Source organism: Streptomyces sp. NPDC048462, from assembly GCF_043200175.1.
Taxonomy (GTDB): domain Bacteria; phylum Actinomycetota; class Actinomycetes; order Streptomycetales; family Streptomycetaceae; genus Streptomyces.
The window spans coordinates 114,440-165,145 of record NZ_JBICXG010000001.1; the positions used below are offsets into that span (position 1 = coordinate 114,440).

Genomic DNA, 50,706 nt, shown 5'->3' on the forward strand with positions numbered 1-50,706 from the left:
GGCCCGGCCCGGCGACGTCATGCATCTCGCGGGGCCGCCCGGCGGGCTGATCGTCCCGGACACCTACGACCGGTACCTGCTCGCCGGCGACATCACGGCCCTGCCCGCGATCGCCCGCCGGCTGGAGGAGTTTCCCAGGGGCGCGAAGGGGTGGGCGTTCATCGAAGTCGCCGATGCCACCCAGGAGATCGAGCTGTCGGCGCCCGAGGGCTTCGAGGTGCGCTGGCTGCACCGCGGCGAACTGCCGCCCGGAACCGGCGACGCGCTGGTACGGGCCGTGACCGCGGTGACCGTACCCGAGGGCGAGCGGGCGTACGTGTGGGTCGCCGGCGAGGCGGGGCAGATCAAGCCGCTGCGCCGCTGGGCCCGCGACGAACTGCGGCTGGCCAGGGCCGACCACGACATCACCGGCTACTGGAAGCGCGGCGTGGCCGACTTCGACGAGGACGACCACTGACCGACCGGCCGCGCGGGGGCGGGCGTTGCGCCGGCCGCCGTGGTTGTCCTGCCCGGAGATCATCAACTAAGGTAAGCCTTACCTAAGTATCAAGGAGTAATCGCATGTCCATACGCAGATCGTCCGGCCTCGTCGGCGCAGTGTCGCTGGCCCTCCTCCTGACCGCGTGCGGGTCGTCGTCGGACGGCGGGTCGGACGCCTCGGGGGAGACGAAGACCCGGGTGTTCGCCGCGGACAACGGCAAGATCACCATCCCGGCGCACCCGAAGCGGGTCGTCGCCACCGGCTACGCCGTGCCCGCCATGATCGAGGCCGACGCACCGCTGGTCGGGATCTCGTCCTGGCAGCGCGGCGAGCCGATGATGACCAAGGGCGACCTCGCCACGTACAAGAAGCTCCCCAAGGTGGCGGGTGAGCAGGCGGCCGAGACCAACTACGAGGCGGTGGCCGAGGCCGAGCCCGACCTCATCATCATCGGGGTCCCCGCACCCGTCCTCGGCGACATCGACATCAAGCGGCTGGAGTCCATCGCCCCCGTCGTGGCGATCGGCCCGACCGTGCCGTCCGCCTGGCGCGAGCTGTCCCGCAAGCAGGCCGACGCCGCCGGTGCGCTGGGGCAGTTCGACGTGGCGAAGCACACCTACGAGGAGAAGGCCGCCGCGCTGGCCAAGAAGTACAAGGACGTGCTGCCCCAGCTCGAGCTGGGCCACGTCGGCGCGTACGGTGACGCCGCCAAGGGCACCTTCCAGCGCGAGTTCGACGGTTCGTGGGGAACCAACATCGCGGACGACATCGGGGCGAAGTACTACGGCAAGGTCAAGAAGTCGGGGCCGGGCTCCCAGTCGGTCAGTGAGTACCCGTCCATCGAGGAGCTCCCGGCCGCGTTCCGCGAGGCCGACGTCATGACGTACTCGGTCAACGCCGACGGCAGCGTCCCCAAGCCCGTCAGGTACGTCCTGGACTCCAAGCTCTGGAAGAACCTCCCCGCCGTCAAGGCCAAGAAGGCCTTCCCGTTCCGCTACACCGAGGCCGCGACCTACGGGGAAGCCCTGAAGACCCTGGACGCGATCGACGAGTCGCTCGCTCCGCTGCTGAACCGGTGACCGTCGCGGGCCGCGCGCTCCGGGCGGCGGCATCCGGGCGGGCCGCGCCACAGATCGGACTGCTCGCCGGCGGACTGGTGCTGCTGGCGGCGGTCGCCGTACTCAGCATGGGCGTCGGGGCCCGCCACGTTCCGCCCGCCGAAGTCGTGCGGGCACTGCTGGACTTCCGGGGCGACGGTGACGACCACGTCATCGTCCGGGACATCCGGGCGCCGCGCGCGCTGCTGGCCGTCGCCGTGGGCGCCGCGCTCGCGGTGGCCGGTGCGCTGATCCAGACGCTGGCCCGCAACCCGCTGGCCGAGCCCGGCATCCTCGGGGTCACCGCGGGCGCCGGGTTCGCCGTCACCGTCGGCTCGGCGCTCGGACTGGCCACCGGCCAGGCGGGCGAACTCGGCTTCGCGATCACCGGCTCCGTACTCGCGGCGTTGCTGGTCGCGGCCGTCGGGCAGAGCTCACCGCTGCGTCTCGTGCTCACCGGCGTCGCCCTGACCGCAGTGCTGGGCGGCATCGCCCTGGGCATGCGGCTGATGCTCCCGGACACCTTCGACAGCTACCGGTTCTGGTCGGTCGGATCGCTGGCCGGCCGCGAACAGACCCCGCTGGCAGTGCCGTTGACCGCCATCGGGGTGTCCCTGCTCGGCGCGCTACTGCTGAGCCGGGCGCTCAACGCCCTGACGCTCGGGGAGAGCGTGGCGCACACCCTGGGCGCCGGTGTGGGCCGGGTCCGGGCCGCGGCCCTCGTACTGATCACCGTGCTCAGCGGGGCGGCGACCGCGGTGGCCGGGCCCATCCTCTTCGTCGGGCTGATCGTGCCGCACCTGGTCCGCAGGCCGGCGGGCGGCTCGGTGCCCTGGCTGATCGTCTACACGATGGTGCTGGGCCCGATCCTCCTGCTGGTCGCCGACATCTGCTCACGGATCCTGCTGCCGACCGGCGAGGTGCCGGTGGCCATCGTGACCGCCTTCCTCGGCGGACCCATGCTGATCTGGGCCGTTCGCCGCTACGGGGCGGGGGCACTGTGAAACCGATCGGACCCGGGGTCGAACGCCGCACGGTGGTACTCGTCGCCGTGATGGTGACCCTGATGCTCGCCCTGGGCCTGCTCGGGCTCTGCTACGGGGCGTCGTGGTCCTCCCCGGGCAAGGTGTTCGCCGCACTCAGCGGGGCGGACCACTCCGTGGTCATCCGGGACTGGCGGCTGCCCCGGGTGCTGGCCGGGCTGGTGTTCGGCGCCGCGCTCGGAGTGGCGGGGGCGATCTTCCAGAACCTCACCCGCAACCCGATGGGCAGCCCGGACGTGATCGGCCTCGACGCGGGCGCCTACACCGGCGCCCTGGTCGCCATGACCGTGCTGTCGGGCACATCCGCGCAACTGGCCACCGGCTCGGTGCTCGGCGGACTGCTCGTCGCGGCCGCCATCTACCTGCTCTCGCTGCGCAGCGGATTCTCCGGGCTGCGGCTGGTGGTCATCGGCATCGCGTTCAACGCCATGGTGACCGCGGTCAACTCGTGGATCGTGTTGCGCGCCGAACTGGAGGTGGCGATCGCCGCCGTCGGCTGGAGCGCCGGCTCGCTCAACGGTGTGGGCTGGTCCGACCTGGGGATTCCGTTCACGGTGATCGCCGTGCTGCTGGCCCTGATGGCGGCCTGGTCGCACTCCATGCACCAGGCCTCGCTCGGAGACGCGATCGCAGTGACCACCGGCGTCGGCCTCGGCCGGCTGCGACTGCTGATGGTGCTGGTGGGCGTCGGCTGCACCGCCACGGTGACCGCCGTGGCCGGACCGATCGCCTTCATCGCCCTGGCGGCCCCGCAGATCGGCCGCCGGCTCGCGGGCGCCGCCGGCATACCACTGCTGCCGGCCGCCCTGACCGGGGCGGTGCTGCTCCAGGGCGCCGACCTGATCGCCCAGATGCTGCTGGCGCCCGTCGCGCTGCCCGTCGGCGTGGTGAGCACCGCGATCGGCGGCTGCTATCTGATCTGGCTGCTGACCAAGGAGGTGAGGCGCGCGTGACCGCACGCCTGAAAGCGCGGGAGATCACCCTGCGCTACGGAGAACGCGTCGTGTCCACACGGCTGAGCCTCGACATCCCCGACGGCGCATTCACCGCCATCGTGGGACCCAACGCCTGTGGAAAATCAACCCTGTTGAGTGCGCTGGTGCGGCTGCTGCGCCCCGGCTCGGGGCAGGTGGAACTCGACGGCCGCGACGTCGGCGGCTACGCGACCAAGGCGCTGGCCAGACAGCTCGGCTTCCTGCCGCAGGACCCCCTGGCACCCGACGACATCAAGGTCCGCCGGCTGGTGGGCCGAGGCAGGTTCCCGCACCAGTCGATGCTGGCCCTGTGGTCCGCCGAGGACGAGGACGCCGTCACCGGGGCCATGGCCGCCGCCGGCGTCGAGGACCTGCACGACCGGCCGGTGCAGGAGCTGTCCGGCGGACAGCGCCAACGGGTCTGGATGGCCATGGTGCTCGCCCAGCAGACGTCCTACCTGCTGCTCGACGAGCCGACGTCGTTCCTCGACATCACCCACCAGTACCAGTTGCTCGGACTGCTCGCCAGGCTGCGCGACGAGGGCCGCACGGTGGTCGCCGTCCTGCACGACATCAACCAGGCCTGCCGGTTCGCCGACCACCTGGTCGCCATGAAGGACGGCCGGGTGGTCGCCGAGGGCGTCCCCGGGGAGATCGTGGACGCCGCGCTGATCAAGGACGTGTTCGACCTGCCGAGCGTCATCGTCCCCGACCCCGTGACCGGCACGCCGATGGTCGTACCCACACTTCAAGGAGAGTAAGTTGAGCACCGCAAGCGCGCCCTCGGACGGCCTTCTCGCCCTGACCAGTGCCCAGTCGGGAATCTGGAACGCGCAGCGCCTGGAGCCCGAATCGCCGTACTACGTGGTCGGCGACGTGGTGGAGATATCCGGCACCGAGCCGGTCGACGCGCACGCGCTGGCCGAGGCGGTCCGCGCCACCACCGAGGAGGCCGAGACCCTGCGGCTGCGGGTGTACGACACCCCGGACGGGCCGCGCCAGGCGGTGAGCGCGGAACCAGTGGCGCTGCCCGAGGTGGTCGACGTCAGCGGCGCGGCCGATCCCGCCGCCGCGGCCCAGGCGCTCGTCGAGGCCGAGCGGGCGCGGGCGGGCGAGGCATGCCGGGGGATGGTGGACCGGGTGCTCTACGCACGTACCGTCATCAGGCTGTCCGAGCACGAGGTCTGGTACACCCAGCTCGGCCACCACCTCGTCTTCGACGGCTACACCGCCGCGATGCTCGCCCGGCGCACCGCCGCCCGCTACACCGCCCTGGTGCGCGGGACGGAACCGGCCAGGTCGACGTTCGGCGGGTTCGCGGACCTCGTGGCCGCCGACCGGGCCTACCGGGAGAGCGACCGGTTCACCGAGGACCGCGCGTACTGGGTCGAGCGGTTCACCCCGCTGCCCGAACTCGACGACGCCCACGGAGCCTCGGCCCCGGCGACCGACGGTGCCGGGCCCGTCCGGACGCTGACAGCCCGCGCCGTCGTCACCCCCGAGGAGACCGCCCGGCTGCGCGCCTTCGCCGGCCGGGAGGGCGTCGCCTGGGGCGAGGCGCTGATCGCCTGCTACGCAGCCTTCCTGCACCGCATGCTCGGCCGCACCGACCTGGTGTTCGCACTGCCGCTGATGTGCCGCGCCGGCTCGGCCGAACTGCGCACCCCCGCCATGGCCGTCAACGTACTGCCGCTGCGGGTCACCGTGCGCGGCGGGGACGGACTGGGGGAGCTGAGCCGGCGGGTCGCCGCCGCCATGCGCGAGATGCGTGAGCACCAGCGCTACCGGGGCGAGGACCTGCCCAGGGACCTCGGAGCGCCCGGCGCGGGCGCGCTGCTGCACGGACGCGGCATCAACCTCAAGGCGTTCGACCTGGCGATCGACTTCGCGGGGGCCGGCGGCGTGATGCGCAACGTCGCGGGCGGACCGCCGGAGGACATGGGCCTGAGCGTCCTGCCGACCCGGGACGGCGGGCTGCTGCTCGGCTTCGAGGTCGACGCCCGCTCCAAGGACCAGGCCGCCGTCGACGCGCTGCTGTCCGGGCTCCTCGCCCTGCTCTCCGGGCTGACCGACGGACTGCCCGTCGGCCGGATCGCCCTGACCGGCGACGCGGACCGGCTGCCCGAGCAGTGGTGCCCGCCCGCCCTGCCCGGCACACCGCCGGACCTGCCGGCCGCGTTTGCCGCGATGACCGCCGCCGGCCCCGGGCGCACCGCCCTGGTCTGCGGCGACGAACGGCTGACCGCCGCGGACCTGGCCGACCGGGTGCACCGGGTGGCCCGTGCGCTGCGGGCCCGCGGGATCGGCCCCGACGACGTGGTGGCGCTCGCGCTGCCCCGCTCGGCCGACTCGGTCGTCGCGCTGCTGGCCGTACTGGACGCCGGCGCCGCGTTCCTGCCGCTGGACGCCGCACACCCGCCCGAGCGGCTGCGTGAACTGATCGAGGACACCCGCCCCGCACTGGTGCTGACCGCCGGCGCGACCGAAGGGCTGCCGTGGGAAACCCTGCTCGACGAGGCGGCCCGGCTCTCCGGCACGCCCCTGACGGCCGGTGAACTGGCCGGACCCCGCCACCCCGAGCACCTGGCCTACGTCATCCACACCTCCGGATCGACCGGACGTCCCAAGGGCGTACTCGGCCGGGCCGGCGGGCTGGCCTCGCTGCTGCACCACCAGCGGTCCACCGTGGTGGCCGAGGCAGAGCGTGCCGCCGGCAGGCAACTGCGCGTCGCGCACACCTACTCCTTCGCCTTCGACTCCGCCTTCGACCACCTGGTGTGGCTGCTGTGCGGGCACCAACTGCACGTCTACGACACCGAGACCGCCCGCGACGCCGAGGCACTGCTCGCCGTCTACGCCCACGACGGCATCGACGTCGTGGACACCACCCCGTCGATGGCCGCACCGCTGATCGAGGGCGGGCTGCTGGACCTGAGCCCCACGCTCCTGGTCCTCGGCGGCGAGGCCACCGCGCCCGCCCTGTGGCGGCGGGTCACCGAATCCGGCGTCACCGCACGCAACATCTACGGGCCGACCGAGGCCACCGTGGACAGCACCACCGCACGGATCGAGGGCGACGAGCCGACGATCGGCCACCCGCTCGCCGGCACCCGGACCTACGTCCTGGACAGCGCGCTGCAGCCGGTCCCGCACGGCACGGCGGGCGAGCTCTACCTGGCCGGACCGCACCTCGCACGCGGCTACCTCGGCATGCCCGGGGCGACCGCCGAACGCTTCGTGGCCGACCCGTTCGGCGCGCCCGGCGCACGCATGTACCGCACCGGCGACCTCGCCCGGTGGGTGCCGGGCCGGGGCCTGGAGTACCGGGGCCGGGGCGACGGACAGGTCAAGATCCGCGGCCACCGGGTGGAGACCGGAGAGGTGGAGGCGGCCCTCGCCGCACTGCCCGGGGTCACCGCGGCGGCCGCCGGAGTGCGCTCGTCCCGGCTGACCGGCTACATCGTCTCCGACTCGCTCACCCCGGACGCGGCCCGTGCCCACCTGGCCGAACGGCTCCCCGAGCACATGGTGCCCTCAGCGGTCGTGGTGCTGGACCGGCTGCCGCTCACCCCCAACGGCAAGCTCGACCGCGCCGCCCTGCCCGCGCCCGTGCTGCCCGGCGGCGGGGGCCGCGAGCCCCGCACCGAACCCGAGCGGCTGCTGTGCGCGGTCCTCGCCGAGGTGCTGGACGTCGAACGCGTCCGCGTGGACGACGACTTCTTCGCCCTCGGCGGCGACAGCATCACCGCGATCACGGTCAGCAGCCGGCTGCGGGCGGCGGGCCTCTCGCTGCGCCCCCGGGACCTGCTGGCCCGCCGCACCTTCGCCGCGCTGGCGGCCGGGGCCGAACCGCTGACCCGGGCGCCCGAGGAGGCGGACGACCCGGTCGGGCCGGTACCCGCGCCGCCGATCGTGCGCGGCCTGCTCGACCCGCACCCCGACACCGGCACCGTCGCCGGATACGCCCAGTGGACCGCGCTGCACGTCGACGAACTCGCCCGCCACGACCTGGTCACCGGCGTACAGACCGTGCTCGACCACCACGACGCACTGCGCCTGCGGGTGGCCGAAGGACTGGAGATCCTCCCGCGCGGCTCGGTCCGGCCCGTCGTCGACGAGGTCCGCGGCCAGGACGTGACCGCGCTGGCGGAGCGACTGGCTGCCGAACTCGACCCGGGCTCCGGCGATCTGCTGCGGGCGGCCCTGCTCCGTACCGGCGAGGACACCGCGGACCGGCTGGTCGTCGTCGTGCACCACCTCGCCATGGACGGCGTCTCCTGGCGCATCCTGCTCCCCGACCTGCACACGGCCTGCACCGGCGGCACCCTCGAACCGGTCGGGTCGTCCTGGCGGCGGCACGCCGCACTCCTCGCCGAGCAGGGCGCATCCGGCGCGCGACGCGGCGAACTCGACTACTGGCACACCGCGCTCGCCGCCGCGTCCCGGCTCGGCGCCCGGCCGCTGGACCGGACCCGGGACACCGTCTCCACCGCCCACCGCTCGGTCACCGTCGCCTCCGCCGAGGCCACCGAGGCGCTCCTGACCACGCTGCCCGCCGCCTACCGCGCCGGTGTCGACGAGGTGCTGCTCACCGCACTCGTGCTCGCCCTGCGCGGCTGGGGCCTGCGGGACGACGCGCTGACCGTCTCGATGGAGGGCCACGGCCGCGAACACCTCGACCTGGCCCGCACGGTCGGCTGGTTCACCAGCGAGTACCCGGTGCGCGTCCCCGCGTCCGACGACGTCGGGCAGGCCCTGCGCGCCGCCAAGGAGGCCCGCCGCGGCGTCCCCGACAGCGGCGTCGGCTACGGCGTCCTGCGCCACCTCGACCCGGAGGCCGGACCCGCGCTGGCAGCCACCCCGCCGCCGGACGTCCTGCTGAACTACCTCGGCCGCTTCGCCCCGCCGGCCGCCAGCGGCTGGCGCCTGCCGGAGCGCGACGCCTTCTCGGTGACCGAGCCAGGAGCCAAGGCCCTGGAGCAGATCCTGGCCCTCAACTGCTTCGTCCACGAGGAGGGCGCGCCCCGGCTCGCCGTCGAATGGACCGCCGCGACCGGAGTGCTCGGCGCCGCCGCCGTGACGGCCCTCCAGCAGTCCTGGGCCGCCGCCCTGGACGCGCTGGCCGCGCACGCGCTGCACACCGAGGGCGGGCTCACCCCGTCCGACCTCCCGCTCGTCGGCCTCGACCAGCCCGCGATCGACGCCCTCGAACGCACCGGCCCCATCGCCGACATCCTGCCCGCCACCCCGCTCCAGGTCGGGCTCTCCTTCCACACCCTGGTCCGCGACGAGCAGGACACCGACGTCTACGTCGTCCAGGCCGTCACCACCCTGGCCGGCGAGCTGGATCCCGGCCGGATGGCCGAGGCCGCCCGCGAACTGCTGCGCCGCCACCCCGCACTACGGGTGTACCTGGGCACCGCCGGGGACGACGTGGTCCAGGTCATCCCCGCCGAAGTCGCCCTGGAATGGCGGCAGGACGACCGGTTCCCCGAAGCGGCCCGCGCCGATCTGGAGCAACCCTTCGCCCCGGCCAGGCCGCCGCTGATCCGCTTCCTGCTGTCCCGCGTCGGGCCCGCCGAGCACAAGCTGGTGATCACCAACCACCACGCCCTGCTGGACGGCTGGTCGATGCCGCTGGTCGGCCGCACCCTGCTCGCCCTCTACGCCGAACTGAGCGGCGGCCCCGCCGCACCGGCCGCCCCACCCCTGTCCGAGTACTTCCGCTGGCTGGCCGGCCGTGACCGGGAGGCGTCACTCACCGCCTGGCGGGACGCGCTGGCCGGCGTGGACGACGCGACGAGGCTGGCCCCCGCGCGCGTCGAGTCCGGCGTCGAGCGGCCCGGCCGCGAAACTGTCGCACTGGGCGCCGAATTCAGCGGCCGGCTGCGCGCGTTCGCCCGCGACCGGGGCGTCACCCTGACGACCGTGCTCCAGACCGCGTGGGGCCTGCTGCTGGGCCGGCTCACCGGCCGCCGCGACGTCGTGTTCGGCTGCCCGGTCTCCGGGCGCCCCGCCGAGGTCGACGACGTCGAGTCGATGATCGGCCAGCTCGGCACCACGATCCCGGTACGCGTCCGGCACACCCAGGACCAGACTGCGGCCGCCCTGATGGCCCAGGTGCACGCCGAGAGCGTCGCACTGGCCGAGCACCACCACGTCGGACTGCCCGGGATCCAGCGGGCGCTGGGCGTAGGAGAACTGTTCGACACGATGCTCGTCATGGAGAACTTCCCGCTCTCCAGCCGCAAGCGGACCCCGCTCACCCCCGGCCTCGACCTCGCCGGGGTGGACATCACCGACGCCACCCACTACGCGCTGACCGTCATCGTGATCCCGGACGAGGAGATCACCATCGGCCTCGGCTACCAGCCGCGCGCCTTCACCGCGCGGACCGTGCGCGACTACGGCCGCTGGCTGCGCAACCTCCTGACCGAGATCGTCGACGACCCGGCACGGCCCGCGCTCCGTCTCCCCGCGCTCGACGCCGACGAGCGGGCACAGATGCTGCGCACCGGCACCGACGCCGTACCCGCCAAGCAACGAGGCCACTGGCTGGAGGAGTTCGCCGGCTGGGTGCGGCGCAGGCCCGCCGCCGAGGCGCTGGTCTGCCGCGACCGCAGCCTGAGCTACGAGGAACTGGACCGGCAGGCCAACCGCCTTGCCCGGGCACTGATCGCACACGGGGTACGGCCCCAGGACCCGGTCGCCGTACTGACCGGACGCGACATCGAGATGACCGTCGCACTCTTCGGCGTGACCAAGGCCGGTGCCGTGTACGTACCGATGGACGAGAGCTACCCGCGCGAGCGGCTGGCCTACATGTTCGACGACATCGCCCCGGCCGCCGTCGTGACCACCGGCGCCGGACTGCCCGTCGACCGCGACATCCCGGTCCTGCGCCTGGACGACCCGGCCACCCTCGCGTCCTTCCCCGGCACCGACCCGGCCGAGGCCCGCGCCCGGCTCACCGAGGATGCGCTCGCCTACGTCATCTACACCTCCGGAACCACCGGACGGCCCAAGGGCGTCGGCGTCACCCACCGCGGCGTGCCCGACCTGATCGCCCTCCAGGAGGACGTCGTCGGCGTCACCGAGCACGACCGCTACCTGCACTTCGCCTCGACCGGCTTCGACGTCGCGTTCTGGCAGACCATGGTGCCGCTGCTCTCCGGCGGCACGTCCGTGATCGCACCCGAAGAGGTTCGGGTCCCCGGCGACGAACTGCTCGACTACATCACCGAACACCGGGTCACCGGAGTGAACCTGCTGCCGTCGTTCCTGGCCGCGATGCCCGACGACCGCACCGTCGGCCCCGACGTCTTCTTCGTCGTCGGCGCCGAACGCCTCGATCCCGAGCTGGCGCGACGCTGGGGCGAGGGCCGCCGGGCGCTGTTCAACGCCTACGGCCCGACCGAGGTCACCATCAACTCCGTCACCTGGCAGTACGACCCGGACGACACCGGACCGCTGCCGATCGGCCGCCCCGACCCCAACGTCCGCGCCTACGTCCTGGACGGCGGACTCCAGCCGGCCGGCACCGGCGTGACGGGCGAGCTCTACCTCGCCGGGCCGAGCCTGGCCCGCGGCTACCTCGGCCGCCCCGGCCTGACCGCCGCCGCGTTCGTCGCCGACCCGTTCGGCCCGCCCGGCGAACGCATGTACCGCACCGGCGACCTGGTGCGGTGGCGGCCGGACGGACAGCTGGTGTTCCTGGGCCGCGCCGACCACCAGATCAAGATCCGAGGCTTCCGCGTCGAACTCGGCGAGATCGAGTCCACCCTGACCGGCCACCCCGACGTGCGCGCCTGCGCCGTCATCGTCCGCGAGGGCAGGCTCGTCGGCTACGTCATCCCCACCGACGCCGCCGACCTCGACACCGCGCAGGTCCGCGCGTACCTGGCCCGGGAACTGCCCGACCACATGGTGCCGACAGCCCTCGTACCGATCGACCGCCTGCCGCTGAGCCCCAGCGGCAAGCTCGACTCCGCGGCACTGCCGGCCCCCGAGACCGGGGCGGCCGCCCGGCGCGAACCCGCGACCCGGGCCGAAGCCGTCCTGCTCGGCGTGTTCCGCGACGTCCTCGGCACCGATGACATCGGCCCCGACGACGACTTCTTCGCCATCGGAGGGGACAGCATCGTCTCGCTGCAAGTGGTGTCGCGGGCCCGCCGCCAGGGACTCGGCCTGACCGCCAAGGACGTGTTCGAGGGAGAGACGGTCGCCGGGATCGCGAAGCGCGCCGCCGCCCTCGACGCCGGACAGGCCCCCACGACCGGCAACGCCCCGCTGACCCCGGTCATGCGCGACCTGCTGCGCCGGGCGGGAACAGCGGCCGACGGATTCTGCCAGTGGGTCGAGGTCTGCGTCCCGCCGGGCGGCGACGAGACGGCCTGGCGTTCCGTCATCGACGCGCTGCTGACCCGCCACGACGTACTGCGGGCCCACCTGTCCGGCGACACGCTGCACATCCCGCCGGCCGGCGCGGTGACCGCCGCCGACGTACTCACCCGCCTACCGGCCTCCGGCGACCTGCGCGCCCCGGCCGACAACGCGATCGCCGCGGCCCGCGAAGCGATGGACCCGCGCACCGGTCCGCTGCTGCGCGCGGTGTGGCTGGACGCCGGACCCGGCCGGCCGGGCCGTCTCGTCCTGATCGCCCACCACCTGATCGTCGACGGGGTGTCCTGGCGCGTCCTGCTGGACGACCTGGAGCACGCCCACTCCGGCGGGACGCTGACCCGGCACGGCCAGTCCTTCCTCGGCTGGGCGCGATCGCTGCGCGACGCCGACCGGAGCGCCGAACTCCCGCACTGGCGGCGGATGACCGCGACCCCGGCGCTCACCCGCCCCCTCGACCCCGCCCGCGATACCGTGGCCACCGCGAGGCACCACGAGATCCGGCTCGACGCCGCACCGACCCGCGCCCTGATCACGACCCTGCCGGCCGCCCACCGCACCACGCCGGACGCCGTCCTGCTGACGGCGCTCGCCCAAGCGGTACGGGACTGGCGCGGAACACCCGAGGTACTGGTCGCCCTGGAGAGCCACGGCCGGCCCCGGCAGGTCGACCTCTCCCAGACCGTCGGCTGGTTCACCGCCATCCACCCCGTCAGGCTCGAAGCGGGCGACGACGTGAAGGCCGTCAGGGAGCGGCTGCGCGCCCAGGGCGACGGCCTCGGCCACTCCATCCTCACCTCGGCGGGCCTGCTGGACCCCGTGGAACCGGAGATCGCCTGGAACTACCTCGGCCGCTACCCCGGCGCCCCGGACCGGGAGACGCCCTGGCAGGCACCCCCGGACGCCGGCCCGCTCGGCTCCAACGGCTCGGACACGATGCCCCTGCCGTACAGCCTGATGGTCAACGCCCTGGTACGCGACGACGCGCTGGGGATCCGGATCACCTGGCCGTCCGCGCTGTTCACCGACGCCGAGGCCGAGGAACTGGCCGGACACCTCAGGGCCGCGCTCCTGCGTATCGCGGCCGCCTCCGAGATCAGCGCCCTCGACAACAGCAGCCCGGCCGCCGACGTGCAGCCACTGACCCCGTTGCAGGAGGTGATGCTGCGGCACTCGCGAACCGAGCGGCCCGACCCGTACACCGTCCAGTCGTCGTTCTCCCTCGCCGGCCCGCTCGACCTCGACGCCCTGCGCGCCGCGGGCACCGACCTGCTGGAACGCCATCCGAACCTCGCCGCCGTGTTCCCCGCCGACCTGGCGGTGATCCCGCAGTCGCCCCGTCCGGACTTCCGGGTGGCCGACGGCCCCGCCGACGAGGTGCTGGCGGCCGACCTCGCCGAACCGTTCGACCTCGCCCGCGGCCCGCTCCTGCGGCTCACCGTGATCCGGCGCGGCCCCGAACGCGCCGACCTGGTCCTGACCAGCCATCACGTACTCTCCGACGGCTGGTCGGCCCCGCGCATCCTCACCGAGCTGTTCGCCCTGTACACGGCGAGGGTGCGCGGCGCTGCCCCGGAGCTGCCGGCCCCCGTCCCGTTCGCCGGCTACCTGCGCTGGTGCGCCGAGCGCGAGCCCGGCCTCGACGCCTGGGCGGCCGAACTCGACGGCCTGCCCGAGGGCGACTACCTGGGCGGCGGGCAGCCGGGCCCGGCCTGGCAGGAACCCGAGGTCATCGAGTTCGACGCGGAGCTGGTGGCCGGCCTCACCCGTCTCGCCGCCCGGCGCGGACTCACCCCGAACACGCTGGTCCAGGGCGCCTGGGCGGTGCTGCTCGCCCGCCGCTCCGGCCACGCGGACGTCTGCTTCGGCGCGATGGTGTCCTGCCGCCCGCCGGAACTGGAGGGCGTCGAGGAGATCATCGGGCTGCTGGCCAACACCGTGCCGGTACGGGCCCGGCTCGACGGCACCCTCGCGCAGACGCTCGCCCGGCTGCAGTCCCGGCAGCGGGCGCTGATCGAGCACCACCACGTACCCCTGTCCGAACTGGAACGGCTGACCGGCCGGCGCAGGCTGTTCGACACCATGGTGGTGTTCGAGAACTACCCCGTCGACCCGGACCGGCTCCGCGCACCCGCCCCCGGACTCACCGTCGTCGCAACCCGCTTCCGCGAGGCCACCCACCACCCGGTGACCCTGACCGTCATGCCGGACGGCGACGGCTGGACCGGCGTCCTCGCCCACCGGATCACCGTCCCCGGACTCGCGGCGGAACTGCTCGGCCTGCTCCGCGGCATGGAGGAGCACCTCGACGACGACGTGCTCGGCCTCCTGGAGGGCCGATGAGCGCGAACGCCGCACCGCCGCAGGAGCGGGTCGACCGGGAACTGCTGCGGATCGCCTTCATCCTGGTACTCGGCACCTTCATGGCGACCCTGGACGCCACGATCGTCAGCGTCGGAATCGACCGTCTCACCGACGAGTTCGACGTGTCCGTCGCCGAGATCCAGTGGGTCACCACCGCCTACCTGCTGGCCGTGGTCGCAGCCGTGCCCGCGTCCGGCTGGCTGGCCGACCGGTTCGGCGGCCGGCGGACGTGGCTCGCCGCCGTGGGCGTCTTCCTGCTCGGCTCGGTGCTCTGCGCGTCGGCCTGGTCGGTGACCAGCCTGATCGTGTTCCGGGTGATCCAGGGCCTCGGCGGCGGCCTGCTGCCCGCGACCGGGCAGGCGTTGCTGGCCCGCGTCGCGGGCCCCGGCCGCACCGGGCGGGTGATCAGCGTCGTCGCGGTCGTCCCGCTGCTGTCACCGGTGTTCGGTCCGCTGGCCGGCGGCTCCATCCTTTCCGTGGCGCCCTGGCCGTGGCTGTTCCTGGTCAACCTGCCGATCGGCCTGACCGCCGCCCTGCTGGCCCGCCGCTACGTGCCGGCGGTGCCCGCGGCCGAGCGGCGGACGCCGTTCGACCTGCGCGGGGCCCTGCTGCTCTCACCCGGCCTGGCCGTGCTGGTGTTCGGCCTGACCGAGGTCGCCCACGGCCGCACCGTACCGGCCACCGCCGGTGTGTGCGCGGGGCTGGCGATGCTCGCCGCCTTCACCGTGCACGGCCTGCGGACCCGCCGCACACCCCTGGTCGACCCCCGCCTCTTCACCAGACCCCCCTTCGGCGCCGCCGCCGTCGCCCTGCTCGTCCTGGGCGCGTCGGTGTTCGGCACGATGTTCCTGCTCCCGCTCTACTTCCAGACCGGCCGGGGCATGTCCGCCTGGGCGGCCGGACTGCTCCTCGCACCACAGGGACTCGGCGCGGCGGCCGGATCGGTCCTGGTCACCCGCACCATCACCAAGGTCGCCCCCAGGACCCTGGTGGTCACCGGAATCGTGCTGATCCTCGCCGGCACCGCCCCCTTCACTCAGCTCCACCACGGCCTCCCGGACGCGGCGGTCGCCGCATCGCTCGCGGTCCGCGGCTTCGGCATGGCCATGGTGGGCGCACCCGTGATGAACATCGTCTACAGCCGCATCGAACCCGAACACCTCCCACGGGCCTCCGGCGCACTCAACCTGCTCAACACGGTCGGCGGCTCGATCGGCACCGCCGCCCTCGCGGTGGTCCTGCAGAACCGCCTGTCCGCCCGGGGCCCCGACATCCCCGCCGCGTTCGCCGACACCTTCTGGTGGGTCCTCGGCTTCTGCCTGTTCGCCGCGGCGGGGGCGACGAGACTGCCCAGGACGGGGGTCAGGAAGGGGGCTCCGGAAAAGGCCTGAGGCCGTTGTCCGGCCTTGCGGCGGCCGGATCACGGATGTGGAAGGTGAGTCCGGTGATGTGGCCCGACTGAATCACCGGTCCTTCGTGCACACCGCCGGTGATGCTGTTGTGCACGGTGACCGGGCCCGGCCCGGCGGCGTCCGTGATCCGCTGAAGCGAGGCCAGCAGTTCGCGCAGGTCTTCCCCGGTGACGGCGCCTGTCCGCAGCAGGTCGTGCAGGCGGACGTGCCACTGGGCGGTGATCTCCCGGGTGGCCCGCGCGCGGTCGCGGGCGTCGGCTGCGAGCAGTCCGGCCCGTGCGGCGTCCAGCTCCGCGACCGAGGCACCGTCCGACGAGCCGCGTGTGACGAGCCGGCCGACGAGCTGACGCGCCTGCGCCCAGGCGTCGGTGACCATCAGCGAGACCAGGGTGGATGCTCCCGCAGCGGCGAGAGCGGCCGGTTCAGCGTCCATCGTCCTCCTCCCGAGGCCGGGGCGGGAACGCCCTACCGGTCACGCCGCCGGGGGAGTCCGGGGCCGGGTCCGCGACGTCCGGTGTGAACGTCGCCTGCGGGCCGAACCGGCTCAGCACCTCGTCAGCCGTCTCGTGCTGATCCTGCGTCCGGATGACTTCGGCCATCTGTTTCGCCAGGATCGCCCGCCGCGGATCCCCGTCGGGGAAGTCCAGCGCTTTCAGCCCGTCCGCGAGAAGGTCCGCGGCCGTCGGCGGCGCTTCGAAGGAGGCGCTCCGATCTTCCAGCAACGCCCGGAACTCCTCGTCCCCGCGCTGCCCGGGAATCAGATCGCGCAGCCGGTCAGGGACATCGGTGTCGTTGGCCGCGGACGCGAGTCGGGCAAGAAGGCCCAGGTCGGCCACGGTCTTCTCCACATGATCATCGTTCTTGGCGAGCCACCAGACCACCGCACTGCCGGTGTCCTTGAGCACGTCCTCACCCAAGTACTTGCGCTTGCTCTGTTCGTACTTGCGCTGGTGCTCCCAGACCGCCTTGTCCTTGCGGACTCCGGCGAGTCTGTCCAGGCGCTCCTGGTCGTGTTCGTGCAGGGTGAGCGTCACGTTCTCCGCCATCGCCTGGAGGTGCCCGGTGCTGTCCGGACGCATCCGGCTGAGCGCACCGCTCAGCTCGTGCTGCACGAGTGACACCCGGCCGGGCTCGCGCCATTCGGTGATCGCACGGGCCCGGTCCAGCACCGCTTCGACGGCGAGGCCCGCCGGGTTGAGCACGGGATCGTCGTCGGACGTGTCGAAGGGGTACCAGCGAACGGTCGCCGAGATCAGGAAGTCGTAATCGGCCCAGTGACTGGGCAGTGCGATACGGCTGACATGGTGTTCCCTGCGCTCGACAGGAGCCGCGGTGAGCTGTTCCTCGAACGTGATCCGCGTGGGTCCGCGACGGCGCGCGGCGATCCTGAAGGCCACGGCCGGCGCGGCGCCGAGGACCACTGCCAGGACCGGCCACGCCCACAGCGGCCATCGCTCCGTGAGACCCAGAATGGTCAGCAGCAGCCCGCACAGAACAGTGAGGAAGACAGTCGTCGTCCTGCATCCGGTCGTCATGATTCGGTCTCCCTCGCAGATTCCGCCTGCGGCGGTGTGGTCGGCCGGCCGAGGCCCTGCGCCGCACAGATCTTCTGGAACAGCAGGTCAGTGGTCTCCGCGGCGTACGCGGATCCGAACGGGGCGGTGGGTTCGGCATCGCGGGCGCTCGCGTACAACGCGGCGAAAGCCGCGCCCCGGCGGCTGCCGCACCGGTCGGCCGCTTCGACGAGGACGTCGAGCAGGATGCCACCGAGGCGGTCGCCGAAGGCCGCCGTGTACAGCCAGCGTCGGGCCTGCGGCTGCCAGCCGCTCTGTGGCAGATCTCCCAGTACGTCCCGCCAGCAGGCCATCAAGGCGCCTCGCACGGCACTCTCCTCGACCAGCGCGCGCCCGTTGTCGTACGGGTCGGTGAGCGGCTCCGGGGCGCAGACCGACAGGAAGATGCCGAGTTCCGCCGGTGCGAGTGCTGGTCCCGCGAGCCGGTTCAGCAGCCGCCGGCGCAGTCGGTGGCTCGTGTCCACCAGTTCGCACAGCGCTCTGAGCGCATGCGTGGTGTCGGGTTCGCGGCAGGCCAGGTAGTAGAGGCGGAGCAGGGCCTGGTCGGGATGGCTCGACGCGATGACATCGGCGCACACCTGGACGAGCACCTGGGCGAACTCTCCCTGGAGCCGCCTGTTGGCGCACCACTGATAGACCCTTTCGCGGAAGTGCCTGCCGTGCGCGGGATCGTTCAGGCCGCAGGTGAGGGCCTGTACGGCCGCCTCCAGCCCGGCGCGGCTCGCGCCGGTGGATCCCCACTCCTCAGCGAGGGATGCCAGCCCCTCTCCGTGCCCCGTCCGCAGATACTGTCCGGCCAGCTGGGTCACCATCCCGTCGCGGAGTCCCCGGGTGACGTGTGTTCCGTCCAGGTCCATGCTGCGCGCGGTCCAGACGCCCAGATGCTGCCGCAGGTCCGGCATGTGGTCCCAGAAGTGGGTGCGGACCGCGGAGTCGTAGTCCAGTTCCGTGAACCGGACGTGCCCGTCCGGTCCGGTCTCCGCGGAGATCTCCGTCAGACGCTCGGCGAGGTCCCTGCGCTGGAGCAGCGGGAATCCCTCGGGCGGGGACCCGGTAACGCCCAGCAGAAGCTGGGTCGCACCGTGGATGACGTCGGCGTGTGCGCCGTGCAGCATGGCCACGGCAATCAGGAGGGCCCGCTGAGGGCTCTCCCGCAGACGTGCGACGAGAGCGGCGACATCGTTTCGCCGGTCCGCCCGTGACCTGAGCGCCGTCGCGCACCACTGCGGGAATCCGTCGCCCGTCCGCGCTGCCCCGCGGGCCCGTCGTACCAGGTCGGCGAAGTCCGCGATCTCCCGCATCGGCCTGCGCTCGCGGAGGAATTCGTCCACGGTGGGGTCGGGCCGCAGATACCGCTCGCACGGCACACCGTGCATCCGCAGGTGGCGCCGGAAGACGTTGAGGCCGGGTGGGTCATCGATCACGACCCGGTTGCGCTGGAGGTCGGATTCAAGGACGCCGCCGTGCGGCATGACGACCACGAGACGCGCGTGCTGATCGTGCACGGCTTTACGCAGAGCGGGGAGTCCGGACCGGGCCGCAGCCCATCGAGCGGCGTCGGCCGCCGACAGATCCAGCAGTAATCGGTCGCCGGACCCGACCAGACCCGGGTCCGTGAGGGACAGCTCGCCCTCCTCGCCCGGCAGGAGCTCGCGGAAGACGCCGGAGTCCCGATGGGACTCGCGCAGGAGCACCCGGGCCGCGGAGGTTCGGCCGCTTCCGGGCAAGCCGTCCAGGATCACCGTGCCGGTATCGGCCAGTTCGGCACGGGCCGCGCCCATGCCGCTCGGAGCGACCAGCACCCGACGCAGCCATGTGAGCTGGTCGTCGGCGATCCGGCGGAAGGACGGCCGGCCCGGATCCCCCAGATCAGGGCCGACGGTGACGTACATGTTGCCGCTGCCGGTGTGCATGGGGCCCTGTGCGCCCTCGACCCGTGTGCTGCTGCGCTCGCTCACCGAACGTCGTCCTCGCGCCGGTCCGGTTCGCCGAAGCGGTGCTGGATGCCGCCATGCTGGTCGCCCTCGAAGTACGTCATCCCGTTGCCGGAGAAGTGCCGTCCGCCCGAGTCGTGGCGCGAGTTCTGGTAGATGTCGCCGTGACCCGTGTGGACCGGTCCACCCGCGCCTTTGACGACGGTGCCGCCGACGTCTCCGGTGAAGTCGCGGCTCTGGACGGCTGTTCCGCTCACGTCCCCGACCGTGTTCACCACGGAGTCGGGAACGAGCGAGGCGGCGTCGTCCAGGTCCAGGTCGTGCAGTCCGGGGACCATGTCGGCCACCACATCGCCGAGACGTTTCAGTCCGGCCCCGGTGTCCTGTGTACTGAACGCGATGGACTGGAGGTCGGCGAGCCGGGCCAGTTCGCCGGGCAGGTCCTTCTTGCTGAGCCGGTCCGTCTTGCGGCCCTCCAGTACGGGGACGACCGGAAGCTCACGGGCGAACGCCTCGACGAGCTCCCGGCGCACCCAGTCCTGCGGATCGCGCAGCCGCTCGCGGAAGTTCGTCCAGTCGGGACCGATGACCGCCAGGAGTACGCTGCTGCGCCGCAGGCCGTTCAGCAGGTCGTCGGGGTAGGGCCGACCGGGTGCGACGGACTTCGAGGCCCGGAAGATCCGTCCGCTCCCGAAGCGGCGCGAGAGCTCCTGGTCGATCAGGGCGGCGGTCTTCTCGCCGTCCCCCGTGCGGTAGTTGATGAAGACGTCGGTCATGACGATGCCTCTCTTCAGGAAGTGGGAAGGCGTGACAACGTGCCGAGCCGGGGCCCCAGCCGGCGCACCGACGCGTGATCGGCGTGGCGGGCCAGGACGCGGGCGAGGCGGTGTAGGTCGATCGTGATGGTCGCGGAACGGATGGTCGCGACCCCGTCCAGCAGGGGCACCGTCAACGCACAGGCGTGGTCGATCTCGCCGTCCGACGCGTAGGCGAGCGCCCTGCGGACGCCGTACCGCGCCTGAGTACGCAGTGCGTCGCCGGAGACCAGGGAGAGCTGCCGGTCGAGCTCCTCGGCAGCCTCCCCGGGCCGGCCGAGGTCGACCAGGCACCAGCCAGTGACCATTCCGACTGAATCGGGCAGATGCATGCTGCCGATCACCGTCGCGTCGGGGCTGCCCTCGTCAGCGGCGAGCAGCGCACGGGCGCGGTCCAGCGCACGCAGACAGGCCCGGTGGTCACCCGCGAGCGCGTGCCCCTGCGCTTCACGCTGCGCAGCCAGTCCGCGGATCCGCGGTGGCAGCTTGCCGCTCTGAGCCCGCCGGGCCAGGGCCACCGTCTGCTCGGCGTCGTCCTGGTACAGCGTGATCAACGCCCTGCGGACCAGCGCGTAGCCGGCCAGCGCCGGGTCACCGCCGGCGGCCGCGAGGTCCACCGCGCGCTGCGTCCACCACAGCGCCGCCTGTTCATCCCCCGACTCCTGGACGAGCCAGCCGATGTACTCGGCGTATCGCGAGGCGAGTTCAAGCAGCTCACGGCGGGTGGTGCCGTCGGAGTGCGCGGACAGTTCCCGCAACGTGTGGGTCTGTGCGATCAGAGCGGGCAGCAGGAATCCGGGCTGGACGCTCTGGCCCAGTCGCCGGTAGTGCGTGAACAGCGAGCGGGACGCCTCCAGCATTCCGATGCCCGCGGCCGGGGTGGCCGGGCCCTGGCCACCAAGACCCAGCCGCATCAACGAGGCGGCCCCCGCGCCCACGACCTGTCGCCGCCCCAGGGGCCGGAACCGGCCCCTGCCGTCCGGTGACAGCTGCATCATCCAATCCTCCTCATCGACTTCTCGCGGCACGGCGTCGACCGCTGTGCCGGCAACGGCTGGGGTGCCGAGGGCGTTCAGTGCGCCGTCGGCGTTCAGAGCGGCGTCGCACAGCCGGACGAGATCGCGGCTGGGCGGCTTGATGCCTCGTTCGACCTTGCTCAGCTGAGCCTTGCTGTAGTGAACGGCGGCAGACATTGCTGTGAGGCTGAGTCCGGCGTCCAGGCGACGCCTCCTCAGCTCCTCACCGAACTCGGTGGACGGCTGGGGCACGGGAACCTCCATAACCATCCGTCCAGGCGAAGGGCCCGCACGAAAGAGTGCGGCAATCCCCGCCCGGCGGACAAGGCGATCGGTGCTGTTTCCCGTTTCATCTCCCCATGGAGATGCGATGTCTCACCGCGAGCGGCCGGTTCGGCCAATGACCGCTGGAACGTTCGCTTTATGTCCTGATTCCGCTGTGCTCCGGGTGAGCTCCGCTCCGGCCCCCCCCGGCAGCCACCAGTAGCATCCGCACATGCGAAACATAGAGATGCTGGTGCCGTCCGCTAGCAAGGCCGACACCGTCGGCCTGCTTGCGCTCGACGCCGGCGAACTCGCCCGGTACGTGGCCGATCCCGCACACCCGTGGTGGCGGCGCAGATCCTGCGTCCTCGCGCTCGCCGGGCGGGTTCCGGAGCGGTACGCGGCCGAGCTGATCGCACGCGTGCGCGACCCCGACGATGTGGCCGAGGTGCGCATCGCGCTTCTCGATCTGCTCGCGGACCGGGCGGCGGAGCTGCTTCCCTGGCTGAAGCACGAGGACCGCCGCAATGAGCGTTCGTACGCCATGCCCGAGGCGATCCTCAAAGCGCGTGGCCTGTTCGGCGACCGGTCGGCCGCGCCCGAGCTGGTGACGCTGGCGGCCTCTCCGTGGCCTCACCGGCGGACAGCGGGCGAGGCCGCGCTGGACGCGCTGGTCACGCGGTACGGGGTTGAGGAGATCCTCGCCGATATCGGTGTCGGGCGGCCCGAGGACCGTGCCTTTCGCGTCCGGATGCGGCATCGCGCGGGAGCGGATGTGACCGACGCGCTGGCGGACCGCGATCGTGGCGTCGCGTACCTGGCCCAGTCGCTCCTGACCGATCCTGTACGGCTGCGCGGATACCTCGGCGATGCGCCGACGACGGATGCCGCGCTCTGGGCCGGGTACGCGCTGCACCGCCTCACCGGTGACGCGGCCGAGACCCGGGCCGTGTACGAGAGCCTGGGGTGCCCCCGGGTCGAGGTGGACGGCCTGGACGAGGAACTCCGCGGCGCGATCGTGCACGAGTATGCGCCTCGTTGCGAACGGCAGAGCGATCCTCGCTGGCGCGTCGAGGCGCTGTGTACCGAGCCGCCGCAGCCCGTCGTCCAGGACGGACAACTCCGTCGGGCGACAGCGGCGTTGGAGACGGCGGGGCTCGCGCCGGAACCTCCTGTGCCGTGCGGCGAACACCACCACCAGGGCGGTGGGACCTACCACGTGATCGAGTGCCGGGAGGGTCAGTTGAGTGTCAGCACCCTCGGGCGGTTCGCCACCGGCGACGGCACGGACGACGGCGCCGCTCTCGCCGCACGCGCTGCCCTCGAATCGGCCGGCTTCCGCTGGATCGACGGGACCACCGGCGCGATCCGGGTCACCGGCCTCTGCGTCTACTACTTCGGCGAGCGTGAACCCGCCAGCGTCGACACCCTGTTGTTCTACTGGCAGGACTAGGGCCTTTAGGGCCTGTCGGAGCCGTGCGAGCGGCTGCGGCCCCCGTCCGTCGGTGAGGAGTCGTTCGCGACATTGGGTAAGTCTTTGCCCATGGCCGGAATATGTTGCTCCGCCCCGCCCCGACCCCTGTTCCGGCGCCTGCGGGGCGGCACGTCCCGTGACGCCGCGGTGCCGCGCGGTGCGGCGAGCGGCCGAAAGCGTGCGGTGGCAGGCCTCGGCGGCGTTACGGCCACGTTGACCGTATGCAATGGCGCGACGCACTCTCGTTACGTAACTGCGCAGTACATCTAGTTCGGCCGGGAGTGGCGCAGGCCTCGAATCCGCTGCTCAGCTGTGGTTCCCGGGCCCCGGTCGACGACAGCACGCAGGAGGTAGCGCATGTGTGGCATCACCGGCTGGGTCTCCTTCGAACGCGATTTGCGCAGTGAGACCTCGACCCTGGACGCGATGACGGAGACGATGTCCTGCCGAGGCCCCGACGACTGCGGTACGTGGATCAACGGTCCGGCCGCCCTCGGGCACCGTCGGCTGGCCATCATCGACCTGCCCGGCGGGCGCCAGCCGATGACGGCCGACACCCCGCAGGGCACGGTCGCCCTCGTCTACTCCGGGGAGACGTACAACTTCACCGAGCTGCGACGTGAACTGACCGGGCGCGGGCACCGGTTCACCACGGACTCCGACACGGAGGTCGTGCTGCGCGGGTACCTGGAGTGGGGCGAGGCGGTGGCCGAGCGCCTCAACGGCATGTACGCGTTCGCCGTGTGGGACGGGCGCCACGACAGGCTCGTCATGGTCCGTGACCGGATGGGTATCAAGCCCTTCTACTACTACGAGACCCCGGACGGCGTCCTGTTCGGCTCCGAGCCCAAGGCGATCCTGGCCAACCCGCTGGCCCGCGCCCGCGTCGGCCTCGACGGGCTGCGCGAGCTCTTCGCGTTCGTCAAGACACCCGGCCACGCCGTGTGGGAGGGGATGAACGAGGTCGAGCCCGGCACCGTCGTCACCGTCGACCGGGGCGGGTTGCGCCGGCACGTCTACTGGCAGCTGGAGACCCGGCCGCACACCGACGGCAAGGACGCCTCCATCGCCCATGTGCGCGCGCTCCTGGACGACATAGTGCGCCGCCAGATGGTCTCCGATGTGCCGCGCTGCACCCTGCTCTCCGGCGGCCTCGACTCCTCCGCCATGACGGCGATCGCCGCCCGTCAACTGGCCGAGAACGGCGAGACGGTGCGCAGCTTCGCGGTCGACTTCGTCGGCCAGGCGGACAACTTCGTCGCCGACGAGCTGCGCACCACCCCGGACACCCCGTACGTGCACGACGTCGCGCGGTCGTCGGGCACCGACCACCGCGACATCGTGCTGGACTCGCACGCCCTGGCCGACCCCGAGGTGCGGGCCAAGGTGATCCGGGCCCGGGACATCCCGATGGGCTTCGGTGACATGGACGCCTCGCTGTACCTCCTGTTCCGGTCCATCCGTGAACACTCGACCGTCGCGCTCTCGGGGGAGTCGGCCGACGAGGTCTTCGGCGGCTATCTGCAGTTCTTCGACGAAGGAGCGAGGCGCGCCGACACCTTCCCCTGGCTCGTGCGCTTCGCCCAGCACTTCGGGGACGACTCCGATGTGCTGAGGGGTGACCTGACGGCGGCCCTCGACCTCCCGTCGTACATCCAGGACAGCTACGACACCGCGGTCGCCGGCATACAACGCCTGGACGGAGAGAGCGATTTCGAGTTCAGGATGCGCAAGATCTGCCATCTGCACCTGACCCGCTTCGTGCGCGTCCTGCTCGACCGGAAGGACCGGGCGAGCATGGCGGTCGGACTCGAAGTGCGCGTGCCCTTCTGCGACCACCGCCTCGTCGAGTACGTCTACAACACGCCCTGGTCGCTGAAGTCCTTCGACGGCAGGGAGAAGTCCCTGCTGCGCGAGGCGACGGCGGACGTGCTGCCGAAGTCGGTCTACGACCGGGTCAAGAGCCCCTATCCCTCGACCCAGGACCCCAAGTACGCGATCGCGTTGCAGGGACACGCCAAGGATCTCCTGGCGCGGCCGTCACACCCGGTCTTCGACCTCGTGGACCGAGACCGGGTCGCCCGCGCGGCGCAGCACGACGCACCGCAGATCACCCAGGCCTCCCGGCGCGGGCTGGAACGCACTCTCGACCTGGCGCTGTGGCTCGACCTCTACAAGCCGGACATCTCGCTCTCCTGACCAACTGTGTACGGCCGGAACGGGCGAAACGCGTCGAGGAACCTCCGGGGCACGAGTGCTCCGGAGGTTCCGGGCTGTCGGGTCATCGGCCGGTGCATTGGGGGCACAGGCCCCGATAGGTCACCTCGACATCCGAGACGGTGAAGCCGAACCGTTCCGAGGGCGGCAGCCCGGCCAGTGGGTCGGAGTCGGGGTGGACGTCGCGGATGGTGCCGCACGCCGAGCACACCAGGTGCTGGTGCGGGTGATGGGCGTTCGGGTCGTAGCGCCTGGCCCGGCCGTCGGTACCCACCTCGATCACCTCGCCGAGCGCCACCAGCTCGCCGAGGGTGTTGTAGACGGTGGCGCGAGAGATCTCCGGCAGCCGGGCGGCGGCGCGCACGAGTACCTCGTCCGCCGTGAGGTGGACGTGCTCGCCCGAGAGGACCTCGGCGACCACCCTGCGCTGAGCGGTCATGCGCCAGCCACGTCCGCGTAGCCGTTCCAGCAGGTCACTCATTCCCACCAGCCTAACTGTGCGTTGTTCTACGAATGATTCGTACAGACCCGTCTGTCGTATTGACTTGGACTAGGTCCATCGTAGGATCGGTTCCGGCTGACAGCCAAGGGCCAGGTCAACAGCAGGGGAAAATGCGTGTCTTCAGGAGACGGGTGCGCCCACGCCGGCATCCGGACTGTGACCGCCTCGAATCCGAGGCGATCGCCTCCGGGCTGCGGCGACGCGCAGGCCGCCGTCTCCCTCCGCTCCCTCCCGGCCCGTGATTACGCCGCCCTTGGTTCCGCCACCCTCGATTCCAGTACCCCCCGGATCCACCACCCTCAGTTCCAGAGCAATGTGATCCGCCCCGTCCGGAAGGATTTCCATGACTGAGAACCACGACGCGATCGTCACCGATCCGAAGACCGAGGAGGTCTCCGGCTGCCCGGTCGCGCACGGTCGCGCGCCGCACCCGACCCAGGGCGGCGGAAACCGCCAGTGGTGGCCGGAGCGGCTCAACCTGAAGATCCTCGCCAAGAACCCCGCCGTCGCGAACCCCCTCGGTGAGGACTTCGACTACGCCGAGGCCTTCAAGAGCCTCGACCTGCCGGCCGTGAAGCGGGACATCGCCGAGGTGCTCACCACCTCGCAGGACTGGTGGCCCGCCGACTTCGGCAACTACGGTCCCTTCATGATCCGGATGGCCTGGCACAGCGCCGGCACCTACCGGATCAGCGACGGCCGCGGCGGCGCCGGAGCCGGCCAGCAGCGGTTCGCCCCGCTCAACAGCTGGCCGGACAACGCCAGCCTCGACAAGGCCCGCAGGCTGCTGTGGCCGGTCAAGAAGAAGTACGGCAAGAACCTCTCGTGGGCCGACCTCATCGTGCTCACCGGCAACGTCGCCCTGGAGTCCATGGGCTTCAAGACCTTCGGCTTCGGCGGCGGCCGCGCGGACGTGTGGGAGCCCGACGAGGACGTCTACTGGGGTCCCGAGACCACCTGGCTCGGGGACGAGCGCTACACCGGCGACCGGGAGCTCGAGAGCCCGCTCGGCGCGGTCCAGATGGGGCTCATCTACGTCAACCCCGAGGGCCCGAACGGGACCCCGGACCCGATCGCCGCGGCCCGCGACATCCGCGAGACCTTCCGCCGCATGGCGATGAACGACGAGGAGACGGTCGCCCTGATCGCGGGCGGCCACACCTTCGGCAAGACCCACGGCGCCGGCCCGGCCGACAACGTCGGCGCCGACCCGGAGGCCGCGCCGATGGAGCAGCAGGGCCTCGGCTGGCAGAGCACGCACGGCACCGGCAAGGGCGCCGACGCGATCACCAGCGGGCTGGAGGGCATCTGGACGGACACCCCGACCGCCTGGGACAACAGCTTCTTCGACATCCTCTTCGGCTACGAGTGGGAGCTGTTCAAGAGCCCTGCGGGCGCCCACCAGTGGCGGCCGAAGGACGGCGCCGGTGCGAACACCGTCCCCGACGCGTTCGACGCGTCGAAGACCCACGCCCCGACCATGCTGACGACCGACCTCTCGCTCCGGTTCGACCCGGCGTACGAGGAGATCTCGCGGCGCTTCCACCAGAACCCGGACGCGTTCGCGGACGCCTTCGCCCGCGCCTGGTTCAAGCTCACCCACCGCGACATGGGGCCGATCGTGCGCTACCTCGGCCCCGAGGTCCCGGCCCAGACGCTGGTCTGGCAGGACCCGCTCCCGGCGCGGACGTACGAGACCGTCGACGCCTCGGACGTCGCGGCGCTCAAGGCCCGGATCCTCGACTCGGGCCTTCCGGTCTCCGAGCTCGTCTCCACCGCCTGGGCCTCGGCCTCCTCCTTCCGGGGCAGCGACAAGCGCGGCGGTGCCAACGGCGCGCGCATCCGTCTGGAGCCGCAGAACTGCTGGGACGTCAACGGCCCGGACCAGCTGGCGGCGGTGCTGCGCACCCTCCAGGGGATCCAGGAGTCCTTCAACTCCGAGCAGTCCGGCGGCAAGCAGGTCTCGCTCGCCGACCTCATCGTGCTCGCCGGCGCCGCGGCCGTCGAGAAGGCGGCCAAGGACGCCGGCTTCGACGTCGAGGTCCCCTTCGCCGCCGGACGCGTCGACGCGTCGCAGGAGCAGACGGACGTCGAGTCGTTCGTCGAGCTGGAGCCGGCCGCCGACGGGTTCCGCAACTACGCCGGCAAGTCCAGCCGGCTGCCCGCCGAGTACCTGCTGCTCGACCGGGCGAACCTGCTGACCCTCACCGCCCCCGAGCTGACGGTCCTCGTCGGCGGGCTGCGGGTGCTCGGCGCGAACCACCAGCAGTCCTCGCTCGGTGTCCTCACCGAGACCCCCGGGCAGCTGACCAACGACTTCTTCGTCAACCTGCTCGACCTGGGTACGACGTGGAAGGCGACGTCCGAGGACGCCACGGCCTTCGAGGGCCGCGACGCCTCCGGAGCGGTGAAGTGGACCGGCAGCCGCGCCGACCTCGTCTTCGGCTCGAACTCGGAGCTGCGCGCACTCGCGGAGGTCTACGCGAGTGACGATGCGAAGGAGAAGTTCGTGAAGGACTTCGTCGCGGCGTGGGACAAGGTCATGAACCTGGACCGGTTCGACCTGGTCTGACCAGGACGCCGACGGGCCGCCGCGGCGGGGGAGAGTTCCCTCGCCGCGGCGGCCCGTTCCGTTGTCCGGGCTGCCGGCCGTCAGGCCGTGGCAACCGCGAAGACGTGGATCACACCGCCGTCCGTCGTGGACGGCAGGGTCACGCTCGCGAGCTGCTTGCCCGCCTGGAGCGCGATCGGGGCGGTGGCGAAGATCTCGGTGCCCACCGGGTCCGTCCCGCCGCCCTGGACGTCGCGGTACGCGGTGTGCACGGCGACCGTGTTGCCGAACGACGGCTTGTCCGCGCCGCCGCCCAGCGTCCAGTCACTGAAACCGATCTCCGCCTGCTGCGTGGTGCCGTCGGTGTACGTCAGCGTCGCCTGCCCGGAGGCCGAGCCCTCGGCCGCGCTGCCCAGCAGGCTGAGCTTCGTGTCGCCCGGGGCTGCGGGAACGTTCAGCACCTGCGGTTCGGTGCCGGCCACCTCGATGTTGTCCGGGTCGCCCGCCGCCACCTCGGGCCAGCCGAAGTCGAAGCCGCCGGACGAGACCTTCCCGCCGGGTGTCGCGCCCGCCGAGGCGAGCGCCTTGGCCGAGTAGCTCCAGCCCTCACCGTCGAAGTTGGCCTGCGGTTTGTCGTCGTCGGCGGAGATGGCGGTGCTGTTGCGGTTCCACAGCATGCCGTTCTTCTCCGCGACGGTCAGCGAGGCCGAGGTCTTCGGGAGCTCCTCACCCGTGGACGACTTCAGCGTCACCGGGACCGTGTAGTGGCCCTCGCCGGTGTCCGCGGCGGCCGACACCTTCAGCGTGGCGCTCACCGAACCGCGGGCCGGGACGGTGAAATCACCCTCGGCCGGGGTCACGGTGACGCCGGCCGGAGCCTTCGCCGTCCAGTGGACCGCGGTGGCCTTCGTCTCGATGCTCTGCACCTTGACGGTGGTCTCCGCGCTGCCCCTGCCCGGCTCGATCCTCAGCTGCTCGGGGGTGGCGCCGGTGAAGTACTTCAGACCGCCGCCGGGGAAGGACGGCGGGGCGTCGGCCTTCGCCGCGCCCCAGGAGGTGTCCGCCGTGGAGCCGAGGGTGTAGTCCAGCTTCCCGCCGTGCGTGACGAGCGAGGCGGGCACCCACGGCTTCGTGGAGGTGCGGCCGTTGACCTTCAGTCCGTGGATGTAGGTGTTGTCCGCCGACGCGGCGGGCGCGTCGACCGTGATCGTCCTGCCGTGCCCGGTGTGCACCACGGCGTGCGGGAACAGCGGTGCGGTCAGGGTCAGGTCGGCCCGGCTGGGGTTCTGCGGGTACATGCCGAGCGCCGAGAAGACGTACCAGGACGACATCGTCCCCGCGTCGTCGTTGCCGGGGATGCCGCCGGGCCCGTCGGTCCACAGCTGGTCCAGCTCCGCGCGGACCGTCTCCTGCGTCTTGTACGGGGCGCCCAGGTAGTCGTACAGGTAAGGGGCGTTGATGTCGGGCTCGTTGGTCGCGTCGTAGCGCGTGTCGTCCTTCGCCGAGAAGTCGAACTTCCCGTCCGGCGTGCGGAAGAAGGCGTCGAGGCGCTTCACCGCCTGGTCGTCACCGCCCATGGCGCCGGCCAGGCCGGCCACGTCCGAGTACACCATCCAGGTGTAGCGCGCGCTGGATCCCTCGACGAAACCGCTGCCGGTGCCCGGCGTGAAGGTGCCCGCCCAGGTGCCGTCCGCCTTCCGGTCGCGTATGTAGCCGCCCTGCGGGGTGGCGTTGGCGTCGAACACGTTCGTCCAGTTCCCCGAGCGGTCCAGGAACCTCTTCGCGTCGGCGGTCCGGCCGGTCTGGCGGGACAGCTCGGACAGTCCGTAGTCGGCCGCCGCGTCCTCCAGCGTCTCGGCCGCGCCGCCCCAGCAGTGGCAGTTGTCCGCCGGTACGTATCCGAGCTCCAGGTACTTGTCGAGCGCGGGCCGCTGGCCCACGCACTCGACGTTGCAGCCGGAGCTGTCGGAGTCGTTCGCCGTGGGTACCGTCGCGGCCTTGACCAGTGATTTGAGTGCGCCCTTGACGTCGAAGTCATGGCCGCCGAAGGCGTAGATCCCGGCGAGGGCCGCATCCGAGGGATCACCCGACATCACGCTCGTCTTGCCGTTCTCCAGCAGCCAGCGGTCCCACTCGCCGCCGCGCTGGCCCGCGTAGTTGTACAGCGACTGCGCGTAGTCGCTGCCCGCCCGAGGATTGAGCAGCGTCATGAGCTGCACCTGCGCGCGGTACTGGTCCCAGCCGGAGAAGGTGCCGTACTGGGCCTTCTGGCCCTTGGCGAGCCGGTGCGGCTTGCGGTCGGCGCCGAGGTAGCGGCCGTCCACGTCATTGGTCAGCGTGGGTTCCAGCATGGAGTGGTAGAGCGCGGTGTAGAAGGTGGTGCGCCGGCCCTCGCTGCCGCCGCCGACCTCGACCGACTTCAGCGCCTTGTTCCAGGCGGTGGCGGCCTGGGTCCTGACGGAGTCGAAGCTCTTGCGGGGGCCGTTCTCCGCACGGAGGTTGGCCTCGGCGTTCCGAGCGCTGACGTAGGAGACGGCGACCTTGGCGCCGGCCTTGGTGGTCCCGTCGGCGAAGGTGACGTACGCGCCGGAGCCCTTGCCTTCGACGGCGTTGCCGGACGAGCTGTACCCCGTACCCCCGGAGGCCGAGGTGGAGCCGGGCTCGACCTTGCTGTCGGTCCAGGTGCCGGTCTTCGCGAACGCCTTGTCGAAGTGGGCGGTGAAGTAGAGCGTGTAGAGGTCCTTGCGGTTGTTCGCGCTCTGCGGACCGCAGAAGTTGCCCGCCGTGACGGAGCCCGTCACGGTGCGTGCCGCCTTGTCGATCTTCACCGTGGCGCCGGTGCTGCCGCTCTCCGAGTTCGAGGTACGGAACAGCATGCTCGCGGGCTTGTCCGCGGGAAAGCCGAACTTCCCCGAACCGGTCCGGGCGGTGGTGGTGAGCGCCGCCGACGCGCCGCTCGCCAGGCCGACCTTGTAGTAGCCGGGCGACGCGCTCTCGTCGGCGTGCGAGAAGCTTGCGGCGTACTTCGCGTCGGTGGTGTCCGCGCTGGGCGAGGAGTCGACGTCACCCACGTACGGCATGATCGGGATGTCGCCGTTGGCGCCCGAGCAGCCGACGCCGTTGAGATGCGTGAGGCTGAAGCCGCGGATCTTCGTCGCGTCGTACTGGTAGCCGCCGGGAGCGGGGGTCGAGACCTGCTTGCCCTTCGAGTTCTGCGGACTCCAGGCCAGCATGCCGAACGGCTGCACCGCGCCCGGATAGGTGTTGCCCGCGTTGGACGTGCCGATCAGCGGATTGACGTACGACACGGGATTCTTGACGGTGCCGTGGGGGGAGGCCGCGGAGGCGGGGGAGGCCGTGGTGGCCATTCCCAGCGCGGCCATGGCGGTCACCGCGACGGAGCTTATGACTCCGATCCCGGTGCGCGTCCGGTGGTTGTGCGTGTCTGACACCGTTCCTGCCCTTCGTGTATGACGAACGGTCAACGCGCTGGGAGCAGGTACGCCGTGACCACTCCGCGACGGCGCCGCCCCCGACAACGTTGTCAACGACGTGAGGATGCTCCTCCTGCCGCTCCGGAGTGTCAAGGATGCGCGGAATCCCGCGGTCCGGACCGGGCGGCGGCGGGGGAGGGGTAGCCGGGCGAACCTCGCATATCGAGCGGGTGGTCCGGGGAACGGCGAAGGGCGTGCCGCGTACGGACAGCGGCACGCCCCGGGTGTCGCGGGACTACAGGTCGAACTCGGCCGGTGCGATGCCGGCGGCGAAGCAGGCCTCGCGGACCACGGCGCGCTCGGTGCTGTCGAAGTTGCCGTCGGCGCCGCCGATGACGATGCCGATCTGGATGACCGCGCGGGCCTCGGTGGGCTTCTTGCCGACCTTGCCGACGGTCTGGAGGAGGCTGACCTTCCCGAAGTCGAAATCGGAGATCAACTGCTGGCAGTAGTCGTTGAACCGGCGCTGCAGATCCTCGGCGGGAAAGTTCCGCAGTACCTCGTTCCCCGCGATCAGCGAGGCCACCCGCTGCCGCTCGACGGGGTCGATGGAGCCGTCGGCCGCGGCCACGAGGGCACACACGGCCATGCTCGCGTCGCGGAAGGCCCCGCTCTTCAGGTCGTTCTTCTTGGCGTTGAGCTGCGTCTGCATCGTCGACGCCGATTCCTTGACGCGGTCCCACAGTGCCATTCGAAATACTCCAGGGTCGGTCGAAGTGATGAGTGCCGGCAGGTGCGCGAGTGTGCGTGATCCGGTGGGAAGGCCCTACGGACGCGCGCGTGCGCGTGATCCGGAGGGAAGGCCCTACAGGTGCGCGGCGACGGCCGGCATCAGGTCCTGGAAGGTGCGTCCCTGAGCCGCGCTGCCGATGGCCGTCATCTGCCATCCCGTGCCGGACCGCTGGACCTTGGCCATGATCTGCGCGGTGTGGCGCCCGCCGCCGGTCAGCGTGTAGCGCGCCAGCTCCTGCCCCGTCGTCTCGTCGACCAGCCGGCAGAAGGCGTTGTCGACCTCCTCGAAGGTCTGGCCCGTGAACGAGTTCACGGTGAAGACGATCTGGTCGACATGGGCCGGGACGCGCTGCAGGTCGACGACGATCGACTCGTCGTCACCGCCCTCGCCCGCGCCGCCGACCCGGTTGTCGCCGTTGTGCCGGACCGAGCCGTCGTCGCTGGTCAGGTGCTGGAAGAAGACGACATCCTGCGGGGCCGCGCCCGCGAAGAGGACGGCGGAGGCGTCCAGGTCGATCTCGCGGGCGGCCAGCCGGGCGAGAAACCCCCTGCGGGGTGCGGACTTCCAGCCCAGGCCCATGCGTACGACGGTGAGTTCCCCGCCGCCCGTCTTGGTGAGGCTGATCTGCTGGCCCTTGGTCAGGTTGACGGTCATGGCTCCACTCTCGGCAGGGGGCGGTACGACGGTGACCCGGAACGGGTCAGAGACTGACGCCGAAGTCGGCGACGATTCCGCTGAGTCCGGCGGCGTAGCCCTGTCCGACGGCGCGGAACTTCCACTCGGCGCCGTTGCGGTACAGCTCGCCGAAGACCATGGCGGTCTCCGTGGAGGCGTCCTCGCTCAAGTCGTAGCGGGCGATCTCGGCGCCGCCCGCCTGGTTGACGACGCGGATGTAGGCGTTGCGGACCTGGCCGAAGCTCTGGCCGCGGCTCTCCGCGTCGTGGATCGAGACGGGGAACACGATCTTGGCGACCTCGGCCGGTACGCCTGCGAGGTCCACCTTGACGATCTCGTCGTCACCCTCGCCCTCGCCGGTGAGGTTGTCGCCGGTGTGCTCGACCGAACCGTCGGGGCTCTTCAGGTTGTTGTAGAAGACGAAGTTGTCGTTCGAACCGACCTTCCCGGCCTCGTCGCACAGCAGCGCGCTGGCGTCCAGGTCGTAGTCCGTGCCGGTGGTCGTACGGACGTCCCAGCCGAGTCCGACGAGGACCGCGGTGAGTCCGGGGGCCTCCTTGGTCAGCGAGACGTTTCCACCCTTGGCGAGGCTCACGCCCATGATCTTCTCCCTCTGCGCGTCGCGCCGCGCATCGTCGCGGCCGCGCGTGATCGCGCGGCCGCCGAGTGGCGGCACCTGAAATCTACAGCACTGTAGAGTTTGTGTGGCGGATGCGGCCGCGGTCTCCGCCGAGCCCACGGGACGTCCGGGCGGCTGGGTAGGATGCCCCGGCGCCCGGCAGTTGGACGAGCGGCCGGGCAGAGTTACGAAAGGGGCCGCGTCGTGGGCGGAGAGAAGCAAGGCCGTCCGCAGGAGCCGCGGGCCCGCCGGCGTGGCCAGGGCGAACTGGAGATCCAGGTGCTGGCCGTACTGGGCGGGGCGAGCGAACCCGTCACCGCGGCCTGGGTGCAGGAACGCCTCGACGGCGGACTCTCGTACAGCACGGTCATCACCATCCTGACCCGGCTGCTCGGCAAGCAGGCGGTCACCCGTACTGGTTCGGGCCGCCCGGTGCTGTGGCAGTCGACGGCGAACGGGGCCGGACTCACCGCGTTCCGGATGCGCCGGCTGCTCGACCAGCGCGACGACCGGGACGCCGTGCTGTCCAGCTTCGTCTCCGCGCTGTCGCCGGACGACGAGGACCTGCTGAGGTCGCTGCTCGGCGAGAGCGGCTCCGGCCCCGCCGGGCGGGCCACGGACGAGCCGGAGAGCTGACCGATGGGTGTCTTCGTCTGTCTGCCCCTGATCCTGCCCCTCACGGCGCTGCCCATCGCACGCCTGGCGGAGCAGCATCTGCACCCGCGAAGTGCCGCCCGTCTGCTCGCGACCATCGCCGTGATCCTGGCCTCGTGCAGCACGCTCTGCCTCGGTCTTCTGGCCGTGGTCGGCACGGCCCAGCTGCCCGGCAACCCGCTACCTGACGGCTGGTCCGACGACGAGGTCAGGAAGGCCGTTCCGCACGACGGGTTCGTCGGCAAGATGGCGATCGCCGCGCTCATGGCCGTGGCCGCGGGCTGCGCCTCCGTCGTCCGGCGCCACTACCGCTTCCGCTCCCGCGCGCACCGCACACTGGCCGGGCTGTCGACGACGGCCGAGGTCGCGGTGCTGCCCGACGGCGTGCCGTATGCCTACGCCCTGCCCGGCTCGCCCGGCAGGATCATGGTCTCCTCCGCGATGCTCGACTGCCTGACAAAGGCCGAGCAGCGGGCGCTCCTCGCCCACGAACGGGCCCATCTCGCGGGCCGCCACCACCGCCTGCTGCTCGCCGTCCAGCTGGCCGGCTGCGCGAACCCGCTGCTGCGGCCGCTGCGCGCGGCCATCACGTACAGCACGGAGCGCTGGGCGGACGAGGAGGCGGCCGTCACCACCGGGGACCGGCGGCTCACCGCCCGCACGGTCGGCAAGGCGGCGATCATCTCGCACCGGGCCGCCACGGAGACCGTCCCGGCCTTCGCCGCGGCCGGCCCCGTCCCCCGGCGGGTCGCCGCACTGCTGGGGCCGGTCCCGCCGGAGCAGGGCTGGCCGCCGATCCACACCCCGACCGGGATCGCCGCGTTCGTCGCCGCGGTGGGAACGGCCCTGTCCACCGGGTCCTCGCTGAACGCGGCCTTCGCGCTCTTCGTCGCACTCGAAGCGGCGACGCCGTTGTAGGACCCGGCCGGGCCGCCCGGCGCCATGGCGCCCGGGGCTCACAGGACCCGGCGGAACCCCGGTATCCGGCGCAGCCCGTGGGCGGCCGCGAAGCTGACCGGTACCGCGCACGCCGTGACGAGTGCGAACGCGCCGAGCGCCGGGAGCCCGTGGCCCGCTACGGCGAACTGGAGGGCCACCACGATCGGTACGTGGATCACGTACACCGCGAAGGAGTCGCCCGCCAGGGACCGGCTGAACCGGGTGTTCCACCGCGCCTTCTCCCGGAAGAAGACCAGCAGCCCGGTGCACAGGGCTACGCAGAGCAGGCTGTCGTACGCGGACCACAGCAGCGAGGCCCCGTCGGCGCCGCCCGCTCCGAAGAACGGGGCGTCGGCGCCCACCGCGAACAGCAGGCAGGACCCGGCGAGCCCGGCCCACAGCCAGACCCGGCCCGTCCGGGCGGGAAGCCGGACGAGCCAGTCGCCGCGACGGGCGAGTATCCCGAGGACGAAGAAGCCGGCGTACTGCGGCACCCGGGCGGGCTCGACCTGGATGAAGTCGAGGAACGGCACCCAGGTGTCGAGCGGATACCGCACCCGGGCGGCGAACGTCGCGCCCGTGAGCACCACGGTGAGCGCGAGGAGCGCGAGGTGTCCGAGCACCCGGCGCGGCGCAAGGGCGGCGGTGTCCGTGGCGGGGGACCGGCGGACGGAGCGGACCGCCGCGCGGCAGAGCGCGTACAACAGGCTGTAGGCGAGCAGGTTCTGGATGAACCAGAGGTGCCCGAACTGCAGGTCGGGCCAGGACGGACCGCTCCAGTCCGCCGGCCGCTCGCCCAGCCCCAGGTACACGTCGGCGAAGTACCGGGGGAAGGAAATGTCCGGATAGCCGCGGTAGCGCGTGTAGTAGGCGTACATCAGCGCCGGTACGAGGGTCAGTGCGCCGATCAGCACCGGCACGCCGAGCCGGAGCAGCCGGCCGCGGACGAAGGAGCCACCGCCGCGCCGGGAGTACGAAGCCGGCACGAAGTAGGCGGAGACGAAGAAGAAGAGGCTCATGAAGAACGTGCCGTCGAGCGCGGACAGCGTGGCCAGGAAGTCGGAACGTGGTCCGGCCTCCACGTACCACCAGTCGGCCGGACCGTAGGCCTGGGCGCAGTGGTGGGCAACCACCATGACGATCAGGGCGATGCGGAGGGTGTCGAGCCAGCCGAGACGGGGGTCTGGGGCGGGGCGTGCCGAGATGGGCGCGGTGCCGGCGCCGTGAGATGTATCCATGTGTTCACTATGCTCAACACGTGTACACCTGAACATCGGGGTGAACCCTGAGAGGGCATCAGGGTTGGTCCGAAGGCGCTCCCGCCGGGCTGTGTCAGACGGCCCTGCCGGCCCCGTCGCCGAAGAGGCCGTGCAGCAGCAACCGCTGGTTGGCGGTGCTGCGTTGGGCCAGTACCTCGGGCGCGAACATCGGCCGGTCCAGGCCCGGCTGCATCACCCGCTCCAGGAGCAGCGGTCCGAGCACGAGACAGAGGATCTGGAACGGCGCCCAGGTCTGTTCGCCGGAGCCCGTCCGGGCGCCGCCCGCCGCCGCGAGCCGCTCCAACTCGCCCCGCGCACCACGCAGGAGCCGGGCGAAGAGCTCGGCGCTCGCCTCGCTGTCCTCCAGCAGGACCTGGCGGAGATACCCCCGCAGCACGGGATCGGCGCCGAACAGCCGCGCCGAGACATCTCCGAGCGAGGCCATCAGATCACCGGACCGCGACTCGACCGAGGCGAGAGCCTCCCCGATCCGGCCCAGCACCTCCTCGTCCACCGCAGCCCGCAGCCCCTGCTTGGAGCCGAAGTGCCGGGTGACGAGCGCGGGCGACAGCCCGGCCGCGGCCGCGACCGCCCGCGTCGAGGTGGCCTCGAAGCCCCGCTCGGCGAACAGCTCCAGCGCACACCGCCGCAGCCGCGCCCGTCCCGTCAGGTCCTCTTGAGCCACATGTTCCATGCCCGGAGGCTAACCGAGCCGCCGCGCCGACGGCCCCGCCCGCCGGGTCCCGGGCCCTGCGCTGTCCGGACGGGCGGCCCGACGGCCCCGCCCGCCGGGTCCCGGGCTCGGACTCACACCCCGGGCGCCGTCAGCGCAGGGCCTCGGGCAGCTTCTCGCGGTGGATGATGCCCAGGCGCTGGGTGGCGCGGGTCAGTGCCACGTACAGATCGCTGGTCCCGTACCGGCCGGGCTCCACGACCAGTACATGGTCGAATTCGAGCCCCTTGGCCTGCCGGGGGTCGAGCAGTACCACCGGGCGGGTCAGATCGGGCTCGGCGCCGGCCGTGACGCCGTCCAGCGGCGCCGCGATCTCCGCGTGGAGAGCGGCAGGTGCGATCACCGCGAGGCGGCCCTCCTCGGGCGTCAGCTCGGAGACCGCCCGCGCCACCGCGCCCGCCAGGTCCTCGCCGGCGTCCCGGATCCACGGCACCTCGCCGGTGGACCGCACCGAACCCGGCGGCTCGAAGGAGGGGTCCTCGGCCCGTACCACCCGGGCGGCCAGCTCCATGATCTCGGCGGGCGTACGGTAGTTGACCTTGAGCGTCGTGTGCTCGAAGCGGTCACCCACGTACGGCCGCAGGATCTTCTCCCACGAGCCGACGCCCGCCTCCTCGGAGGTCTGCGCGGGGTCGCCGACCAGCGTCATCGCACGGGTCGGGGAGCGGCGCATCAGCAGCCGCCACGCCATCGGCGAGAGCTCCTGAGCCTCGTCGACGATGATGTGCCCGAAGGCCCAGGTCCGGTCGGCGGCGGCGCGCTCCGCCGCGCTGCGGTGATCGGCCTCCTCCTGCCGGTCCGCCATCCGTTCGGCGTCGATGATGTCGTGCGCGGCGAGCACCTCGGACTCCTCGTCCTCGAACTCGTACGACTCCGAGCCCCTCGACAGCTCCAGGACGCCCTGCGCGTAAGCGATCCGCTCCTGGCGCTCGGCCTCGGCGGCTGCGCGCTCCGCGCTGTCGTCGACCCCCAGGAGTTCCGCCACCTCGTCCAGCAGCGGGACGTCGGCGGGCGTCCACGCCCCTTCGCCGGGCGCACGCCGGACGGCTGCGGCGTCCGCGTCCGGTACGTAGACGGGCTCGGCCAGATAGTCGGTGAGGAATCCCTCCGGGGTGAGCGGCGGCCACAGCTCGTCGACCGCGGAGTGCACCTCCTTGCTGACGGCCACGTTCCTGCCGAGCTGGGCGATGTCGTCGGGGCCCAGGAAGTTGGGCCCGCCGTGCGGGTCGGCGCCGATGCGCTCGGTGAGCTGCGCGGTGAGGGCGTCGATGATCCGGAAGGCGAAGTGCGGGCGGGCGAGGTTGTGGGGCAGCCGGGTGTCGCGGGCCGCCTGCCGGGCCTCGTAGGCGATCTCCCAGTCCAGGACGAGGTCGCCGTCGTCGTGCCGGATGACCAGCGGGGCGCCGGGCTCGGGCAGCTGCTGCCGGTCGCGGACGGCGAGGGCGAGCGCCTCGGCCATCGCGGCGCCGCCCTTGACGGCGGCGGCGCGGGGGGTGTCGGCGCCGTCGGCATGGATCCCGGGGAAGAGCTCGGCCTGGGTGGCGAGCAGGACGCCGGTCTCGCCGAGCGCGGGCAGCACCTCGCCGATGTAGCGCAGGAAGGCCGTGTTCGGCCCCACGATCAGGACGGCGCGCTTGGCGAGCAGTTCCCGGTGCTCGTACAGCAGATACGCCGCCCGGTGCAGGGCCACCGCCGTCTTGCCGGTGCCGGGCCCGCCCTCGACCACGAGGACGCCGCGGTGCGGGGCGCGGATGATGCGGTCCTGCTCGGCCTGGATGGTCCGCACGATGTCGCCCATGCGGCCGGTGCGGGCGGAGTTCACGGCGGCGAGCAGCACGGCGTCGCCGCTCGGATCCTCGAAGCCGGTGCGCTCCCGGTCCCCGACGTCGAGGATCTCGTCGTGCAGCTCGGTGACGGCGCGGCCCTCGGTGGTGATGTGCCGGCGCCGGCGCAGCCCCATCGTCGTGTGACCGGTGGCGAGGTAGAACGGGCGGGCCACCGGTGCGCGCCAGTCGATCAGCAGCGGCGTGTGCGCGGTGTCGTCCTCGCGGATTCCGATCCGGCCGATGTGGTGGGCCGCGCCGGTGGCGAGGTCGATCCGGCCGAAACACAGCGACCCGTCCACGGAGTTCAGGGCCGCCAGCAGGCCCGAGCGTTCAGCGACGAGCACATCGCGCTCGTGACGGGCCTGCAAACCCGTACCGACCGGGGTCAGCGCGTCCTGGACGTGCTGGGCGGTCATGCCGCGCAGCGCATCGACGCGGTCGTAGAGCCGGTCGATGAATTCCTGCTCCTTCTGCAATTCGGAGCTTTCCCGAGTTGACAAAATGGCTCCCTGCCGGATATGGTTTTGCTTAGTGGCCCCCGGTGAGGGGCCTTTTCTGTGGGCGCACAGAAAAACTCAATATACCTGGGAAAATCCCCGGTCCGCAATTGCGGACCGGGGATTTTCCGTTCTGTGGGACGTGTCGTAGGGCGTGCCCCGGGACGGTCGGCCGCCCGGCCCGCGGGGTACGGCGCTGGTTGGGCTGCTCGTCATGAACACGGCTTCGACCAGCGGCAGAACGCATGAGCCCGTCATCCTGGACGCGATGGAGCTGACGTCCGATCCGGAGCGCGGGCCCCGGTTCGCGGCATCGGCCCACCGCGTCGTGGCCGACCTCGTCCGCGACGGCGCCGCGCTTGGCTGGGTCGGCCCTCCCTCGCCCGAGGAGGTGGCGGACCTGCTCGACCAGGTAGTCGCCGCGGCGCGGGTGGGCGATGCCGCCCTGCGCGCCGTGTACATCGACCGCGGCCTGGTCGGGCTGGGCTACTGGACGCGCTATGCGCGTCCCACTCACCGCCCGCACGCGGATCTGGAGAAGGTCGCCGTGGCCGCCGCCGCCCACGGCCGAGGTATCGGCCGGATGCTGACGGCCGCGCTGGTCGCCGATGCCAGGAGGGCGGGGATCGAGGTCGTCACCCTGGACGCCCGGGGCGACAACAGCGCTGCCCTGCACCTCTACCGCTCACTCGGCTTCACCGAGTACGGGCGCCTGCCCGGCTTCGTCGCCGTCGGCGAACGCCGCTACGACAAAGTCCTCTGCATGCTGGACTTCCGCCAGGAGGCGTGACGCGCGCGGGCGGAGGACCCATCGACCCGGCCGGGCGGAAGCCGCGTCGAGCGTCAACTAGGGTTGACGGAATCCCTCGTGTCAACCTACATTGACGAGATGGGGAATCAAGTCCTGCTCGTCTGCGGAATGGCCGCTGGGCCTCTCTTCACCGCCGCGTATCTGCTGGAAGGCGCCGGCCGCGTGAGCTACGGACCGCGCCGCCATCCCATCAGCTCGCTCACCCTCGGCCCTGCCGGGTGGGCGCAGACCGTCAACTTCCTCTTCGCGGGCGGGCTGTCGCTGCTCTTCGCCGTGGGTCTGTGGCGTGTCGGGCTCTCCGGCTGGGGCGCCCTCCTGGTCGGCGCGTGGGCGGTCGGTCTGCTGGGGGCAGGCGTCTTCCGCACGGATCCGGTGAGCGGCTACCCGCCCGGCACGCCTGATCGGCTCCAGCGGCACACCCCCGCGGGGGCCCTGCATGACCTGTTCTCCTCCATCGGATTCCTGGCCCTCGCTGTTGCCTGCTTCGTATTCGCCCCGTCCGGCCCGCCCGGATGGGCCGTCTACTCGATCGCAAGCGGTGTCCTCTTCGTGGCGACGATGGTGCTGGCCGGCGCCGCGTTCGACCAGCATCAACGCTGGGTCGACAGCGGCGGACTGCTCCAGCGCATCTCGCTGACCATCGGCTGGACCTGGCAGCTGGTGCTCGCCGTGCGCGTCCTGAACACCTGAGCAGCAACGAAGCGGCTCATCCAGGGTCCTGCCAGCCGCATGGGGAGAGGCACTCTTCAGGTGAGGGGCCGTGTACCGGGTGGTACCCGAGTATCCGTGCCGAGGCTGGGCGCAGCGAAGCGGGCTCACCGCTCGTGGCGGGAGTCGTTCTTCTCGGCGTTCCTGAGGTGGGTGTCGAACAAGCCGATCGCGGCCGTGGAAGAGAGTTCGAACTGCCGCATGCAGGACAAGAAGTGGTCACCGTCCGTGAGGACGAGCTCTTTGGGTTCGCGGGCGCGGCGATTGGGCTGAAGGGTCACCTCGTTCGTCCACGCGTCCTCCGGTGCCCAGTGCGGATCGCGTTCGTCCTGGTGGAAGCGCTCTTTTAGGGCGTGTATCTCGTGGGACGGGACGCGGCGCAGTCCGGTCTCGTAGTCGCTGATGGTGGGGGCCTGGGCGTAAACGGCTCTGATACGGCGGTCGGTGGCCCCGAGGACCAGGGCGTATCCACCGGCGTAGCTGAATCCCCAGATGCCGATACGCTGTTCGTCGATTTCCCCACGTGTGCCGAAATAGGTGATGGCCCATCGCCAGTCCGCGATCTCAGGTCCAAATGAATTCCTGCGTCCGCTCGTGACTCGGTGGCGCCGCATTCGCCCTCATATTTCTCACGGACTGCCCGTCTGAGTTCACAGCCTCGAAGGCGTGGACGTCATTCTCGAGGGCCGCCCCAAATCGTCGAGTTCGGCATACCCGCAGCTTCGCCTCGGCATTGAGGGCATGTGTCCCGTGCGCCGCGAGAGTTCTCGGTCCTGAGCCGGCAAGAACCCGTCGATGTCTCTCTGCAGCGTGCCAGGAGGTTCTTGGCGGCACTCGGGCCCTCGGCCTGCGCAGCCTCAGCCCACGGCACGAAAGCGGGCCACCGACTCCATCGCCGGACCCGTCACGAAACTTCGAGGTTAGGCTGCCAACCGTCACCGTGGCCCTCACACGGTGCCCGTCCCCGTAACCGATCCAGGAGCGCGCAAGATGTTCGACCCCGCCCGGCAGTACCCGTACCCCGACGCGTTCCGGCCGGACGACGCGCCTGCTCCGCACGCGCTGCTCGCACCGCTGACCGGGCTCCTGGGCACCTGGACCGGGCAGGGCCGCGGTGAGTACCCGACGCTCGCCCAGGAGTTCCGGTACGCGCAGGAGGTGACGTTCAGTCATGACGGGCGCCCCTTCCTCCACTACGAGGCGCGCGCCTGGCTGCTCGACGAGGACGGGGCCCCGCTGCGTCCGTCGGCCCGGGAGAGCGGCTGGTGGCGGATGCAGCCGGACGGGCGTGTGGAGGCGCTGATCACTCAGCCCACCGGTGTCGCGGAGATCCTGACGGGCAGTGCGGCCGATGGCGAGGCCGACCTGGCCACTCATCAGGTCGCCCTCGCGCCCACCGCCAAGCAGGTCAGCGCCACTCGCCGCCGCTACACGCTGACAGCCGACGGCACGCTCGAATTCGTCCACGATCTCGCGGCTGTCGGCCAGCCGCTCCAGCACCACCTCTCGGCGCTTCTGCGACGCGAGGGGAGCTAGAACCTCTCGTTTGGATCAGGCCGGATCTGCTGTTTGCCGTCAGACGGAGCGCCGGTCGCCCGTCATGGTCCCGGCCGAGCCCGCGCTCATGCGCGGGACAGCACGTCCCGCAGCCGGGCCGCGAACGCCCGCGGATGCGTGGTGTTGCCGTTGTGCCCGCCGGGGAATGCGACGACGTCCCGGCCGACCAGGCCGGCGAGGCCCCGTGCGCACTGTCCGACGAAGACCGAGGGCGCCGTGGTGCTGCCGCTCGCGGGCACGATGCGCACGGCCGTGGCCCGCAGCGCCTCGCGCTCCAGCTCGGACTCGATGACCGCGCCGAAGTCGCGCTCGATGAAGAAGCCGAAGTTGGCGACGCGGCGCGGGGTGAGCGGCATCGGCGTGAGCCCCGGCTCCGTCTCCTGGTGCGCCGGGTCGATGCCGAGGACCCGCGCGATCTCGGGGAAGGCCGCTTCCAGCCCGCCGTCGCGGTAGACGCCCTGAAGGTGTGCCAGTTCGGCGGTGTGCCGCTCGCACTGTCCGGCGGGCAGCAGGGGACGGTGCGACCGGGTCGTGCGCCACGAGCAGCCCGAGCTGTTCGGGGTGGGCGATCGCCAGGTGCAGCCCGATGGCGGCGCCCATGCTGCACCCGAGCATCAGGGCGGGCTCATCGGTCAGTCCGGCCAGCAGCCGGTGAACGTCGTCGGCGTGCTGCGCCATGGTGATGCGCTGCCCGGGGTCGCCGAGCGTGCTGCGGGAGAGGCCCCGGCGGTCGTAGGTGACCACGGTGTGGCGGTCCACGAGCCGGTCGACCAGGTCGGTGCTGCGGTCGGCGTCGCCCTCACCGCTCTGGGAGACGAGCAGCAGGGGGCCGGAGCCGCGGACCTCGTAGTGGAGCGTGGCGCCGTCGGTGTCGAGGAACATCAGGTTCTCCCGGTCGCAGTGGTGGGTGGCGCCAGGAGCGCCGTCCGATGCCCCCTACCGTAGTGAATCTATTTAGATGCATCAATGGAGATGGATTATTGGCGACGCCGAGCCGGGGAGTGGTGGGTCGTCAGCTCCGATGAAATGTCCTGATTGGGTGATTAATCGTAATCGTCATCAATCACCCACCGACGACGCTTTTCTGTGACTCAAAGGGTATGCAGATTGAGCAAATCACCCTTTTCGGGCGCAGTGGTCAGCATCACCTTCCCGGCCCGCGACGCGACGCGTCCGGCTTCGGTTCCCTGTCGTGCCAAGAAAGTTGACTTCGCTTCGGGGATCTGATGCTGAGCATTTCCTTTAATTGATCTTGCGAATCAATTGCGATCAAGAATTCAGGGCTTGTTCCGCCCGACGCTTTTCGCTTACGGTCACCGTCAATCCGGATGGAACGCCGAATCCTGCCGCCGTCCGGGAACCCGACCACTCACGTACGGCAGGAGCGGGGGACCCAGGTTTGCCGCCGGTCCGGTATCCGGAGCGGCTAGGGGTTAAGTCGCCATCACGTGCGGCCGGACATCTCCAGTCCGAACCCGACAGCTCACCTCGCAGGCGGCGGAGAGGAAATGCGCCATGCCCATCATGGGTAACCACCGTCGTTCCAAGTCCACCTCCCTGACCCGCGGTTTCATCGCCGTGAGCACGGGCGGAGTCGTTCTCGCGCTCCCCCTGATCATGTCCGGGTCTGCTTCTGCCGCACCGGCGCACCCGGTCGTCGCAGAAAAGGTGGCGACCTCGACCTCCTTTGCTGCCAAGGGAATTGCTGCCCACAAGGCCGAGCCCGCCACCTATTCCGTGGTCTCCGGCGATTCGCTTTCCAAGATCGCCCGGGGGCATTCCCTCAGCGGTGGCTGGGAGCGGCTCTACCAGGACAACCGGAGTACGGTCGGCGGAAACCCCGATCTGATTCACCCGGGCCTCAAGCTGACCATTGGCGCCAAGTCCGCAGCCGCCCCGAACAAGGCCGCCCCGACGGCCGATTCGAAGGCAAAGGCCGCGACCGAGGCAAAGCCCGCGGCCGACGCCGTGCAGTCGTCCGACCGGTCCGAGAGCGCCGACCGCGCCGACCGTTCCCAGCGGACGGTCGCGCCCGTGGCGGAGAAGACCGCCGCCACCGAGACCGTCGCCACCGCTCCCGAACAGGGCGCGACCACGTACACCGACGACCTCGACGGCTGGATCAAGGAGTCGCTGGCCGTGATGGCCCAGCACGGCATCCCCGGCAGCTACGACAGCATCCACCGCAACATCATCCGCGAGTCCTCCGGGAACCCGCAGATCGTCAACAACTGGGACTCGAACGCGGTCGCCGGTACCCCCTCCAAGGGCCTGCTCCAGGTGATCCAGCCCACCTTCGAGGCCTACCACGTGGCCGGTACGTCGACGGACATCCTCGACCCGGTCGCCAACATCACCGCCGCGTGCAACTACGCCGCGGCCACCTACGGCTCGATCGACAACGTCTTCGGCGCCTACTGACATACCCCGGCCCCACCTTCGGGAGGAGCCGGGCGCAGGGGTGGGAGGGAGCCACGCGGCTCCCTCCCACCCCTTTCGCGCGCCGTACAACCCTTGCGGCTCACAGGCGGTCGAACGGGACGCGGGGAAGGCAACGGGCCCTTCCCGGCGTCCCCCCCCGGACTCGCCCGGTCATCCTTGAACCGAGGAGCCGCTCGTGCGCACCAACCGCTCGGCCGCCGTTGTCGCGGCCGCCTGTCTCCTGACGGCGGTGGCCGGTATCGCCGCCCCCTCCGCCCACGCCGGTACTCCCGGCGGAACGCACGCGAACGACCGCAACAGCGATTTCAACGGTGACGGCTACGAGGACGTGCTCACCGGCGCGCCGGGCGGCACCGTCGGCGGGAAGAAGGGCGCGGGGTACGTCACCGTGCAGTACGGCTCGCCCACCGGCATCGGAACGGCCCGCGCGGCCGTCCTCAGCCAGAACACCGCCGGTGTACCGGGGGCCGCCGAGGCGGGCGACGGCTTCGGCCGGGCCCTCGCCACCGGCGACCTCGACGGGGACGGCTACGACGACGCGGTCGCCGGCGTACCCGGTGAGGATGTCGAGCCGGTGACCGACGCGGGCGGCGCCGTCGTGCTGTGGGGCTCCCCGAAGGGACTCACGGGCGCGGCCGGCGACTGGCTGCAGGCCGACGCACCCACGGCCGGTGCCCGGTTCGCCGGCGCCCTCGCGGCGGCCCACTTCAGCCCCGACATCCCGGGCGACCAGCTCGCCGTGACCGACCACGACGACCTCACGCTCTACCAGTACGACGCGGCCGCGCGCCAGGATTCCGCACCACCTGCGCCCCTCTCCCACCAACGGCTCCCCGGCACGCCGGGCCGCCCGATCCTGCCGGGGGCGATGACCACCGGTGACTACGACGGCAACGGCCTCGCCGACCTCGTCGTCTCCGGAGTCAGCGGAGGCGACGAACCGGGGTACGGCTGGTCCGCGCTCTTCCTGGCCGAGGTCCAGGGCCTGCGCTACGACCGGGATCTGCGTGGCGGCCCGGCCGTCGCGTCCGGTGACATCAACGGCGACGGCTACGACGACCTGGCCACGGGGGAGCCCAGCAGCCCGGACGACGGCGGCGAATTCGTGAACGGCGGCGTGGTCGGCGTGTACTACGGCAGCGCCGGCGACGGCCCGGTCGGCGCCGAGGGCCCCGGCACACCGCCGGTGTGGTGGACCCAGGACACCGCCGGTGTCCCCGGCACGGACGAGCGTGGCGACAACTGGGGCGCGGACCTGTCGGTGGCGGACACCGACGGCGACGGGTACGCGGACGTGGCGATCGGCGCCCCCGGCGAGGACATCGGCGCGGTCGCGGACGCCGGAGCGGCCTGGGTGCTGCGCGGCGCGGCCGACGGGCTGACCGCCGCCGGCGCGGCCTCCTGGGACCAGGACTCGGGGTACGTGCCGGGCGTCCCCGAGAAGGGGGACCGCTGGGGCGGCCAGGTCCGGCTGTCCGATCCGGACAAGGACGGCCGCTCCGGTCTGCTCGCCGCAGCGCCCGGCGAGGACGCCGGCAACGGCGTCGTCTGGGTGCTCCCGGCGGGCGCAGGCGGGGTCACCGCCGCCGGCTCGTGGACGTACGACGGCGGATCGCTCGGCGGCCCTGCGGCCGGCGCCGCGTTCGGGGCCGCGATCGACGAGTAACGGATCGACGAGCGGCGGGGGCGGCAGACGGTCCTGACCCGGCCCGGGGCCGCCTCGCAACCGGGAGCGCGATGGCACTATGAACCTTTCATCCCGCGCGCTACCCTCCGCCGCATGATTTCCACGGTGGTCTGGGGAACCGGCAATGTCGGCCGCGCGGCCATCCGCGCCGTCGAGGCCCATCCGGCCCTGAAACTGGCGCACGTGCTTGTTCACGATCCTGGCAAGGTGGGCCGCGACGCGGGCGACCTCGCCGGGACCGGCCGCGATCTGGGCGTCGCGGCGACCGACGACATCGACGCGGTGCTGGCCACCGCTCCCGGCGCGGTGGTGTACGCGGCGTCCGGGGACATCCGTCCCGACGAGGCGCTCGCCGACATCGTCAGGGCCGTCCGGACCGGGGCGGTGGTGGTCACCCCCGCCCTGTACGCGCTCTACGACCAGCGGGGCGCCCCGCCCGAGCTGCGGGACCCGGTCCTGGCCGCCGTCGCGGACGGCGGCGGCTCACTGTTCGTCTCCGGGGTCGACCCCGGCTGGGGCAACGACGTACTGCCCCTGCTGATCAGCGGACTCGGCAGCACGGTCGACGCGATCCGCTGCCAGGAGATCTTCGACTACTCCACCTACGACCAGCCCGAAGCGGTCCGCGACCTGATCGGCATGGGGCACCCCATGGAGTACGAGCCGCTGATGCTCGCGGCCTCCGTCCCGACCATGGTGTGGGGCGGGCAGATACGGCTGATGGCCAGGGCGCTGGGCGTGGAGCTCGACGACATCCGCGAGACCATGGCCCGGCGGCCGCTGGAGAGCGCGGTCACCACCCGGACCATGGGCGGGTTCGAGGCGGGCACCCAGGGCGCGGTGCGGTTCGAGGTACAGGGCATCGTCGAGGGCGAGCCCCGCATCGTCATCGAGCACATCACCCGGATCCACCCGTCCTGCGCCCCGGACTGGCCGTCGCCGCCCGACGGCGCCGGTGCCCACCGCGTGATCATCGAGGGCCGCCCGCGCATCGAGGTCACGGTCGAGGCCGGCGATGAGGACGAGAACCGCTCGGCGGGCGGCAACGCCACCGCGGTCGGCCGGCTCGTGAACGCCATCGACTGGCTGGTGGACGCGGAACCCGGACTCTACGACGCGCTCGACGTCCCCCTGCGCCCCGCAACCGGCAGACTCGGAAGGAAGCAGCCATGATCATCGACATCCCCGAGGGCCAGGAGCCGATCGGATACGTATGGGGGGACATGGTCCCCGGCATCGGGATGGCCGCCGCGAACTTCTCCCTGTCGGTGTACCAGCACACCACGCTGGGCCTGCGGGAGTTCGAGGCCGCCCGGCTGCGGATCGCCCAGATCAACGGGTGCCTGTTCTGCCTGGACTGGCGCACCGAACGGGACGGCGAAAAGGTCGAGGAGGAGTTCGCCGACGCGGTGAACGAATGGCGCACCGCCGGGTCCTTCGACGACCGGACCCGGCTGGCCGCCGAGTACGCCGAGCGGTACGCCCTGGACCACCACGGTCTGGACGAGGAGTTCTGGACCCGGATGACCGCGCACTACAGCCAGCGCGAGATCGTCGAGCTGAGCATGAGTATCGGCTCCTGGCTGGCGTTCGGCCGGCTCAACCACGTGCTGGGTCTCGACGCCGTGTGCGTGCTGCCCGGCCACTGAGCCGGACGCCCCGGGCCCGTCCGATTTGCCCGTGCCCGGGGCGTACCCAGGAGGAGAGCCGTCCTGCTCATCTCCTCCTGGCCATGCCTGCCGTGCCTGCCGTGCCTGCCGTGTCGGTCCGGTGTCACAGATCGGTGGCGATGATCTTCTCGATGTTCCGTTCGGCGAGTGCCGTGATGGTGACGAACGGGTTGACGCTGGTGTTGCCGGGGATCAGCGAGCCGTCGATCACGTACAGGCCCGAGTACCCGTGCAGGCGACCGTAGTTGTCGGTCGCCCGGTCCAGCACCGCACCCCCGAGGGGGTGGTAGGTCAGGTGGTCGCCCCAGATCTTGTACACGCCGAAGAGGTCCGTCCGGTAGATCGTCCCCTCCTTCGCGTTGATCTTGTCGAAGATCGTCTTGGCCATGTCGATGGACGGCTGCTTCCACGCGGTCTGCCAGTTCAGGTCGACCTTGCCCGTCGCGGGGTTCCAGGAGAACTGGGCCCGGTTCGGGTTCTTCGTGATCGACAGGTAGAACGAGGCGAACGTCTCGATCCCGGTCGGCAGCGGCGCGACCTCGGCGAACGCGCCGCCCGCCGCCCAGTTGTCGATGCCGCCGCAGGGGATGCTCGACTGCACGGCTCCGGTCGGGTCCCACAGGTGGTTGGCCCGGCCGCACATGACGTTGCCGTTGTCGCCCCAGCCCTTGCCGATCTCGTCGTTGAGGGCGGGCAGTTTGCCGGTGGCCTTCAGCTCGGTCAGCAGCTTGCTCGTGCCGACGCTGCCGGCCGCGAAGAACACCTTGTCCGCGGTCACCGTCTTGGTGGCCTCGGTGCTGCCGTCGGTGCGCAGCTGGTCGATGACGACCGTGTAGCCCCCGGCCGACGCCGGGGAGACCGAAGTCACCTTGTGCAGAGGCGAGATGGTGACGTTCCCGGTCGCCATGACCTGGGCGAGGTAGGTCTTCTGCAGCGACTTCTTGCCGTAGTTGTTCCCGTAGAGGATCTCACCCGCCAGTGCCGACTTGGGTACGGTGCCGGCCGCCTCCTGCTCCATGTAGTCCCAGTCGTACACGTCGGGCACGAAGACGAACGGGAAGCCCGAACGCTGCGCCTGCTTGCGGCCGACCCGGGCGTACTTGTAGCAGTCGACGCTGTCGAACCAGGCCGGGTCGACGGTGCCGACGCCGAGGCCGGAGTTGGCGCGCGGGTAGTAGGTGGAGTACATCTCGTCGGCGTTGACCGTGGGGAGGACGGCGCCGAAGTTCTCCCGCTTCGGGGTGACGGCCATGCCGCCGTTGACCAGTGAGCCGCCGCCGACGCCGCGCCCCTGGTAGACCGTGATGCCGCTGAAGTCCTCGGCGTCCAGGATTCCGGTGTAGCGGGGGATCGACCTGTCGATGGGGAAGCCGAGGAAGTTGCTCAGCGGTTGCTTGGTCTTGGTGCGCAGCCAGTACGAGCGGCCGTCGGGGCTCGTCGTGTTGGCGAAGATCTTGCCGTCCGAGCCGGGGGTGTCCCAGGACATGCCCATCTCGACCATGTGGACCTTGATGCCCGCGCGGGCGAGCCGCAGGGCGGCCACGGAGCCGCCGTACCCGGTTCCGATCACCAGGACCGGGGCGTGCTCCCCGTTACCGATCGCCGTGGCTCTGGCGCGGTTTGCCGCCGTGGCGGGGGCGACGTGACCGGAGAGGGCGGCGGCCCCCACTATGAAACTTGTTCTAGCGATGAATCTGCGACGCGAGACACCGCTCGATCCCTTGTCGGGTAAGCTCGAGTCCGTCATGTGACGTTCCTCACTCTCGATCGAATGGGAACGAGTTCTACTGGCGCTCGCTCAAGAAGTCACTACATACCTGCGAGTAATTTCCCTGGGTTCGGGCCGCTCGCCGCCCGCGGCGGCCCCCTCCGTCCCCGGGTGCGGCACCCGGGCATCGCGTGGATGCTGGGAATGTCAGCGTTCCCTGAGGAGGACAGTCATGAGCATGCTCGACAAGATCAAGGACCTGATCAAGGGGCACCCGGACCAGGCCCGCCAGGGAGTCGAGAAGGGCGGCGACCTCGCCGACAAGAAGACGCATGGCAAGTACAGCGGCCAGGTCGACTCCGCCCAGCAGAAGCTCAATGACCAGCTCGGTGACAAGCGGCCGCCCGCCGACGGCAGGTAGGCGAGGGCTTCACCCACCCGCAGTCCGACGGAGCGGCAGTCGCCATCGATGGCGACTGCCGCGGCCGGGGGCGGGCGGGGGGGGGAGCACCCGTGTGGCGTGGGGGCGGACGTAGGCGCGCCGGTGTGGGGGTACAGGGCCGCGATGGCCGAGAC

35 protein-coding genes, 1 pseudogene and 1 riboswitch (1 of these 37 running past the window's edge) are annotated in these 50,706 nt (G+C 71.5%); of the genes and pseudogenes, 20 read left to right on the forward strand and 16 right to left on the reverse strand.

The window, feature by feature from the left end; all coding sequences use genetic code 11:
- The 7 genes from ACGFU6_RS00475 to ACGFU6_RS00505 all read left to right on the forward strand — a co-directional run.
- Window positions 1-457 carry the 3' portion of a siderophore-interacting protein gene (locus ACGFU6_RS00475; RefSeq protein WP_393607164.1) on the forward strand. It extends 395 nt beyond the left edge of the window, so the window shows 457 of its 852 coding nt (coding positions 396-852); the start codon falls outside the window, past its left edge; it ends in the stop codon at window positions 455-457.
- 104 nt (window positions 458-561) lie between these two features.
- On the forward strand, window positions 562-1,560 hold the full coding sequence (locus ACGFU6_RS00480) for an ABC transporter substrate-binding protein (RefSeq protein WP_393607166.1): 999 nt from the start codon (window positions 562-564) through the stop codon (window positions 1,558-1,560).
- Window positions 1,557-2,582: a FecCD family ABC transporter permease gene (locus ACGFU6_RS00485; protein ID WP_393607167.1), complete on the forward strand. Its 1,026-nt coding sequence runs from the start codon at window positions 1,557-1,559 to the stop codon at window positions 2,580-2,582. The genes ACGFU6_RS00480 and ACGFU6_RS00485 overlap by 4 nt, the downstream gene beginning before the upstream one ends.
- Before the next feature lie 50 nt (window positions 2,583-2,632).
- Window positions 2,633-3,574, forward strand: coding sequence for a FecCD family ABC transporter permease (locus ACGFU6_RS00490; RefSeq protein ID WP_393607787.1), 942 nt, complete (start codon window positions 2,633-2,635; stop codon window positions 3,572-3,574).
- Window positions 3,571-4,356, forward strand: coding sequence for an ABC transporter ATP-binding protein (locus ACGFU6_RS00495; protein ID WP_393607169.1), 786 nt, complete (start codon window positions 3,571-3,573; stop codon window positions 4,354-4,356). Before ACGFU6_RS00490 ends, ACGFU6_RS00495 begins: the two co-directional genes overlap by 4 nt.
- 1 nt (window position 4,357) lies before the next feature.
- Window positions 4,358-14,338: an amino acid adenylation domain-containing protein gene (locus tag ACGFU6_RS00500; RefSeq protein ID WP_393607171.1), complete on the forward strand. Its 9,981-nt coding sequence runs from the start codon at window positions 4,358-4,360 to the stop codon at window positions 14,336-14,338.
- Window positions 14,335-15,750, forward strand: a complete 1,416-nt coding sequence (locus ACGFU6_RS00505; protein ID WP_393607173.1) for a DHA2 family efflux MFS transporter permease subunit — start codon at window positions 14,335-14,337, stop codon at window positions 15,748-15,750. Before ACGFU6_RS00500 ends, ACGFU6_RS00505 begins: the two co-directional genes overlap by 4 nt.
- Here the strand turns inward: ACGFU6_RS00505 and ACGFU6_RS00510 are convergent.
- From ACGFU6_RS00510 to ACGFU6_RS00530, 5 genes are read right to left on the reverse strand one after another with little or no spacing between them, the layout of a single operon-like run.
- Complete coding sequence (locus tag ACGFU6_RS00510) at window positions 15,722-16,204, reverse strand: hypothetical protein (protein ID WP_393607175.1); 483 nt, start codon at window positions 16,202-16,204, stop codon at window positions 15,722-15,724. The genes ACGFU6_RS00505 and ACGFU6_RS00510 overlap by 29 nt on opposite strands.
- The gene (locus tag ACGFU6_RS00515) at window positions 16,194-17,306 is read right to left on the reverse strand and encodes a hypothetical protein (protein WP_393607177.1); all 1,113 of its coding nucleotides are present in this window, start codon (window positions 17,304-17,306) and stop codon (window positions 16,194-16,196) included. Before ACGFU6_RS00515 ends, ACGFU6_RS00510 begins: the two co-directional genes overlap by 11 nt.
- Window positions 17,303-19,303 (reverse strand): hypothetical protein, encoded by a 2,001-nt coding sequence (locus tag ACGFU6_RS00520; RefSeq protein WP_393607179.1) that lies wholly within the window; start codon window positions 19,301-19,303, stop codon window positions 17,303-17,305. The genes ACGFU6_RS00515 and ACGFU6_RS00520 overlap by 4 nt, the downstream gene beginning before the upstream one ends.
- The gene (locus ACGFU6_RS00525) at window positions 19,300-20,055 is read right to left on the reverse strand and encodes a toll/interleukin-1 receptor domain-containing protein (RefSeq protein ID WP_393607181.1); all 756 of its coding nucleotides are present in this window, start codon (window positions 20,053-20,055) and stop codon (window positions 19,300-19,302) included. Before ACGFU6_RS00525 ends, ACGFU6_RS00520 begins: the two co-directional genes overlap by 4 nt.
- A 14-nt stretch (window positions 20,056-20,069) precedes the next feature.
- Window positions 20,070-21,362: a helix-turn-helix domain-containing protein gene (locus tag ACGFU6_RS00530; protein WP_393607183.1), complete on the reverse strand. Its 1,293-nt coding sequence runs from the start codon at window positions 21,360-21,362 to the stop codon at window positions 20,070-20,072.
- Window positions 21,363-21,606: 244 nt separating this feature from the next.
- On the opposite strand from ACGFU6_RS00530, the gene ACGFU6_RS00535 reads away from it, so the two are divergent.
- Window positions 21,607-22,827 carry a hypothetical protein gene (locus ACGFU6_RS00535; RefSeq protein WP_393607185.1) on the forward strand — a complete coding sequence of 407 codons (1,221 nt, stop codon included), beginning with the start codon at window positions 21,607-21,609 and terminating at the stop codon, window positions 22,825-22,827.
- 378 nt (window positions 22,828-23,205) lie between these two features.
- Entirely contained in the window at window positions 23,206-25,047 is a 1,842-nt protein-coding gene (gene asnB / locus ACGFU6_RS00540) for an asparagine synthase (glutamine-hydrolyzing) (RefSeq protein WP_393607187.1), read from the forward strand.
- A gap of 82 nt (window positions 25,048-25,129) precedes the next feature.
- On the opposite strand, the gene ACGFU6_RS00545 is transcribed toward asnB, so the two are convergent.
- Window positions 25,130-25,546: a Fur family transcriptional regulator gene (locus tag ACGFU6_RS00545; RefSeq protein WP_393607189.1), complete on the reverse strand. Its 417-nt coding sequence runs from the start codon at window positions 25,544-25,546 to the stop codon at window positions 25,130-25,132.
- A gap of 364 nt (window positions 25,547-25,910) precedes the next feature.
- Here ACGFU6_RS00545 and katG point away from each other — a divergent pair, with 364 nt between their 5' ends.
- On the forward strand, window positions 25,911-28,139 hold the full coding sequence (gene katG, locus ACGFU6_RS00550; RefSeq protein WP_393607191.1) for a catalase/peroxidase HPI: 2,229 nt from the start codon (window positions 25,911-25,913) through the stop codon (window positions 28,137-28,139).
- An 80-nt stretch (window positions 28,140-28,219) separates the two neighbouring features.
- On the opposite strand, the gene ACGFU6_RS00555 is transcribed toward katG, so the two are convergent.
- The 4 genes from ACGFU6_RS00555 to ACGFU6_RS00570 all read right to left on the reverse strand — a co-directional run bounded on the left by ACGFU6_RS00555 (window position 28,220) and on the right by ACGFU6_RS00570 (window position 33,621).
- Entirely contained in the window at window positions 28,220-31,501 is a 3,282-nt protein-coding gene (locus ACGFU6_RS00555; RefSeq protein WP_393607788.1) for a GH92 family glycosyl hydrolase, read from the reverse strand.
- A 346-nt stretch (window positions 31,502-31,847) separates the two neighbouring features.
- Entirely contained in the window at window positions 31,848-32,303 is a 456-nt protein-coding gene (locus tag ACGFU6_RS00560; protein ID WP_123528652.1) for a tellurite resistance TerB family protein, read from the reverse strand.
- Window positions 32,304-32,417: 114 nt separating this feature from the next.
- On the reverse strand, window positions 32,418-32,999 hold the full coding sequence (locus ACGFU6_RS00565; RefSeq protein ID WP_123528653.1) for a TerD family protein: 582 nt from the start codon (window positions 32,997-32,999) through the stop codon (window positions 32,418-32,420).
- Between the two features lie 46 nt (window positions 33,000-33,045).
- Entirely contained in the window at window positions 33,046-33,621 is a 576-nt protein-coding gene (locus ACGFU6_RS00570) for a TerD family protein (protein ID WP_393607194.1), read from the reverse strand.
- Window positions 33,622-33,843: 222 nt separating this feature from the next.
- On the opposite strand from ACGFU6_RS00570, the gene ACGFU6_RS00575 reads away from it, so the two are divergent.
- Window positions 33,844-34,275 carry a BlaI/MecI/CopY family transcriptional regulator gene (locus ACGFU6_RS00575; protein WP_393607196.1) on the forward strand — a complete coding sequence of 144 codons (432 nt, stop codon included), beginning with the start codon at window positions 33,844-33,846 and terminating at the stop codon, window positions 34,273-34,275.
- Between the two features lie 3 nt (window positions 34,276-34,278).
- Window positions 34,279-35,211, forward strand: coding sequence for a M56 family metallopeptidase (locus ACGFU6_RS00580; RefSeq protein ID WP_393607198.1), 933 nt, complete (start codon window positions 34,279-34,281; stop codon window positions 35,209-35,211).
- A 38-nt stretch (window positions 35,212-35,249) separates the two neighbouring features.
- Here ACGFU6_RS00580 and ACGFU6_RS00585 read toward each other — a convergent pair whose 3' ends face one another.
- The 3 genes from ACGFU6_RS00585 to ACGFU6_RS00595 form a co-directional block, all read right to left on the reverse strand.
- Complete coding sequence (locus tag ACGFU6_RS00585) at window positions 35,250-36,470, reverse strand: acyltransferase family protein (protein ID WP_393607200.1); 1,221 nt, start codon at window positions 36,468-36,470, stop codon at window positions 35,250-35,252.
- 94 nt (window positions 36,471-36,564) lie between these two features.
- Window positions 36,565-37,185, reverse strand: a complete 621-nt coding sequence (locus ACGFU6_RS00590) for a TetR/AcrR family transcriptional regulator (RefSeq protein WP_393607202.1) — start codon at window positions 37,183-37,185, stop codon at window positions 36,565-36,567.
- A gap of 130 nt (window positions 37,186-37,315) precedes the next feature.
- Window positions 37,316-39,526: a HelD family protein gene (locus tag ACGFU6_RS00595; RefSeq protein ID WP_393607204.1), complete on the reverse strand. Its 2,211-nt coding sequence runs from the start codon at window positions 39,524-39,526 to the stop codon at window positions 37,316-37,318.
- A gap of 235 nt (window positions 39,527-39,761) precedes the next feature.
- On the opposite strand from ACGFU6_RS00595, the gene ACGFU6_RS00600 reads away from it, so the two are divergent.
- Window positions 39,762-40,337, forward strand: a complete 576-nt coding sequence (locus ACGFU6_RS00600; RefSeq protein WP_393607206.1) for a GNAT family N-acetyltransferase — start codon at window positions 39,762-39,764, stop codon at window positions 40,335-40,337.
- Between the two features lie 99 nt (window positions 40,338-40,436).
- Window positions 40,437-41,048, forward strand: coding sequence for a DUF998 domain-containing protein (locus tag ACGFU6_RS00605; protein WP_393607208.1), 612 nt, complete (start codon window positions 40,437-40,439; stop codon window positions 41,046-41,048).
- A 125-nt stretch (window positions 41,049-41,173) separates the two neighbouring features.
- Here ACGFU6_RS00605 and ACGFU6_RS00610 read toward each other — a convergent pair whose 3' ends face one another.
- The gene (locus tag ACGFU6_RS00610) at window positions 41,174-41,680 is read right to left on the reverse strand and encodes an acetylxylan esterase (protein ID WP_393607210.1); all 507 of its coding nucleotides are present in this window, start codon (window positions 41,678-41,680) and stop codon (window positions 41,174-41,176) included.
- Between the two features lie 376 nt (window positions 41,681-42,056).
- Here ACGFU6_RS00610 and ACGFU6_RS00615 point away from each other — a divergent pair, with 376 nt between their 5' ends.
- Entirely contained in the window at window positions 42,057-42,602 is a 546-nt protein-coding gene (locus ACGFU6_RS00615) for an FABP family protein (RefSeq protein WP_393607212.1), read from the forward strand.
- Between the two features lie 86 nt (window positions 42,603-42,688).
- Here ACGFU6_RS00615 and ACGFU6_RS00620 read toward each other — a convergent pair.
- Window positions 42,689-43,505, reverse strand: a pseudogene (locus ACGFU6_RS00620) (alpha/beta fold hydrolase).
- A 442-nt stretch (window positions 43,506-43,947) separates the two neighbouring features.
- Window positions 43,948-44,133, forward strand: a riboswitch (cyclic di-AMP (ydaO/yuaA leader).
- A gap of 5 nt (window positions 44,134-44,138) precedes the next feature.
- On the opposite strand from ACGFU6_RS00620, the gene ACGFU6_RS00625 reads away from it, so the two are divergent.
- The 4 genes from ACGFU6_RS00625 to ACGFU6_RS00640 all read left to right on the forward strand — a co-directional run bounded on the left by ACGFU6_RS00625 (window position 44,139) and on the right by ACGFU6_RS00640 (window position 48,401).
- Window positions 44,139-45,044 (forward strand): transglycosylase SLT domain-containing protein, encoded by a 906-nt coding sequence (locus tag ACGFU6_RS00625; protein ID WP_393607214.1) that lies wholly within the window; start codon window positions 44,139-44,141, stop codon window positions 45,042-45,044.
- 196 nt (window positions 45,045-45,240) lie between these two features.
- Window positions 45,241-46,731 (forward strand): FG-GAP repeat protein, encoded by a 1,491-nt coding sequence (locus ACGFU6_RS00630; protein ID WP_393607216.1) that lies wholly within the window; start codon window positions 45,241-45,243, stop codon window positions 46,729-46,731.
- 114 nt (window positions 46,732-46,845) lie between these two features.
- Entirely contained in the window at window positions 46,846-47,925 is a 1,080-nt protein-coding gene (locus ACGFU6_RS00635) for a dihydrodipicolinate reductase (protein WP_393607218.1), read from the forward strand.
- Entirely contained in the window at window positions 47,922-48,401 is a 480-nt protein-coding gene (locus ACGFU6_RS00640) for a carboxymuconolactone decarboxylase family protein (RefSeq protein ID WP_393607220.1), read from the forward strand. Before ACGFU6_RS00635 ends, ACGFU6_RS00640 begins: the two co-directional genes overlap by 4 nt.
- A 124-nt stretch (window positions 48,402-48,525) precedes the next feature.
- Here ACGFU6_RS00640 and ACGFU6_RS00645 read toward each other — a convergent pair whose 3' ends face one another.
- Window positions 48,526-50,169, reverse strand: a complete 1,644-nt coding sequence (locus ACGFU6_RS00645) for a GMC oxidoreductase (protein ID WP_393607222.1) — start codon at window positions 50,167-50,169, stop codon at window positions 48,526-48,528.
- Window positions 50,170-50,362: 193 nt separating this feature from the next.
- Here ACGFU6_RS00645 and ACGFU6_RS00650 point away from each other — a divergent pair, with 193 nt between their 5' ends.
- Complete coding sequence (locus ACGFU6_RS00650; protein WP_393607224.1) at window positions 50,363-50,551, forward strand: antitoxin; 189 nt, start codon at window positions 50,363-50,365, stop codon at window positions 50,549-50,551.
- Window positions 50,552-50,706 lie beyond the last annotated feature (155 nt).

Coding starts and splice junctions, on each gene's coding strand:
- ACGFU6_RS00480 (WP_393607166.1), top strand. CDS start 562: ATGTCCATACGCAGATCGTCCGGCCTCGTCGGCGCAGTGTCGCTGGCC.
- ACGFU6_RS00490 (WP_393607787.1), top strand. CDS start 2,633: ATGGTGACCCTGATGCTCGCCCTGGGCCTGCTCGGGCTCTGCTACGGG.
- ACGFU6_RS00505 (WP_393607173.1), top strand. CDS start 14,335: ATGAGCGCGAACGCCGCACCGCCGCAGGAGCGGGTCGACCGGGAACTG.
- ACGFU6_RS00510 (WP_393607175.1), bottom strand. CDS start 16,204: ATGGACGCTGAACCGGCCGCTCTCGCCGCTGCGGGAGCATCCACCCTG.
- ACGFU6_RS00515 (WP_393607177.1), bottom strand. CDS start 17,306: ATGACGACCGGATGCAGGACGACGACTGTCTTCCTCACTGTTCTGTGC.
- ACGFU6_RS00525 (WP_393607181.1), bottom strand. CDS start 20,055: ATGACCGACGTCTTCATCAACTACCGCACGGGGGACGGCGAGAAGACC.
- ACGFU6_RS00535 (WP_393607185.1), top strand. CDS start 21,607: ATGCGAAACATAGAGATGCTGGTGCCGTCCGCTAGCAAGGCCGACACC.
- asnB (WP_393607187.1), top strand. CDS start 23,206: ATGTGTGGCATCACCGGCTGGGTCTCCTTCGAACGCGATTTGCGCAGT.
- ACGFU6_RS00545 (WP_393607189.1), bottom strand. CDS start 25,546: ATGAGTGACCTGCTGGAACGGCTACGCGGACGTGGCTGGCGCATGACC.
- katG (WP_393607191.1), top strand. CDS start 25,911: ATGACTGAGAACCACGACGCGATCGTCACCGATCCGAAGACCGAGGAG.
- ACGFU6_RS00555 (WP_393607788.1), bottom strand. CDS start 31,501: ATGGCCGCGCTGGGAATGGCCACCACGGCCTCCCCCGCCTCCGCGGCC.
- ACGFU6_RS00560 (WP_123528652.1), bottom strand. CDS start 32,303: ATGGCACTGTGGGACCGCGTCAAGGAATCGGCGTCGACGATGCAGACG.
- ACGFU6_RS00565 (WP_123528653.1), bottom strand. CDS start 32,999: ATGACCGTCAACCTGACCAAGGGCCAGCAGATCAGCCTCACCAAGACG.
- ACGFU6_RS00570 (WP_393607194.1), bottom strand. CDS start 33,621: ATGGGCGTGAGCCTCGCCAAGGGTGGAAACGTCTCGCTGACCAAGGAG.
- ACGFU6_RS00580 (WP_393607198.1), top strand. CDS start 34,279: ATGGGTGTCTTCGTCTGTCTGCCCCTGATCCTGCCCCTCACGGCGCTG.
- ACGFU6_RS00585 (WP_393607200.1), bottom strand. CDS start 36,470: ATGGATACATCTCACGGCGCCGGCACCGCGCCCATCTCGGCACGCCCC.
- ACGFU6_RS00590 (WP_393607202.1), bottom strand. CDS start 37,185: ATGGAACATGTGGCTCAAGAGGACCTGACGGGACGGGCGCGGCTGCGG.
- ACGFU6_RS00600 (WP_393607206.1), top strand. CDS start 39,762: ATGAACACGGCTTCGACCAGCGGCAGAACGCATGAGCCCGTCATCCTG.
- ACGFU6_RS00605 (WP_393607208.1), top strand. CDS start 40,437: ATGGGGAATCAAGTCCTGCTCGTCTGCGGAATGGCCGCTGGGCCTCTC.
- ACGFU6_RS00610 (WP_393607210.1), bottom strand. CDS start 41,680: ATGCGGCGCCACCGAGTCACGAGCGGACGCAGGAATTCATTTGGACCT.
- ACGFU6_RS00615 (WP_393607212.1), top strand. CDS start 42,057: ATGTTCGACCCCGCCCGGCAGTACCCGTACCCCGACGCGTTCCGGCCG.
- ACGFU6_RS00625 (WP_393607214.1), top strand. CDS start 44,139: ATGCCCATCATGGGTAACCACCGTCGTTCCAAGTCCACCTCCCTGACC.
- ACGFU6_RS00635 (WP_393607218.1), top strand. CDS start 46,846: ATGATTTCCACGGTGGTCTGGGGAACCGGCAATGTCGGCCGCGCGGCC.
- ACGFU6_RS00640 (WP_393607220.1), top strand. CDS start 47,922: ATGATCATCGACATCCCCGAGGGCCAGGAGCCGATCGGATACGTATGG.
- ACGFU6_RS00645 (WP_393607222.1), bottom strand. CDS start 50,169: ATGACGGACTCGAGCTTACCCGACAAGGGATCGAGCGGTGTCTCGCGT.
- ACGFU6_RS00650 (WP_393607224.1), top strand. CDS start 50,363: ATGAGCATGCTCGACAAGATCAAGGACCTGATCAAGGGGCACCCGGAC.